A 54,675-nucleotide genomic window follows, 5' to 3' on the forward strand; every position below is an offset into this window, starting at 1 on the left:
TCGGGTTGCCCGGTGGCAGGCCGATGAGTTCGGCGGTGCGCAGCGCGGACCATGGCACCGTGCCGATGGCCGGCGCTTCATCGGCCTCATCTGCAGACGCCGCCACCCGCATCAGGTGAAAGCGTCCGACCGGCGTGCGCTCCAGGCCCGCCGCGGCCTTGAAGAAGAAGCCGAGGCCCACATCGGCATCGCCGGCCGCGACCATCGCCTCGACATCGCGCAGGTCGGCATCGAAGAGGCGCAGGCTCACCTGCGGATGCGCCTGGCGGAACGTGGTGAACACCTGCGGCAGCAGGTGCGACGACACCAGCGGCGTGGCCGCGATGCGCAAGGTCTGGCGCGCTTCGTCGCCTTCGGCACCGAGCTGCGCGGCCACGTCGTCGAGGTCGGTGACGAGCCGTTCCACCACCGGCAGCAACCGCCGCCCCGCGGGCGTGAGGTTCACCACGCGCGTGGTGCGGTCGAAGAGCCGGCAGCCCAGCTGCTTTTCCATCTCGCGGATCAGGATGCTCAGCCCCGCCTGCGTGATGTGCGCCTGCTCGGCCGCGCGCGTGAAGTTGCCCAGGCGCGCGACCTGCAGAAAGGCGCGCATCTGGCGGGTCGAAAGGTTCATAAGGATTCATGATAAATCCATAGCACATCTAAATTTCACAAATGGCGAACTTCCGTTCCCAATACGGCTGGAGACAAACGCAACCCATTCGACAGCCATGAACGACAAGCAAGTGATCATCCTGGGCGCCGGCATCGGCGGCCTGACCCTCGCGCTGAGCCTGCACCAGGCCGGCATTCCCTGCCGCGTGTACGAGGCCGTGCCCGAACTCAAGCCCATGGGCGTGGGCGTGAACCTGCTGCCGCATGCGGTGCGCGAGCTGACCGAACTCGGCCTGCTGCCGCAGCTGGACAAGGTGGGCGTGCGCACGAAGGAGTCGATCTTCTTCACCGAGCACGGCCAGCTGATCTTCCAGGAAGCCGCGGGCGAGCACGCGGGCTACGACTGGCCGCAGTTCTCGATCCATCGCGGCGACCTGCAGACGGTGCTGCTCGAAGAGACGCTCAAGCGCCTGGGCCCCGACAGCGTGGTCTGCAACCACCGCTGCACCGGCGTCGCGCAGGATGCGGGCGGCGTCACCGTGCACTTCGCCGATGCGCCCACCGTGCAGGATGTGCGCGGCGCCGTGGCCATCGGTTGCGACGGCATCCACTCGGCCTTGCGCAAGCAGCTCTATCCGAACGAAGGCGCGCCGCGTTACTCGGGCGTGAACATGTGGCGCGGCACCGCGCGCTGGAAGCCCTTTCTCTCGGGCGCGAGCATGGTGCGCGCGGGCTGGCTCGCGGTCGGCAAGATGGTGATCTACCCGATCCGCAACGACATCGACGCCGAAGGCCACCAGCTGGTGAACTGGGTCGCCGAGATCCACGCGCCGCAGCCCGCGATGCGCGACTGGAGCCGTGCCGGCCGGCTCGAGGACTTTCTCCCCGCGTTCGCCGACTGGCACTTCGACTGGCTCGACGTGCCCGCGCTGATCCGCGCCTCGGACACCATCCTGGAGTACCCGATGGTCGACCAGGATCCGCTGCCGCGCTGGACGCACGGCCGCCTCACGCTGCTGGGCGACGCCGCGCACCCGATGGTGCCGCGCGGCTCCAACGGCGCGGGGCAGGCGATCATCGATGCGCGCTTTCTCGCAGGCGCGCTCAAGGACCTGGGCGTCGGCACCGCGGCGCTCGAGGACTACGACCGCGTGCGCGTGAAGGCCACCACCAACGTGGTGCTGACCAACCGCAGCAACCCGCCCGACGCGATCCTGCGCGAAGTGTTCGAGCGCTCGGGCGGAAAGCGCTTCGGGCAGATCGAGGACGTGGTGAGCCGCGCCGAGCTGCAGGCCATTTCGGACAACTACAAGCGCGTGGCCGGCTACGACCCGGTGGCGCTGAAAGCGCGCGCCTCGTACCTCTGAGCGCCGGCACTTCTCGATCACAGAACAAGACGGAGACCAACCCATGCGATTCATTGCCAAGCCCCTTGCCAAGACCCTCGCCACCCTGCTCGTCGCGGCGAGTGCCGCCGCAGCCCATGCCTGGCCCGACCAGCCGATCACGCTGGTCGTGCCCTACACGCCGGGCACCGGCATCGACCTGGTCGCGCGCCAGCTCTCCGCGCGCCTGCCCGCGCTGCTGGGCCAGCCCGTGATCGTGGAGAACCTGGCAGGCGCCAGCGGCAACATCGGCAGCGAGAAGGTCGCGCGCGCCAAGCCCGACGGCTACACGCTGATGGTGCAGGTCAACACGCTGGTGATGAACCGCAGCCTCTACAAGTCGCTCGGCTACGACCCGGTGGCCGACTTCGCGCCGGTGTCGCTCACCTCGTGGGGCACGCTGCTGCTGGTGACCAACCCGAACGTGCAGAAGGCGACGTCGGTCGCACAGATGGTGAGCGCGGCCAAGGCGGAGCCGGCCAAGCTGACCTACGCCACGCCGGGCGTGGGCACGCCGCACCACCTGTCGATGGCGCTCCTGATGCAGGGCACCGGCACCGAGCTGCTGCACGTGCCCTACAAGGGCACGGCCGGCGCGGTGACCGACCTCCTGGGCGGGCGCATCGACTACATGTTCCTGCCGGTGCACGTGGCGCTGCAGCACATCCAGGTCGGCAAGCTCAAGGCCATCGCCACCGGCAGCAGCAAGCGGCTGCCGCAACTGCCCGACGTGCCCACGCTCGCCGAGGCCGGCGTGACCGCCGACAACGTGGACATGTGGTACGGCGTGCTCGCGCCCAAGGGCACGCCGCCCGAAGTGGTGGCACGGCTCAACAAGGAGATCGCCGCGGTGCTGAAGCAACCCGACGTGGCGAAGTCCTTCGAGTCGCAGGGCATGGTGCCGGCGAGCTCGACGCCGGCGGACTTCGGGGCGCTGGTGAAGAAGGATGCGGACCGGTGGGCGGGGGTGGTCAAGCGCGGGAACATCACCGCGGACTGAACGCACCGGCCCTTGTTCCTCCTTGCTCGCCGGGCCGCACGAACATCGCTCGTCACACAACAGTCAAGATATTCGTCACACGAAGCTGCGATACTTTCGGCAATCAATAAGTATTAGCCGCCTTGCTTGCAGCAATGCATCGCATGGCTGTGCGGCTTCGAGCGACAGAGACGATGAGGGAAGAGGGACATGACGCTGAAATTCACAGCCATCGTTGGCTTTTGCCTGGTGCTGGCTGCATGTGGTGGGAGCGGGGGCAGCAGCGGGACCGGAGGTTTTTCCGCCTCTGCGGGTGCGCCTGCTGGTGCCTCCAGCCCTGCCGCCGGCACGAACGGCCAGGAGGCCAAGCCCGAAATGCCACTTGCGCAGTCGCAGGGCACCACAAAGGCCTTCTCTTTCACGGACGCGAACAGCGCTGGTGCAACCGTTGCGCCGGAGGCGTCGAATTCCGTGACGATCAGTGGCTTGGCGGCCAGCACCGCTTCATCGGGGCCGCACTTCGATCCGGCCTCCCTGACTGACCGGGCTGCGCTGAGGCACAAGCGGCGGATTCTTCCTTCCGAATGGGGCGTCGGCTTTGCAAGCACGCGCAGCGGGTCGGTGCTCACGAGAACGCTGCGGGTCGCTGGCAACCGCGACGGCGCCCTGTCCTGGACGGCCACATCCAGCGCGCCCTGGCTTTCCGTGACGAGCAGCGGAACGACCAGCACCGACCCGGGCCTGGTGCTCACCGCGAACCCCCAGCTGGCGGCGATGGACGCGATCAGCTACGCGACCGTTACCTTGAAGACCTCCGATCCCAACGTGGCCCCCGCGACCGTCCAGGTTGGCTTGTGGCGTTCCGACGGTGAACTGACCACCGTGACCACATTGCCCATGGGCTATACGAACCTTGTCGCCGACAAGATCCGGCCCTACGTCTACGCGCACAACGGCGGCACGTCCATCGACATCTACAACGCGCATCTCGGCACGAAGGCCGGCACCATCGCGGATGTCGGAACCACGCTGGCGGAAATGACCGTTGCACCCGACGGCAGCAAGCTCTACGTGGGAGATACGAGCAACGACACCGTCGCCGTCATCGATCTGGCGACTGCGTCGAAGATCGGGACCTGGCCGCTGAAAGGAAGATATGTCCACTCGGCCCTGACCTTGCTGGCGATCCGCACCAATGGCCAGGACATCGTTCTGGTCGGCGACGGCTATGCGTACGTGGACGGCCGGAACGTCGCCACCCTGCCGATATCGAGTTCCTCCGGCACCTGGGTTTTCGCCGCATCGTCCGACGGCCGACGGGTTTTCGCGCAGGACATGGGCCTCAGCCCCGCCACCGTGATGGCCTTCGATGTCGACTATTCGGCAATGCGGGGCGGGGCTCTGGGGATAACGTCCAGCGCAACGAAATGGAACGCGAACTCCTCGTCGAACGGGCAGGACCTCGCAGTGAATGCAGAGGGGACCGCGCTCTATGTGGCATCGGCCAACCCCTCCCGTTGTTACTCTCTGAATCCTGTCAATCTCGCCTTGATTGCAAACCTTCCGGGCGGAAATTCCTTCCCCACCAATATCGAAATCACCAGCGATGGCCGCGTGCTATGCGGCATCGACGACTGGCACACAAACGCCGACCTCTGGATCCACTCACCCGATGGACGTTTGCTGAAGTCCTTCAAGCTCGCAGGCTATGCGAGAAATATTCTTGACCGCCAACTGGCAGTCACACCGGACGGAATGATGGCGATCGGCCTGACGAACGATCCCCTGATTTCGTTCATTCCTCTCGGCCCTCCGTAGACACGTTGGCATGCATCTTCGGGTGTGATGCATCAGCGCGGCGCGCGCCCCGCATGCCGCGCCAGATGCACCTGGTGCAGCGTGATCTTGCGCACCTCCGCCTGGCTGGTCTCGATGTGTGCGCGCAGCAGCATCGCGGCCTGATCGCCGCGGTTCGCGCGGATCGCCTTGAGGATCTTCGCGTGCTCCTCGTAGGTCGCCTCGATGCGCGGCTGCTGCGTGAAGTCGAGCCGGCGGATGATGCGAATGCGGTCGGTCACGTCGCTGTGCACGCGCGCCATCTCGGCGTTGCCGGCGGCCGCCACGAGCGAGCAGTGGAAGGCTTCGTCCCACTGCGCGACCTGGGCGGTGTCGGTGCTGCGTTCGGCCGCGGGCACGAGCCAGATGCCGGCCAGCGTGTCGAGCAGGCTGCGGTCGACGCGGTGGTCGGCCTCGCAGATGCGGTGCACCGCGGTGGTCTCCAGCACCATGCGCAAATCGTAGAGCTGCTCGAACTGGTCGAAGTCGAACGGCAGCACGCGCCAGCCGCTGCGGAACAGCACCTCCACGAAGCCCTCCTGCTGCAACCGGAAGAGCGCCTGCCGCACCGGCGTGCGCGACACGCCGAGCCGGTCGCTGATCTCGTTCTCGGTGAAGCGGTCGCCGGGCACGAGGATGAACTCGGCCACGTCGCGCTTGAGCTGCGCGTAGACCTCGTCGGCGCGTGTACGAAAAACGGCCGCATCGGCGGCGGCTGCGGGCGCGGGGGGTGCTGGGCGGGGTCGGACGGTAGACACGTGGGGGATGGTAGTCGCTGGCGCCGGCTTCACGCCGCGTGGTTCAGCGCGGCGAGCAACGCCGCGCTCGGCGCGGTCCAGCCGACGATGGCGCCCTGCGCGCGGATCATGTCGAGCGTCGCCGCCTTGAAGGCCGGGAAGTAGCTCTCGGTGCAGTCCTCCAGCAGCAGGCCGTCGTAGCCGCGGTCGTTGGCTTCGCGCATGCTGGTCTGCACGCAGACCTCGGTGGTGACGCCGCCGAACAGCAGGTGCGTGATGCCGCGCTGCTGCAGCAGTTCGTGCAGATCGGTCGCGTAGAACATGCCCTTGCCGGGCTTGTCGATGACGAGCTCGCCCTCGACCGGCGCGAGCGCGTCGATGATCTGGTTGCCAGGCTCGCCGGCCACGAGGATGCGGCCCATCGGGCCTTCGTCGCCGATGCGCAGGCTCGGGTTGCCGCGGTTGCGCTTGGCGGGTGGGCAGTCCGAGAGGTCGGCCTTGTGCGCCTCGCGCGTGTGGACCACCAGGCCGCCGGCCTTGCGCCACGCCGCGAGCGCGGCCTTGGTTGCAGGAACGATCGCTTCGAGCAGTGACACGTCGTTGCCCAGCGTTTCGCCGAAGCCGCCGGGCTCGATGAAATCGCGCTGCATGTCGATGAGGACCAGCGCGGTTTTCTTCAACGCGAACTCGTAGGCGAAGGGGTTGGCTTCGATGCGCATGCTGGCTCCGTTCAGTGGTGTCCACCGCCCATGTGCGCGCCGATCACATGGCGCTCGGCACCGGCGGCCGGGGTCTCGAACACGATCTTTCCCTCGCTCATCACGACGATGCGGTCGGCCAGTTCGAGCAGCTCGTCGAGGTCTTCGCTGACCAGCAGCACCGCCCCGCCCTTCTCGCGCACCTGCACGATGCGCGCGTGAATCTCCGCAACGGCGGCGAAGTCCAGGCCGAACACGGGGTTCGCGGCGATCAGCACGTTGATGTCGCCGGCCAGTTCGCGCGCCAGCACCGCGCGCTGCACGTTGCCGCCCGAGAGGCTGCGGATCGGCGCGCCCTCGCCCTGCGTCTTGACGCCGTATTCGGCGATCCATTCGCGCGCACGACTGCGCCAGTAGGGAAAGTTCAGCACGCCGCCGCGCGACAGGGGCGCCCTGTCGAAATCACGCAGTGCCATGTTCTCGGCCACGCTGAGGTCGCCGACGCAGGCATTGCGCAGTGGTTCTTCGGGAAGGCTGCGCACCTTGAGGCTGCGGTTCTCGGCGCGGCGTGCGTTGTAGGGCTGGCCCATCACGGTCACGCGGCCGGCCAATCGTGGGCGCTGGCCGACCAGGGCCTCGACCAGCTCGCGCTGTCCGTTGCCGGAGACGCCTGCCACGCCGAGGATCTCGCCGGCATGCACGGACAGGCTCAGGTCATGCAGCGCGAGCGTGCCGCGGTCGCCTTGCGCCTTCAGGCCCTCGACCTTCAGTGCAACGGGCGCCGCATCGGCCACGGGTTTCCTCACGACAGGCGATGAAGCCGGCGCGGCAACGGCCGCGTCTTCGCCACCCATCATGGCCTCGGCCAACTGCGCCGGGCTCGTGTCCGCCACGCGGCAGTGATGCACCGCCTTGCCTCTTCGCAGCACCGTCACGCTGTCCGCATACGCCATCACCTCGCGGAACTTGTGCGTGATGATGAGCACGGTGCAGAGGCCACTGCGCGCGAACTCGCGCACATGGCCCAGCACCTCGTCGGCCTCCTGCGGCGTGAGCACCGAGGTGGGTTCGTCGAGGATCAAAAGGCGCGGCTTCAGGTACAGCTGCTTCAACAGTTCGAGCTTCTGCTTCTCGCCCGCAGCGAGCTCCGACGGCCGCACATCGAGGTCGAGGCTGAAGGGGGTGGTCGCGAGAAACGCCTTCAGTTCCGCGCGCTTGGTCTTCCAGTCGATCAATGCGGGCGTCTTGCCGCCGGCCAGCAGCAGGTTCTCGGCCACCGTCATGCCCGGCGCCAGCGTGAAGTGCTGGTAGACCATGCCGATGCCCAGCGCGCGGGCGACGATGGGGTTGGCGATGTCCTGCTCGCGCCCGTCGATCAGGATGCTGCCCTCCTCCGCGCGCTGGAAGCCGGCCACGCATTTCACCAGCGTGCTCTTGCCTGCACCGTTCTCGCCAAGCAATGCGTGGACTGTGCCGGGCTCGACGCGCATGGTCACCTTGTCCATCGCGGTGAAGGCGCCGAAGCGCTTGGTCAATTCGTAGGTGTCGAGCGCGAGGGCGCCACTGCCCGCAGGCAGTGCGCCGATGGCGTGGGGAACTGCGCTCATGCGTGCATCAGCCCAGCGCGGTCAGCAGTTGCTGCGAGGTGGTGTGCGCGCCGAACACGCCGCCCTGCATCGTGATCATCTTCAGCGCCGCAAGATGGTTGCCGTGGTCGGTGGCGGCCGTGCAGTCCGACAGCAAGAGGCACTCGAAGCCGCGGTCGTTCGCATCGCGCATCGTGGTGTGCACGCACACGTCGGTGGTGATGCCCGCGAGGATCAGGTTCTCGATGCCGCGCGTGCGCAGGATGAGCTCCAGGTCGGTCGCATAGAACGAGCCCTTGCCGGGCTTGTCGATCACCACCTCGCCGGGCAGCGGCGCCAGTTCGGGAATGAGCTCCCAGCCCGGCTCGCCGCGCACGAGGATGCGCCCGCACGGGCCGTCGTCGCCGATGCCCACGCCGTTGGCGCCGATCTGCCGCGAGCGCCAGCGCTTGTTGGCCGGCAGGTCCGCGAGGTCGGGCCGGTGGCCTTCGCGCGTGTGGATGATGTGAAAGCCCAGCGGCCTCAAGGTGGCGAGCGTGCGCGCGATCGGCTGGATCGGCGCCTGCACCAGCGAAAGGTCGTAGCCCATCACGTCGACGTAGCCGCCCTTGCCGCAGAAGTCGGTCTGCATGTCGATCACGATCAGCGCGGTGTTCCCGGGGCGGAGGTCTCCGTTGTAGGGCCAGGCGTAGGGCTCGGCCGCCACGTGGCGTTCGGCGATTGCAGTGGTCATGGCCGTGTTCATCCTTGGTAGTTGCGTTCCGGCGGCGCGAAGCCGCAGCCGGTGCCGTCGGTCACCTTCACGTCGGCGCTCCACGGCAGCCTGTAGGTGCCGGCGGCCATGTCGTGCATGTAGGTGTAGGGGCAGTCCTGCGCGCCGCCTTTCACCGCGACGTAGCCGCGGTGGTAGAGCTGGTAGATGTTGTTCTCCACGCCCCAGCCGGTGCGCGCCTCGCGCACGAGGTCGGGCCGCAGCTCGGCGGTGATGATCTCGTCCACGCGCCCGCCGCCCTCGACCAGCACCGTGCCGTCGAAGTTGCAGAACATGCCCTCGCCCATCGAGTCGAAGCTGCCGTCGCTGCCGGTGAGGCACACGCTCGCGGTGTAGGCGAGATTGCAGAAGGCATTCGACTGGTTGGTGATCTTCCACGCATGGCGGATCGGCGCGGTGTAGCCGGCCGTGCGCAGGATGATGTCGGCGCCCTTGTACGCAGCCTCGCGCGCCATCTCGGGGAACATGCCGTCGTGGCAGATGATGAGTGCGAGCCTGCTGCCGTTGGGCCCGTCGCACACCGGAATGCCGAGGTTGCCCGGCTCCCAGGGCTCGACCGGCACCCACGGGTGCAGCTTGCGGTAGTAGAGCTTGATCTCGCCCTGGTCGTCGATGATGAGCCCGCTGTTGTACGGGTTGCCGCCGGGGTTGGCCTCCATGATCGAGAAGCAGCCCCAGATGCGGTGTTCGACGCACGCGCGCTTGAAGGCCGCGACCTCGGGGCCATCGAGCGTGCACATGATCTCGGGGCTGGTGTTCATCGAGAGGCCATGCAGCGCGTACTCCGGAAACACCACGAGGTCCATGGTCGACTGGTTGCGGCGCGCCTTGCCCACCATCTCGCAGATGCGCCGCGTCTGCGCCGCGAGGTCGGCCGGCGTCTTCACGTTCGGCAACTGCAATTGCACCAGCCCGACGACGACGCCGTGCGCCGATTTGTTGAGGCCACCCAGACCGCTCATGGTGTTCAGTTCCTTGTCGATGAAAGTTCGCCGGGGCTGCCGATGGCGGCGCTCCCCGGCTTGCAGGTGAGCACCAGGATCACCAGCGTGAGCACATAGGGCACGGTGTTGAAGAGGTGGTAGCCCCAGCCGATGCCGATGGATTGCAGCGCGGGCCCGATGGCCCCCGCGCCGCCGAAGAGAAAGGCCGCGCCCACGCAGCGCAGCGGGCTCCAGCGCGCGAAGATCACGAGCGCGACGGCGATGAGGCCCTGGCCGCTCGAGATGCCTTCGTTCCAGCTGCCCGGATAGAACAGCGTGAGCGATGCGCCACCGAGCCCGGCGATGAAGCCGCCGGCTGTCGTCGCCGCGATGCGCAGCCCCGAGACCGAGTAGCCGAGCGCGCGCGTCGCTTGCGCCGAGTCGCCGGCCATGCGCACCAGCAGGCCCGCGCGCGTGCGGGCGAAGCCCCACCAGAGCAGCACCGCGAGCGCCACGCCGATGGGCACGAGCGCATTGAGCTGCAGCGCCGAGCGCACCACCGTGTTGTCGCTCCAGAAGCCCAGCGGAATCGCGGGGATCTGCGGCGCCTGCGGCTGGATCAGCGGCTTGCCCAGGTAGAACGCGAGGCCCGTGCCGAGCAGCATCAACGCGATGCCGGTCGCCACATCGTTGACGCGATCGAGCGAGCACAGGAGGCCGTGCAGCAGCGCGAGCACCGCGCCCGCCGTTGCGCCGATCAGCACGCCGAGCCAGGCCGAGTCGGTGAGGTACGCGCCGCCGAAGGCCGCCATCGCCGACAACACCAGCACGCCTTCGAGCCCGAGGTTGATGCGGCCCGATTTCTCGGTGAGGCATTCGCCCAGGCTCACGAAAAGAAAGGGCGCGCCCACGCGCAGCGCGCCGCCGACGATGCCGGCCACGAGCGCTATCCATTGGTCGGCGGTCATGCCGGGCTCCCCGAAGCGCGGAACATGCGCGCGCGCAGCGCCTTCCAGTCGATCATGCGCAGGCCCTCGCTCGCCAGGATCAGCACGAACGCGATGCCCTGCAATACCAGCACCGACGCATCGGGCAACCCGAGCCGCCGCTGCAAAAGGCTCCCCGCCGCGCCGAAGCCGCCGAACAGGATCGCCACCGGCACGATGGCCACCGGGTTGTGCCGCGCGATGAACGACACGAGGATGCCCGCGTAGCCGTACCCCGCGATCAGCGAGGCGTTGGCGTTGGTGTGCACCGCCGCCACCTCGACCGCGCCCGCGAGCCCGGCGCATGCGCCGCCCAGCGCGCAGCTGCCCAGGATGAGCCGCGTGGCCGGCAGGCCCACGAGCTGCGCGGTGCGCGGATTGCCGCCGACCACGCGCACCGAAAAGCCCGAGGCGGTCGCGCGCAGCCACCAGCCGAGCGCAAGGCACGCCACCACGCCGATCGCGAGGCCCCAGTGCACGTCGGAGCCGCCGATGCCGCCGATCAGCAGCCCGTCGTTCAGCGCGTACGTCGATGGCTTGTTCAGGCTCGCCGGATCGCGCAGCGGCCCTTCGACCAGGTGCTTGAAGATGCCGATCGCGATGTAGGCCAGCAGCAGGCTGCTGATGGTCTCGTTGATGCCGCGGTACTGGCGCAGCCACCCCGCGAGAACGATCCACAGCGCACCGGCGAGCGCACCCGCGATGCAGATGACCACGGTGCCCACGACGTTGCCGGGCAGCGGCACCGCATGCGCGAGCGCCGCGCAGGCCAGGCCGCCCAGCACCAGCGCGCCTTCGCCGCCGATGACGATCAGCCCCGCGCGTGCCGGCAGCGCTACGCACAGCGCGGTGAGCATCAGCGGCGCCGCACGCTGCAGCGTGTTCTGCCAGGAGAACCAGTCGCCGAACGCGCCCTTGAAGAGCGTTGCCCACACCTCCACCGGATCGACGCCGGCGAAGGCCACGAGCACGCCGAACAGCAGCAGCGCCGCCGCGATGGCGAACACAGGCAGGGCGAATTCCTTGAGGGCGCTGCGCATGAACCTGGACCTCAGGCCTGGCCGATGACGCCTTCGACGAGGTAGTTCATCTTCTCCAGCTCCAGGTCCGTCTGCTTGAGGACCTTGCCGGCCGGCACCACGACCGCGCCCTTGTTGTCCTTGATGCCGTCCTTGAAGATGTCGAAGGTGCCCGCGATCATCTTGGCCTTGATGTCGTCGGCCTGCTTCTTCGCGGCGTCCGGCACCATCGGGCCGTAGGCGGACATCTTCACGTAGCCTTCCTTCAGGCCGCCGCGCAGGAAGTTGGGATGCGGCTTGCCGGTCTGGGCGGCTTCGATGGCGGTCTTGTACGCGGTGAGCCAGTTCCACTCGGCGCCGGTGAGATATGCGTTCGGCGCGAGCTTGGCCTGGCTCGCGTGGTAGCCGCAGACCATCTTGCCGCGCTTGGCCGCCGTCTCGACCACCACCTTCGGACCATCGACGTGCATGGTGAACACATCGCAGCCCTGGTCTGCCAGGCTGTTGGTGGCCTCGGCCTCCTTCACGGCCATCGACCAGTCGCCGGTGAAGATCACGCTGCAGGTGATGTTCGGCTTGACCGAGCGCGCGCCGAGCGTGAAGGCGTTGATGTTGCGCAGCACCTGCGGGATCGGCTTGGCGGCGACGAAGGCGATCTTGTTGCTCTTGGTCATGTGCGCGGCGATCACGCCGTTCAGGAACTGGCACTCGTCGATGTAGCCGAAGAAGCTGCCCGCATTCTTGGGATGCTTGCCTTCGGTCCAGAGGCCGCCGCAGTGCGAGAAGCGCACGTCGGGGTACTTGGGCGCGACGGCCAGGATGTGCGGATCGAAGTAGCCGAACGAGGTGGGGAACAGAAGCTTGGCGCCGTCCTGCGAGATCATGCCGGCCATGGTCTTTTGCACCGCGGCGGTCTCGGGCACGTTCTCTTCCTCGACCACCTTGATGCCGGGCAGCTTCTTGATTTCGGCGGCGGCCATGGCGTGCGCCTGGTTGTAGCCGTAGTCGTCGCGCGCGCCGACGTAGATCACGCCGACGGTGAGCGGCTTGGCCTGTGCATTGGCCAAGGCGCTCCAGCCGCCGAGGGTGCCGGCGGCGCCGAGCGCGGCTAGGGACTTGAGGGAATCGCGACGATTGATTTGACTGGTCATGGCGTTCTTTCGGAAGAGTTGAAGGAGGTGCAAAAAATGTGCCGTGTGCGATGTGCCGCGTTCAGGCCGGCATGCTCACGTGGGCGGCGACGACGCGCCAACCCTCGGCCGTGCGTAGCCACGTCTGGCTCTGGCGGCCGACTTCGCGGCTGCCTTCGCGCCGGAACTCGACGTTCGCGGTCGCGAAGTCGCGGCCGTAGGTGGTGATGACCGTGCGCAGCAATTCGCGCGGAGGACTCTGCACAGGCAGCGACGCGCGGAAGGCGCTGATATCGGCGTGCCCGTAGTGGTTCTCCGAGAAGCCGTAGCGCAGCGTGTGCGGGCTGTTCCAGAAGAGCTCGTCGAGCATGTCTCGCTGGTTGGTCACGAGCGCTTCTTCGTAGCGCGCGAACACGGCGCTGACTTCGGCGTGCACCTCGGGGATGTTGATCTCCGGCGTCATCGGCGCACCTCGCGCTGGAAGATGTCCAGGCTCAGCTTCTTCGTCGCGACGAAGCTCTCGGTGCTCAGCGTCTCGATGGTGCGCGGGCGCGCGTCGCCGTAGCGCAGGATCTCGGCCACCTTGGTCGGGCGCTTGGTCAGCAGCAGCACCTCGTCGGCGAGGTACACGGCCTCTTCGAGGTCGTGCGACACCAGCAGCATCGTGGTGCCGGTCTGCATGAACACCTCCTGCAGCTTCTCGCGGATGAAGAGCGTCATCTCGAAGTCGAGCGCGGAAAACGGCTCGTCCAGGAACAGCACCTCGGGGTTGGGCGCGAGCGCCCGCATGATCGATGCGGTCTGCTGCTGGCCGCCCGAGAGCTCGTAGGGAAAGCGCTTCAGGTCGAACTTCACGTCGAACGATGCCACCAGTTCTTCCATGCGCCGGTCCACCTCGGCCTTGCTGCGCCCTTCGAGCTTGAGCGGGTAAGCGATGTTGTCGATGGTGCGCATCCACGGGAACATCGCCTCGCGGTAGTTCTGGAACACGTAGCCGATCTTGGTGTCCTTGCGCTGCTTGCCGTCGAAGAGGATCTCGCCCGCATCGATGGGCACCAGCCCCGCGATCATGTTGATGAGCGTGGACTTGCCGCAGCCGTTGGGCCCGAACACCGAGACGATGGCGCGCTTGGGAATGTCGAGGTCGAAGTTCTCGTACAGCGGCCAGCCCGCGAAGTACTTGGTCAGGCCTCGGATGGTGATGTGCGTGCCGGCCGGGCCGGGCTTGAAGACCGGCTTGGGCACGTCGGCATACACCGGGCCGTTGACGACGATGTCTTGCGTGACTTTCATCGTCCGCTCCAGTGCACGATGCGGCGCTCGGCGACGAGAAAGAGGATGTTGAGCGCGTAGCCGAGCGCACCCGCGGCGAGGATCGCCGCGTACATGCTCTTGACGTTGAGCACCTGCTGCGCATCGATGATGCGGTGGCCCAGGCCCGTGTCGGAGCCGATGAACATCTCGGCCACGATGACGATCACCAGCGCCATCGACACCGCCGAGCGCAGGCCCACGAAGCTGGGCTGCAGGCTCTCCCAGATCAGCACGTCCTTGAAGACCTGCCAGCGCGAGGCGCCCATGACCTTGGCCGCCATCACGCGTTGCTTCCTCGCATTGATGACGCCGTAGGCGCTGTTGAACACCACGATGAGGAGCGCGCCGAACGCCGCGATCGCGATCTTGTTCACGTCGCTCACGCCGAAGATCAGCAGGAACAGCGGGATGAGCGCGGACGACGGCGTCGAGCGGAAGAAGTCGATCAAAAACTCGACGCTGCGGTACGCCTTCTCGTTGCTCCCGAGCAGCACACCCAGCGGCACGCCGACCACCGCCGCGATGAGAAAGGCCTGCAGCGTGCGCCACACCGTCATCGCGAAGTCGGTGAGCAGCGGCCCGCCCGCCAGCCCCGTGATCAGCGCGGCGATGGTGTCGGCCGGCGTGGGCAGGAGGATGGGCTTGATGAAGCCCAGCCGCACCACCAGGTCCCACGCGATGAACAGCACCACGGGGCCGATGAAGGGCAGCAGGCGCTCGCGCAGCGGCGCCTTCGGCGGGGCGGCGTTGAGGCTGGCCGGCGGTGTCCACGGCGCGGCCGTGGTCGTGCTTGCGTCGGCCATGGTCATGCCTTGTAGAGAAGGCCGTCCACCAGCACCTTCTTCTCGAAGATGCCCTTCTCGGTGAACAGGTCGTAGAACTTCTGGAAGTACGCGACGTCGCTCGGCTTGAACTCGTTGTAGAGCATGTACGAGGCGAGCGGCACCTCGGCCGTGAGCTTGCCTTCGATGGCGGTGTAGCCCTTCATGTGCTGGCGCGCATCGTCGGGCTTGGTGCGCACCAGCTCCACGCCGCGCGCATACGCCGCGATGTATTTCTTCGCGACCTCGGGGTTCTTCTTGATGAACTCGGTGGTGAGGCTGGCCGCGCCGCCGTGCCACGGCGCCATCGGGTCGCCCAGGATGTATTTGGCGACCACGCCCGCCTCGATCACCCGCGTGGTGCCGTTCATGCGGCCGACGGTGCCTGTGGGCTCCAGCGTGTAGCAGGCATCGACTTGGCCCGCCACCAGCGCTGCCACATGCTGGCCGATGGGCAACTCGCTCACGACCGCGCCCTTGGCGCCGGCGCGCTCCAGCATGGTCTTGCACAGCGTGACGTTCTGGATGCCGGGCCCCGAGGCGATCTTCTTGCCAGCAAGCTCCGCCATGGTTTTGACGGGGCTGTCCTTGGCGACGATGAATTCGTCGAGCACGAACTTGGCGTTGCTCGGGTTGGTGCAGAAGATCTTGAAGAGGCCGGGCTGCGCGATCTCGCCGATCGCGAGGTTGGCCGAGCCGGTGCCGTTGGCGCTGCCGTCGCAACGGCCCGCGAGCATCGCCTCCATCACCTGCTGCGCGCCGGCGAACTTGAGCGGCTCCACGTCGAGCCCCGCTTCCTTGAAGTACCCGCGGTCCACCGCCGCAAAGAACGGCAGGCCCGCGGCCACCGGCCAGAAGCCGATGCGCAGCTTGGGCGCGGCCTGCGCGCGCACGATGGCCGGCGCGGCCAGCACGGCCAGGCCCGCCGCGCCGATGCCGGCCTGCAGCAACTGCCGGCGCGAAGCGGAAGATTTTTCGAGGATGCTCATCGGGACTCCTGGATCGGTCGGTCAGTTGGAAGAAACGGTTGTGGCGCGGCTCGCGACGTAGGCGCGCCAACCGCCGTGGTGGGTCACGTCCTGCGCGTCGGCCAGCGCGTGGCCCTCGCAGATGAAGCCGTTGACCCAGCTGCCGTCGGCCAGCTCGACGCTGCCAAGGCCGAGCGGCGGCGGGATCAATGCGAGGAAGCTGCCGACCTGCGCGATCGGCATGGCCCATATCTCGAGCACGATGGCGCCGCCGCCTTGCGCGCTGCGCTGCAGGCCGGGCTTGGGCGGCGTGGTGCCGGGCAACGCGAAGAGGCGGTAGGCGGGCGATGTGGTGGTGGCACGCAGCAGCGTGGCGCCGCGCTCGGTGAGCTGGCCGTTGAGCGGCATGCCCGAGAGGTGCGCGCCGACCACCGCGATGGGCAGCGTCTGCGGCGCCGGTGCAGCAAGGCCCGGCACGGGGCGCGGCGCGGGCAGCGGCTGGCCGGTCGCGCCCTGCGCAAGACCGGTCGCGTGGTGGTAGCGCTGGCCCAGGTCGGCCAGCGCGAGATCGCTGCCGCTCGGTGCGATCAGCGTGATGCCGAACGGCAGGCCGTCCGCGCGCAGGCTGCTGGGCACCGAGAGCGCCGCGTAGTCGAGCAGGTTGACGAAGTTGGTGTACGCGCCGAGGTTGCGGTTGAGCGCGACGGGGTCGGCGCGCATCTGCTCGCGCGTGTAGTGCGTGGGCGCGGTGGGCACCAGCAGCACGTCGATGTCGCGCCACATCGGCTCGACCTGTTGCGCGATGGCGCGAAGGCGCGTCTGCGCTTCGAAGACGTCGGCGGCCACGTAGTTCTTTCCGCTCGCGAGGATGCCGCGCACCGGCTCGATCACCTCGTCTGCATGCGCGTCGAAGAATTCGCGCACCGCGGCGTAGCGCTCGGCGACGAGGGCGCTTTCATAGAGCAGCGCGGCGGCCTCGGCGAGCGGCGCGTAGGGAATGGTGACGGCCGTGCCGCCCAGCGCGATGAGCTTCGCCTGCGCGTCGCGGAAGGCTTCTTCGGCCGCGGTGTCGCCGAAGAAGCTCAGCGTGTCGGGCACGCCGAAGCAGAAGCGCGCGGGCAGCGGGCGGCGGCGCATCGCGATGTCGCGCGAGTACGGATCGCGCGGGTCGTGGCCGGCGGCAGCGAGCATCACCTCGACGGCCAACGCGACGGTGCGCGCGAAGATCGACACGCAGTCCGCGCTCTGCGCTGCCGGCACCACGCCGAAGGTGCTGAGCAGTCCGCGCGAGGGCTTGAGGCCGACGATGTTGTTGAGTCCGGCGGGCACGCGGCCCGAGCCGGCGGTGTCGGTGCCGAGGGCGAAATCGACCTCGCCCGCGGCCACCACATAGGCCGAGCCGGAACTGGAGCCGCCCGAGACATAGCGCGCATCGAACGCGTTGGGCACTTCGCCATACGGCGAGCGCGTGCCGTTCAGGCCGCAGGCGAATTGGTCCAGGTTGGTCTTGCCGGCCAGCGATGCACCGGCTTCGAGCAGCTGCTGCACCACGGCTGCGTGTGCCGTGGGCCGCCGGTCGAAGGCCGGGCAGGCCGCGGTGGTGGGCACGCCGGCCACGTCGATGTTGTCCTTGACCGCGAAGCGCAGGCCGGCGAGCGGCAGGGTCACGCCCGGGGTGTCGGCGGATTGCGCGCCGGCCACGGGCGCCGCGAATTTCGCGATCCAGGCGGCGGCGGTCAGCGGGTTGGGGTCATGCACCATCATCAGGCATCCAAACTTGTGTACAAGTCGAGATGCAAGCAATGTGCCAGCCGGAACGAAGGCGGTGATGCGGACCGGCGTTAGGGGTTTGCTCCCTCTCCCCTCGGGGAGAGGGTTGGGGTGAGGGCGGTGCCGTCGATGAAGCGCGGCTCTTAAAGGAAAGCCGTTGCCCTCACCCCCGCCCTCTCCCAGAGGAAGAGGGAGTCATGCAGGGGAACTGCGCTCAGCTGCGCTTGGCGTTGCGGTAAAGGCTCTCCACCTTGGGAATGTTCGCCTCGAGCTTGGCGATGCGGTCCGTTCCGCTCGGGTGCGTCGACAGGAAGCTCAACCCGCCCTGGTTCTTCGAGGCGGTCGCCATCTTGTTCCACAGCGACACCGAGGCCTTCGGGTCGTAGCCCGCGCGCGCCGCCAGTTCGAGCCCCACGAGGTCGGCCTCGGTCTCGTCGCCGCGGCTGAACTTGAGCGTGATGAGCTGCGTGCCGGCACGCGCCGCGAGATCGCCCACTTGCCCGAGGCCCAGGAGCTGCGCGCCGATGGACAGCGCCGCGCCGGTGCCCGCGCTCTTGGCCATGCGGGCGCGCGCATGTTCGCGCAGCGCGTGGGCCATCTCGTGGCCCATCACCATCGCGACCTCGTCGTCGCTCAGCTTGAGCTGCTCCAGGATGCCGGTGAAGAAGGCGATCTTGCCGCCGGGCATGCAGAAGGCGTTGATCTGCTTGCTGCCGATCAGGTTGACCTCCCACTTCCATTCGCGCGCCCGCGTGTTCCAGGGCGTGGCGAAGGGAATGAGCCGCTGCGCGATGGCGCGCAGGCGCTGCAGTTGCGCGTTGTTGTCGCCGGCCAGCGCATTCTTGGCGCGGGCCTGCGCGAGCAGCTGGCCGTACTGCTGCACGCCCGCCGCCTCGATCTTGTCCGCCGGCACGAGGTTGCGCGCCACCGAGGCGTTGCCGACGTTCACCTGCGAGAGCGCCGGCCGGCTGAATGCCACGCCGGCCGCGATCAGCAGGAAGGCCCTGCGCACCTGCCAGGGCGAGGCAATGGAAGTGGCGGAAATGGGGCGATCGCAGCGTGTGCACATGGGGGCGGATCATAGGAACAAATGAAGACAAACGGGCCGGCTGATTCCCGTGGCGGCTCATGGACAATCCGGGGTTCATGTCCGCCCCGCCGCTCGAAACCCCCACCGCCCCTTCACCGCCCTGGCGCGACGTCCTGAAGGTCTACCTCGAGCCGGCCACGCTGCGCATGCTGGCGCTGGGCTTCTCGGCCGGGCTGCCGCTGCTGCTGGTGCTGGGCACCCTGAGTTTTCGCCTGCGCGAAGCGGGCGTGGACCGCACCACCATCGGCTACCTGAGCTGGGTGGGCCTGGCCTATGGCTTCAAGTGGGTCTGGGCGCCGCTGGTCGACCGGCTGCCGCTGCCACCGCTGACCACGCTGCTCGGGCGGCGCCGCGGCTGGCTGCTGCTGGCGCAGTGCATGGTGATCGCGGGCCTCGTCGGCATGGCGCTGAACGATCCGCGCCAGGGGCTCACGCCGCTGGTCTGGTGCGCGCTGCTGGCGGCCTTCGGCTCGGCCACGCAGGACATCGCGCTGGATGCCTTCCGCATCGAATCGGCCGAGACGCGCAAACAGGCCGCGCTCGCAGCCGCCTACCAGACGGGCTACCGCCTGGCGATGATCTGGGCCGGCGCCGGCGTGCTGTGGGTCGCGGCCTGGGCCGAGGTGGCGCCCGCCATGGCCGCAGGCGCAGCGAGCGGTGCCGCCGCCTACCAGAACGGCGCCTGGAAAACGGCCTACCTGGTGATGGCCGCCTCCATGGGCGTGGGCGTGCTCACGGTGCTGCTGTCGGCCGAGCCCGCGCCGAACGAGGGCCGGCACTCCGCCGCGGAAATCGCCGCCAGCCGCGCGCTGTTCGCCGCCACCGGCCTGCCGGTGTACGGCGTGCTGATGTTCATCGGCACCTTCTTCTTCGTGGCCCTGTTCCGGCTGCGGCCGGCGGACACCGGGCTCCTCTTCTTCCTGGGCGCGGTGTTCCTTCCGGTGCTGGCGCTCTACGTGCTGATGATGCTGTGGGCCGCCCGCAAGGGGCTGCGCGTGCCCGCCCCGCCGCAGCTGGTGCCCTTCGCGGCCTGGATCGACAAGGCCTTCTTCGACCCCTTCGCCGACTTCATCCGCCGCTACAAGTGGCAGGCCGCGCTGATCCTGGCGCTGATCGCCATCTACCGCATCAGCGACGTGGTGATGGGCATCATGGCCAATCCGTTCTACGTGGACATGGGCTTCACCAAGGACGAGGTGGCCACGGTCAGCAAGATCTACGGCGTGGTCATGACGCTGGCCGGCGCCTTCGTGGGCGGCGTGCTGTCGATGCGCCTGGGCGTGATGCGCGTGCTGATGCTGGGCGCGGTGCTCAGCGCGGCGAGCAACCTGCTGTTCGCCTGGCTGGCCTCGCGCGGCCACGACCTGACGGCGCTCATCGCGGTGGTCTCGGCCGACAACCTGGCCGGCGGCATCGCCTCGGCGGCGTTCATCGCCTACCTGTCGAGCCTCACCAACATCAGCTACTCGGCCACGCAGTACGCCCTGTTCAGCTCGCTGATGCTGCTGTTGCCCAAGTTCATTGCCGGCTATTCGGGCGCCTTCGTCGATGCCTACGGCTACAGCCAGTTCTTCACCAGCACCGCGCTGCTGGGGGTGCCGGTGCTGCTGCTGGTGGCGCTGGCCTCGCGGCTCACGACGACGGCAACCACGAGCACGAGCACGAGCACGAGCACGACCCCGACCGCGACCACAGGCGCCGCCGACCGTCAATAGGGCCCGGGCCCTAGGCTGCATCTATGGGAAACAGCCGACGCTGAGGCGCGTGCACTGCTGGTAGGCTGCGTGACATTCTTTGCGTGAAAATTACGCCTGTCGTCACACCGACGTTCTTCCGCTTGCCCGCCAGCCCCAAGATTCATCGTGCTCTCCCGTATTTCCCCCCTACAGATCAGTGCCTACACGGCCACCTCGGCCGTCGGCGTCGGCAAGGCGCCGCTGGCCGAAGCGCTCGAACATTCGCGCAGCGGCCTGCGCGCCAACGATTTCGGCGATGCGCCGCTGCCCACCTGGATCGGCCGCGTCGAGGGCCTGGAAGACATCCGCCTGCCCGAGGCGCTGGCCTCGTGGGACTGCCGCAACAACCGGCTGGCCTGGCTGGGCCTGCAGGCCGACGGCTTCATCGAAGCGGTGGCCGCGGCGCGCGAGAAGTACGGCGCCACGCGCGTCGCGCTGATCCTGGGCACCTCCACCTCCAGCATCGGCGAGACCGAGCTGGCCTACACGCAGCTGGACGCGGGCGGCATGTTCCCGCAGGACCAGCGCCGCGCCGAAGTGCACACGCCCCATTCGCTCGCGATGTTCGTGCAGCAGGTGCTGGGGCTGGAAGGCCCGAGCGAGACGATCTCGACCGCTTGCTCCTCGAGCGCCAAGGTGTTCGCCTCGGCCGAGCGGCTGATCCGCCTGGGCCTGGCCGATGCGGCCGTGGTGGGCGGGGCGGACACGCTCTGCGGCAGCGTGCTGTTCGGCTTCAACTCGCTGGAGCTGGTGTCCAAGGAGCCCTGCCGCCCGTTCGACGCCGGCCGCAACGGCATCAGCCTGGGCGAGGCGGCGGGCTTCGCGCTGGTCGAGCGCGTGCAGACCGGCGCGGGCGCGGCTGCGTCGCCGCTGCGCCTCCTGGGCTACGGCGAGGCGAGCGACGCGCACCACATGTCGACCCCGCACCCCGAGGGCCTGGGCGCCGAGCGCGCGCTCGACGAGGCGCTGGCCCGCGCGGGCCTCGCGCCCGAGGCCATCGACTACATCAACATGCACGGCACCGCGAGCCAGAAGAACGACGAGGTCGAAGGCGCGCTGGTGGCGCGCCGCTTCCCTGCCTCGACGCACGCCAGCTCGACCAAGGGCTTCATGGGCCACACGCTGGGCGCCGCGGGCATCGTCGAGGCGGTGATCAGCCTGCTGGCGATCGAGCGCGGCCTGAAGCCCGGCACGGTCAACACGCGCGCGATCGACGAGGGCTTCGGTCCGCAGATCCGCCTGGAGCCCGCGCATGGCGAGGTGCGCTACGCGCTCTCCAACTCCTTCGGCTTCGGCGGCAACAACTGCTCGCTGGTGTTCGGCAAGGCGGACGCGGCATGAGCGCCGCCGCCACGCCCCCCACCCTCTACATCGAAGGCCCCGCCTTCTGGACGCCGACGCTCCCGGGCTGGGACGCCGCACGCGCCGCCTTCCGCGGCGAAGGCACGCTCGCCGACCCGCCGGCCAAGCGCCCGTCGCCGCAGGTGCTGGCCCCCGCCGAGCGCCGCCGCGCGCCCGACACCGTGGCGCTGGCGCTCGAGGTGGCCGCCGCCGCGATGGCCGCCTCGGGCCGCAACGCGGCCGACGTGCCCTGCGTGTTCATCTCGGCGCACGGCGACCTCTCGATCAACGACTACATGTGCAGCACGCTCGCGACCGACCCCACGGTGCTGTCGCCCACGCGCTTTCACAACTCGGTGCACAACGCCGCCGTGGGCTACTGGACCATCGGCACGGGCTGCATGGCGGCCAGCAATTCGGTCTCGGCCTTCGAGTACAGCTTTGCGACCGGCCTGCTCGAGGCGGCCGTGCAGTGCGCGGCCGACCAGAGCCCGGTGCTGCTGGTGGGCTACGACACGCCCACGGTCGGCCCGCTGACCTCGGTGACCGACAGCCGCGGCCTCCTGGCGGTGGCGATGGTGATTGCGCCGGAACGCAGCGAGCGCACCGTGGCGGCGCTGGAGTGGTCGCTGGCCGGTAACCCTGGTGACCCTGGTAACGCCGGTGATGCGGCCTCCACCTACACGCCGCCGCGCTCGGAGGCTGCAAAGTCGCTCTCGGGCATCAACCCGATGGCGCAGGCGCTCGGCCTGTTCGAGGCGCTCGCGCACCTGGACGACGGCGCGGGCCCGCCGGTCGGGTTGCAGCTCTCGCCCACCCTGTCATTGCGGCTGCAACTGCGGCCGCCCCCTAAAGCCCCAGGGCCTTCAAGGACCGACACACCATGACCGACGCTGCGCAGGATTCTTTCGACGCAGTGATCATGGGAGGCGGTCTGGCCGGGCTCACGCTGGCCATCCAGCTGCGCCAGCGCTTTGGCGACCTGAAGGTGCTGGTGCTGGAGCGCCGCACGCACCCGGTGCCGCACGCGGCCCACAAGGTGGGCGAATCGTCGGTGGAAATCGGGGCGCACTACTTCGACACGGTGCTCGGCCTCAAAGCCCACATGGACGGCGCGCAGCTGCGCAAGTTCGGCTTTCGCTTTTTCTTCAGCGAGGGCCGCAGCGACATCGACAACGTCACCGAGATCGGCGCAAGCCGCTACCTCTCGGTGCCCAGCTACCAGATCGACCGCGGCATCTTCGAGAACTTCCTGGCCGAAGAGGCCGCCCGCTGCGGCGTGCGCTTCGTGGACGGCGCGCTGGTGCGGCGCATCGATCTCGCCGACAACGCCGAAAATCCCGGGGCGCCGCACCGCATCGAATGGACCCGCGGCGAGGAGACCCACGCCACAGAGGCGCGCTGGCTCATCGACGCCTGCGGCCGCGCCGGCATGCTCAAGCGCAAGCTCGGCCTCGTGGAGTCCAACGCGCACGACGTCAACGCGGTGTGGTTCCGCATCGGCGAGCGCATCGCTGTGGACGACTGGAGCGACAACGTTCAATGGCGCGAGCGCTGCGACCCGCAGGCGCGCTGGCTCTCGACCAACCACTTCGTGGGCGCCGGCTACTGGGCGTGGCTCATTCCGCTGGCCTCGGGCTCGCACTCGGTGGGCATCGTGGCCGACCCGAAGCTGCATCCGCTGGACACCATGGACACCTTCGAGAAGGCGATGGCGTGGTTCGCCACCTATCAGCCGCGGCTTTTCGAGGCGCTGGACGACAAGCGCCACCTGCTGCAGGACTTCGCGTTCCTCAAGCACTTCTCGCACGGCTGCAAGCAGGTGTTCTCGGGCGAGCGCTGGGCGATGACGGGCGAGGCCGGGCTCTTTCTCGACCCCTTCTATTCGCCCGGCAGCGACTTCATCGCGATCGCCAACACCTACATCACCGACCTCGTCGCGCAGGACCGCGCGGGCCGGCCGCTTGAAGCGCGCGCCCAGCTCTACGACCAGATCTACCACTCGTTCTACGAGAGCACGCTCGCGCTCTACCAGGACCAGTACCCGCTCTTCGGCGACCCCGAGGTGCTGCCGGTGAAGGTGATCTGGGACTACGCCTACTACTGGGGCGTGCTCGCGCAGATCTTCTTCCAGCGGCGCCTGACCGACCTGCCTGCGCTCGGCGCCTTGAAAGACGAGTTGCAGCATTGCCAGCGGCTGAACGTCGCGGTGCAGCGGCTGATGCGCGACTGGTCGGCCTCGAGCGACAAGCGCAATCCGGCCGTGATGCTCGACCAGGCCGCGATGCCGTGGTTCGCAGAGCTCAATCGCAGCCTGAAGGACACGCTGGACGATGCGGGCTTCAAGGCCCGCATCCGGGCGTCCACAGCCATGCTGCGGCAGCTGGCCGCCGAAATCCTGGCCCGGGCACGCGCCGCCGATCCGGCCGTGGAAGCCGGCGCCCTGTGCGCGCTCCTCGAAGAGAATCTCCGGGTACCGCCCGCGGCAACAGTCCGCGGCGCTATGCTTTTCGCAGCACCTCCGGTTGACACGCACGCCTGAGGTTTACCCAACTTTACGGAGCGTTCAAGCCCGCTTGCTCCCTGTGGACGACCATGAAGCGCATGAGCACCCCCCAACTCCTGATGATCGAAGACGACGCCCGCCTGGCGCAGATGGTGGGCGAGTACCTGACGCAGTCGGGTTTCGCCTTCAACCACGCCGGTGACGGCGCGAGCGGCCTGGAGCAGCTGCAGCAGCACGCCCCCGACCTGGTGATCCTGGACCTGATGCTGCCCGACACCGACGGCCTGGAAGTCTGCCGCCGCATCCGCGCCCTGCCCGGCCCCATCTCCAAGGTGTCGGTGCTGATGCTCACCGCCAAGGGCGATCCGATGGACCGCATCATCGGCCTGGAGATCGGCGCCGACGACTACCTGCCCAAGCCCTTCGAGCCGCGCGAGCTGCTCGCGCGCATCCGCGCGGTGCTGCGCCGGCGCAGCGAAAACGCCACCGAGAGCGAAGCCTCCACCGTGATGCGCTTCGGCACGCTGGAGATCGACCGCAACGCGCGCACCGTGTCGGTGGCCGGCGCGCTGGCGGACCTGACCTCCTACCAGTTCGACCTCCTGGTCGCGATGGCCGAGCGCGCGGGCCGCGTGCTCACGCGCGACCAGATCATGGAGGCCGTGCGCGGCCGCGAGCTGGAGGCCTTCGACCGCTCGATCGACGTGCACATGGGCCGCATCCGCGCGGCCATCGAGGTGGACGCGAAGAACCCCAAGCGCATCCTCACCGTGCGCGGCGTGGGCTACGTCTTCGCCAAGCAGCAGGACTGAGCGCGCGATGCTGCGCAGCCTCTATTCCCGCCACCTCTACGTGCGCATCTGGCTCGCGGTGGTGGGCGGCGTGGTCATCCTCACGCTGATGGCCAACTGGATCGTGCGCGAGGCCGCCGAGGCCGAGCGCGAGCGCCTGGCGCCGGTGCCGCGCAACGTGGTCGTGCTCGATGCGCAGGACAAAACGATCGGCTCGGGCACCGCGTTGCGCGTGCCGGGCCAGGGCCTCGAATTCGACGTGACGCTCAGCGACGGCAAGGCCATCACGCTGCGCGTGGCGCCGCGCGAGCGCCCCACCGGCAGCGGCGGCTTCGCGCCGTGGCGCACGCCCTTCGGCCTGGGCTGGATGATCGCGCTGGTGGGCGTGGCGGTGGCACTGGGCGTCTACCCGATCGTGCGGCGCATCACGCAGCGGCTGGAATCGCTGCAGCGCGGCGTGCAGCGATGGGGCGAGGGCGATCTCTCGGTGCGAGTGACCGAAGAAGGGCAGGACGAAGTGACCGATCTCTCCAAACGATTCAACGCGTCGGCCGAACGCATCGAACAGCTGGTGCGCTCGCACAAGTCGCTGCTGGCCAACGCATCGCACGAGCTGCGCTCGCCGCTCACCCGCATCCGGATGGGGCTGGAGCTGATGGGCGAGCGACCGAGCCCCAAGGCGCGAGAAGAAATCTCGCGCAACATCGGCGAGCTCGACCAGCTGATCGACGAGATCCTGCTCGCAAGCCGGCTGGACGCCAGCGAAGCCGACATGGGCACCGTCGAGGCGGTCGACCTGACGGGCCTGGCCGCCGAGGAGTGCTCGCAGGTGAACGCCGAGCTCGACCTGGCCGAAGGCACCGACAACGCGACGCTCACCGTGCCCGGCGTCTCGCGCCTCCTGCGCCGCGCGATCCGCAACCTGCTGGAAAACGCCCGCCGCTACGGCGCCGGCGAGATCAGCGTGGAGCTGGGCAGCGCCAACGGCTTCGCCACCGTGCGCGTGAACGACCGCGGACCCGGCGTGCCGCCCGCCCTGCGCGAACGCATCTTCGAACCCTTCTACCGGCTGCCCGGCGCGAGCGAGCGCAACGGCGGCGTGGGCCTCGGACTGGCGCTGGTGAAGTCGATCGCCGAGCGGCACGGCGGCACGGTGCGCTGCGAAGACGCGCCGCAAGGCGGGGCGAGCTTCGTGATCCGGCTGCCGGTGGCAGCGCCTGCCCACTGATCGTTGACCCTGCAGCGCTCGCGCTGCGGGCGAAGTCAGGTGGGCGCCACAAGCCCCACCTAAAATCCGGCGCTTATGCAGAGATCGCACATCGTTCGGCCCGCGGCCATGTTCTGGGGGCTGGTGGTGTTCATGCCGGTCGGCGTCACCTACCTGTCGGCCATCCTCTTGATGCTGACGATGCTGGTCGCCGGCGGCTACAGCGAACGCTACGCGCGCCTGCGTGCCAACCCGCTGTGGTGGCCGGTGGTGGCCTACCTGGCCTGGACCCTCCTCGTGCTGGCCTTCGGGCGGCACTATCCCGAGACAGGCTCCAACCTCTTCCACGGCCTTCGCATCGGCCTCACGATCCTGATGGCGATGGCGCTCACGCGCGAGGAGGCGATCTGGGCGCTGCGCGGCTTCCTGCTGATCGCGGCGCTGAACATCCTGCTGATCGTCCTGCACTACGCCATCGGCTTTCCGGTCTGGTCGCCGCTGCGCGCGGTGGTGATGGAGGTGGGCAACAAGTCGATCAGCAACGCGCTGCTGTTCAGCGTGGTGGCCGCCACGGCCGCCGTGTGGGGCCTGGCGCAAATCGTCGCGCACAAGCCGCTGCGCGCCGTTGCGGCCTTCACGCTGGTGCTCGGGCTGGGCTTCGTGGTCGCACTGCCGCTGACCTCGCGCACCTCGGTGCTCGCGCTGCTGCTGGTCATTCCAGCGGTGTGCATCCACAAGTGGCGCAACCACCTGAAGATGCTTGTGAGCGCGCTGGTGCTCGGAGCCGTGGTCACGGGTGCTGCGCTTTACCAGTTGCCGCAGCTGCAGCACAAGGTCGAGACCGGCGTGCAGGAACTCGAGGAGGCGCAGGCCGGCGCGGTCTTCAAGGGCAGTTGGGTCATCCGCTATTACATGTACCGCGACACCGGCCGCATGATCGCCGACCGGCCGCTCACCGGCTGGGGCATCGGCGGCTGGACCGACCAGTGGCACAAACGCGGCCCGGCCATGTTCGCGGAGTCGAACATGCCGCACAACGACTTCCTCTGGGTCGGCGCGCAGGGCGGGCTGCCCGCGCTGCTGAGCCTGCTCGTGATCATGGTGGCCGCCGTGTGGCAGGCCTGGAAGCGCCCCGACATCGCGGGCCGCTATGCCTTGGCCGCGACGCTGATTGCGCTGATCGCCTCGAGCGTGAACTCGGCGATGCGCGATGCGCAGATCGGCCTGGCGCTGCTCTGGATCGCGATGGTGTACCTGCGGCTCGCGCAGGAAACGCACGACCCCGCGCCCTGGCGCGACCTGTGGCCGTGGAAACGGCCGAACCTGAACCCGAACCCCACGGCATGACAACCATGCGACGCCTCCTCGCCTCTCTTCTCCTGGCCTGCGCTTTCGGCGCGCACGCGGCGCCGGCCGTCGTCCAGGGCCTCGTCCACGGCTCGGGCCCGGAAGCGCAGCGCTTTCCGTGGGTGCGCACCGACGACGCCAAGGCCGCCGATCGCATCAACCAGTTTCTGTTCATCGACACCTTCGAGGCCATGGCACCGGCGCGCGCGGCGGAGGGCCTGCGCGGCATCGATGCGCAGAACTGGCAGCGCCTGCCGAACCTGGGCTACGCGGTACTGCGCAACGACGCCCGCGTGCTGTCGCTGCGCCTGGAAGGCGAAGGCTGCGGCGCGTACTGCGAGAGCTTCACCGCCGGGCACGCGTTCGACGTGGCGACCGGGCGCCATCTCTCGCCGGGCGATCTGTTCACGGCCGAGGGCCTTGCCGACATCGCGCGCAAGGTCCACGCGAACAACGCCGCGAGGCTGCGCAAGGAGATCGCCGCGCTCGGGAGCAAGGCGCGCAGCAAGGACGAGGAGCGCGAGGACAAGATCGAGCTCTACACCGAGTGCCTGACCTCGCGTCAGGACCCGGGCTACCAGAAGATCGAGCGCATGGGCCGCATGGAGATCGATGCGAAGGGCGTGCTGTTCACGCAGGGCCGCTGCAGCAACCACGCGATGCGCGCGCTGGACGACCTGGACGGCTTCAGCACCCGCTTCACGCCCGAGCAGCTCGGGCCGTCGCTCACCGCCTACGGCCGCGCGCTGCTGCTGGGCGAAGGCGCGGCGCCCGCGCCGGCATCGCCGTTCGACCAGGTGCTGCACGGCACCATCGACGCGCGCCTGCCGGTCACCCTGCGGCTGGAGCCGCTGCGCAGCGACGGCTCCGCCGCCGCCACGTATTTCTACGACCGCTACCGCCAGTCGATCTCGGTGTTCGGCAAGTACCGCGACGGCGTGCTGCTGCTGGAGGAATCCAACGACACGCGCCTGCGGCTCACGCCCGATGGCGCGGGCCTGCGCGGCGAATGGATCAGCGGGCAGAAGAAATTGCCGCTGGTGCTGGCGCCCTGAGCCGCGACGCCCTGGAGCCGCGATGGCCGCGACGGCCGCGACACTGCGGCCATCGCGCCTCGCTCGCCGCTACTCGAAGCGGAAGGTCTGCTTGCGCTTTGCCGCCACCTTCACGCGCTTGACGCTCCATTCCGACGCGGTGACCGTGCCACTGTCGCCCAGCACCAGGATCGGCCCCTTGTAGCTCGCCCCGCAGACCGCGGGCGCCGAGCCCGGCAGGCCGGTGGTGCCGACGCACGCCGCATCGGCCGCGGCATTGCGCGGCATGCCGCCGTCGCCGGTGATGCCGTCGACGATGCAGGCATCGGGATACGCGGTGTAGTCGAAGCCCGCGAGCGTCTCGTTGCCGCTGTACGCCGGGTTGACCGCCACCGTGCCCACCGGCATGCCTGCCGAGATGCGCCAGCCCGGCGTGGCGGGCGTGATGGCGATGGACTTGAACTCGGTGGTCGAGATCGCGGTCGAGTTCTGGATGAAGTTGTAGAAGGTGTCGAAGACCAGGATGCGGCGGCGCGCGCGCACCTGGTCCAGCGTGGCGTTGGCCGCGAGCGGCGTGGCGTCGCAGTGCAGGTCCACCGTCATGTTCAGGTACGCGTACGGCAGGCCGAGGCCGATGCCCGAGCCATTGCCCTTGAGCTCGAGCTCGATCTGCTGGAGGTCCTTGACCTTCACGCCCGCAAGGCCCGGCATCTGCAGGACGGCCTTGTTGCCGGTGCCCCCGCCCACGTAGGCGCCGCCAGGGTTGCCGCCGGCGTCGAGCTTCATCGACAGCACCCCCGCGGTGCTGCTCAGGTGCGCCTTGTTGAGCTGCGGCTGGGCCGCGAGCTCGGCGCTCGTGAGGGTGCGCGTGATCGGCAGGTCGAAGCCGTCGTCCTCACCCGCTGCCAGCAGCGCGGCGACGATGCCGTCCAGCGTGGTGTCGCCGTCGGCCAGCGACAGCGCCAGGTGTTCGAGCAGGTCGTCGTACGCATCGCCAGCGGTCGCCGTGAATTGCGCGGTGAACGGGTTCGACGCGAACGCGCCGTAGCCCGACTCGGCCAGCAACGCGACGATGTCGGCCTGGGCCGCTTCCAGCTTCGCGGCCAGCGCCGCGAGTGCGGCGGCGTCGGCCGTCTCGATGCTGCCGGGCGCCGCGCTGGCGGCGCGCGCGAGGATCAGCTCGGTCAGCGGCGTGATGTTCACGTAGCCGGCCGCGCGCAACAGCGAATGCAGTTTCTGGCCGGCGGGCAGCGAGCCGCCCGAGACCGTGGCCACGCACGGGAACACCGGTGCATCGAGCTTCGCCGACCACGTGCCGCCGGCGGCCGTGGTGGCCGAGGCGCCCACGCCGTTCGCGCAGCGCAGCGACACGAGGCTGCCGGCAGCCGGCGCGCCGGTGGCGGCGGTGCCCGAGACCGCAACGTTCGTATCGGCGGGGGGCGGGGCGACGCCCGAGGGAATGAACGGAAAACCGCCGCCGCCTCCTCCTCCACCGCCGCCGCAACCCGAAAGAGCGAGCACGAGCGCGCTCACGGCAAAACTACCCAAAGATTTCTTCATCGCAAATCGACTCCTATCTGGTCTAAACGCCAGTGGGTCGATGCTAGAAATGGCGCCCGTCTCGCACCATCACCGATACCGGTAGTAATGGCGCGCCGGCGCGCTGCTCAGCCCTTGCGCCGGGCCTCGGCTGCCGCGTGCTGCTTGCCGGCAAAGCCGACGAAGAACCAGATGACCAGCGCGTGCAGCACGCCGACGAAAAGCAGCACCAGCAAGGCCGGTCCCAGCGACAGGCCCGATGCGCCGGCGAAGAGGCCGATCGCCACCGTCACGACTGCCTGCATCGCCATGTCGATGGCGAGCATGCCGATGACGGCGCGCTGCTTTTCCTCGCGCGTGAAGTAGCGGCCATTCTTCTTGGCGAAGTCCATGCACACCCAGGTCACGGCGGCCAGCAGGGCGGCCACATTGCCGCCCGTGCTGGAACTGGCGCCCGCGAGGTTCAGCGCGACGCCAACGACGATCAGCAGCACCAGGTACGCCGCGGCAAAGCGCCACAGCAGGCCGCGAAGCGTCACGTCAGGTCAGTGGCGTGCAGAGACCGCTTCGCCGGCCTTCAGCCGGTACAGCGTGCCGCAGTACGGGCACTTGGCTTCGCCGGTGCGCGCCACGTCCAGGTAGACCTTGGGATGGTTGTTCCAGAGCTGCATGTCCGCCTTGGGACTGGGGCAGAACACGCCGCCCTGGTGGTTGAGTTCCTTGGCCAGGAGTTCGACGACTGCATTGGTAGACATGGGATTCAGACTTTCGTGAGCCAGTGGGCGTACTTGGGATTCTTGCCGTTCACGATGTCGAAGAAGGCAGACTGGATCTTCTCGGTGATCGGGCCGCGCGAGCCGCCGTCGCCACGGTTGCCGATCTCGATGCGGTCGAGTTCGCGGATGGGCGTCACTTCGGCTGCCGTGCCGGTGAAGAAGGCTTCGTCGGAGATGTAGACCTCGTCGCGCGTGATGCGCTTCTGCACGAGCTCGATGCCAAGGTCCTTGCAGATGTGCAGGATCGTGTTGCGCGTGATGCCGTTCAGGGCGCCGGCCGAGAGGTCGGGCGTGTAGACCACGCCGCCCTTGACCACGAAGATGTTCTCGCCCGCGCCTTCGGACACGAAACCGCTCGCATCGAGCAGCAGCGCCTCGTCGTAGCCGTCGTCCAGCGCTTCCATGTTCGCCAGGATCGAGTTCGTGTAGTTGCTCACCGACTTGGCCTGCGTCATCGTGATGTTGACGTGGTGGCGGGTGTAGCTGGAGGTCTTCACGCGGATGCCGCGGCGCATGCCTTCTTCGCCGAGGTAGGCGCCCCAGGACCAGGCCGCGACCATGGCGTGGATCTTGTTGCCCTTGGGGCTCACGCCGAGCTTTTCGGAGCCGATCCAGATGAGGGGACGCAGGTAGCAGCTCTCCAGCTTGTTCTCGCGCACGACCTGCTTCTGGGCTTCGTTCAGTTGCTCCTGCGAGAAGGGGATCTTCATGCGCAGGATCTTGGCGCTGTTGAACAGGCGCTCGGTGTGCTCGGCCAGGCGGAAGATGGACGTGCCGCCGTCGGCCGTCTTGTAGGCGCGCACGCCCTCGAAGGCGCCGCAACCGTAGTGCAGCGTGTGGCTCAGCACGTGGATCTTGGCGTCGCGCCAGTCCACGAGTTCGCCGTCCATCCAGATCTTGCCGTCACGGTCGTCCAGCGAGGGGGGGATCGAGCTCATTTCCTGATTCCTTTGGGAGCGGTGTGGGGTGCGACCGGGAGGCAGTCGCAAAAGCTTTCGATTTTACGGCGGCGCCCGGAACGGGGTGCCCGACAATGGCCGGTTGTGCAAACCAGTGGAAAAAGGGTTTCCGTGTCCGTATTCAAGAACGTCATCGTCTATCGCATCGAACCTGCCTGGTCCCAAACGTTGGCCGAGGCGGAAGAGGGGCTGGGCAAGCACCGCTTCGAGCCCTGCGGCCCCTCGCAGGAAAAGTCCGCCGGCTGGGCCGAGCCCCGCGGCGAGGCCGGCGGCCCGCTGGTCGAATCCATCGACGGCCAGTGGCTCGTCGAATACATGATCGAGAGCAAGCAGGTCCCCGGCTCCGTGGTGCGCAGGAAGCTGGACGAGCGCTGCGCGCAGATCGAGGCCACCACCGGCCGCAAGCCCGGCAAGAAGGAAAAGAAGGAGCTCAAGGAAGACATCACCCTGGAGCTGCTGCCGATGGCCTTCACCCGCAGCGCGCGCGTGGCGGTGTGGATCGACAAGGCCGAGAACCGCCTGGTGATCAACAGCGGCAACGCCTCGCGCGCCGACGAGGTGGTCACCAGCCTGGTGAAGTCGCTCGACGGCTTTGCGGTGGCGCTCATCAACACGCAGATCGAGCCGGCCGCCGCCATGGCCGACTGGCTCTTGACGCAGGAGCCGCCGGCCGGCTTCACCATCGATCGCGAGTGCGAGCTCAAGGCCTCGGACGACTCGAAGGCCGTGGTGCGCTACGCCAAGCACCCGCTCGACATCGAGGAAGTGCAAAAGCACATCACCGACGGCAAGCGCCCCACGCGTCTGGCGCTCACCTGGGACGACCGCGTGTCGTTCGAGCTCACGCACGGCATGCTGATCCGCAAGATCGTGTTCCTCGAAGGCACGGGCGACGGCGCAGCCGGCGGCAAGAAGGAAGACAACTACGACGCCGACGTGGCGATCGCCACCGGCGAGCTCGGCCAACTCGTGCCGGCGCTGCTCGATGCGCTGGGTGGCGAAGCGGCGTTCGGCGCGGCACCGGCGGACGAAGCGCCGAAGCCCGCAGCCAAAGCGGCCGCACCCACCACCTCCACCCCGGCCGATGCCGCCGAGGAAGAGGAAGACGCGCCGTTCTGAAGACGGCGCTCAGGCGACCAGGTAGGTCTGCGCGAGGCGCACCCAGCACGCCGCGCCCAGCGGCAGCACCTGGTCGTTGAAGTCGTAGCCGGGGTTGTGCACCATGCACCCGCCGAATTCGCCCTCCCCGTTGCCCAGCAGCACATAGCAGCCCGGCACCGCGGCGAGCATCCAGGCGAAGTCCTCGCTGCCCGCAAAGCCCTTGGGCGCCTCGGTGACGACGTGCTCCGCGCCCACGAGTTCTGTGCAGACTTGCTCCATCAACCGGCACTCGGCCGCGGTGTTGACCACCGGCGGCACGAGCTGGCGGTAGTCGATCTCCGCCTGCACGCCGTGGGCCTGCGCCGTGAGGCTCACGATCTCGCGGATGCGCTGCTCGACCGCCGCGCGCGTCTCGGGCCGCGCGGCCCGCACATTGAGGCCGAGCGCCACCGATTGCGGAATCACGTTGTGCGTCGCCCCGCCGCGGATGAAGCCGACCGACACCACGGCCGTGTCGCCCGGCGTCACGTTGCGCGCCACCACGGTCTGCAGCGCCGTCACCACCGCGGCGGCGGCCGGCACCGGATCGCGCGAGAGGTGCGGCATGGCGCCATGCCCGCCGACCCCTTTGATCGTGACGTCGGCCACATCCGAAGACAGCGTGACCGGCCCCTCGATCACCAGGAAGCTGCCGACCGGCACGCCCGGCGCGTTGTGCAGCGCGTAGACCGCGTCGCAGGGAAAGCGCTCGAAGAGGCCGTCCTCGATCATCGCGCGCGCGCCGCAGAGGTTTTCTTCGTCGGGCTGGAAGATCAGGTTCAGCGTGCCGTCGAAATCGCGGCGCGCGGCCAGCGCCTTGGCGGCCGCGAGCAGGATGGCGGTGTGGCCGTCGTGGCCGCAGGCGTGCATGCGGCCGTGGGTCTTGCTCGCGTACGGCAGGCCTGTGGCCTCGACGACAGGGAGCGCATCCATGTCCGCGCGAATACCCAGCCGCCGCGTGCCGTTGCCGACCTTCATCTGCGCCACGATGCCGGTCTTGCCGATGCCCGTGTGCACCTCGTAGCCCCATTCGCGCAGCAGGTTCGCGACCAGTCCGGCGGTCGCGCCCACCTCGAAGCCGAGCTCCGGGTTGGCATGGATCTGTCGGCGGATGTCGACGAAGGCCTGGGTGTCAATGTCGGCCTGCGGCAGCAATCGGGACAGGAGCCGGGTGGTCTGGAGACTGAGTTCGCGTGTCATGGAAGAAGAGTCCGTTTTCTTAACGAGTGGGAGATCGGCTTTGCGTTCGCGTGTCAGGCCGCCTTGCGCTCGCGCAGGCTCAGCAGCGCGCCCAGGCTCAGCATGCCGCAGGCCATCATGTAGAACGCCGGCGACAGCGGGTTGCCCGTCTTCGCAAGCAGCCAGGTCACGATGAACTGCGAGGAGCCGCCGAAGATGGTCACGCCCACGCTGTAGATCACCGAGATGCCGCTCGCGCGCACGCTGGGCGGCAGCATCTCCAGCAGCATGAGGAACATGGGCGTGGTGCCGATGTTCACGCTCGCGGTCAACAGCGCCGAGAGGGCCAGCACCAGGGGCACGCTGGGGTAGTGGCTGATGAGCCAGAACACCGGCACGACCGCGACCACGCTGAACAGCAGCGAAGCGACGACCAGCGGCTTGCGGTTCGGAAGCCGGTCGGCCAGGCGCCCCGCCGCGAGCGACACCACGAAGAGCGTGATGCCCGTGACGCAGCCCGACAGCAGCGAGAGCGACGGCGGCATGTGCAGCACGCGGATCATGTAGGTGGGCATGAAGAACACCACCAGGTACATCGTGGCCGTGCCCGCGGTGGTGGCCAGGATGCCCTTGAGCACCGTGCCGCCATGGGCGCGCAGCAGGCGCACCACGGGACTGGATTCTTCGTGCCCGGCGACGTGCGTCTCGTCCAGCCTGGCGCGGATGTAGAGGCCGACCGGCGCGATCAGCAGGCCGAGCAGGAACGGCAGGCGCCAGCCCCAGCTCTCCAGCGAAGCCTGGGGCAGCGCGGCATAGAGCGCCGCGCCCGTGAGCGCGCCCAGCAGCGCCGAGATGCCCTGGCTCGCGAGCTGCCAGCTCACGCGAAAGCCGCGGCCCTTCACGCCGCCGGCCTCCATCAGCATGGACGTGGCCGCGCCCACTTCGCCGCCCAGCGAGAAGCCCTGCAGCAGCCGGCCGGCCACGATCATCAGCGAGCCGAACACGCCGGCCGATGCATAGGTGGGCGCGAACGCGATGCACAGCGTGCCCAGCACCATGAGACCGATGGTCAGCGTCATCGCGGCCTTGCGGCCCTTGCGGTCGGCGTAGTTGCCGATGATGACGCCGCCCAGCGGACGCATCACAAAGCCGATGCCGAAGGTGGCCACGGCCAGCAGCAGCGAGCCGTAGGCGCTGTCGGAGGGGAAGAACAGCTTGCCGATAAGGAGCGCAAAGAAGCTGTAGACCGTGAAGTCGTACATCTCCAGCGCATTGCCCAGCGAGCAGGCCGCGATCAGGCGGAACTGGCCCTGCGGCGCCTTCGCCCTGGCGCTGGCCTCGGCATGGGAAGCGCTGGAAGAAGAACCCCGTATCGGGCTTGCAGGCAAGGTGGCTTCGCTCATCTAATCTCTCCAGGACTGGTTTGCACAGGAGCCCGGCAGGGCCCTTTGCGGCGGAGTATTCAGGCAAAGCGCAGCAGCGAAGAATCACAAATTTTCATGCCGATAACCAAACGGAATCCCCGACAGAAAGAGGCCCGCGACGCCATCGGGGGAACCCCCCAGGCCGCGCTTTCGCGCCCTTTTTTCGAGAACGCGGCACCACGATGAAGCTGCAACAGTTGCGCGTCCTGCTGGCCGTGGCACAGCACGGCAGCATCCACGAGGCCTCGCGCAGCTTGCACACCACGCAGCCGGCGCTCTCCAAGACCATCTCGGAACTGGAGCGCGAACTGGGCGTGACGCTGATGTCGCGCTCCACGCGCGGCGTGAGCCTCACGGCCTACGGCGTGGCGCTGGTCAAGCGCGCGAGCCTGGTGGAGCAGGAACTGCGGCACGCACTCGAGGACATCGAGGCGATCCGCGGGCACGACCAGGCGCAGCTCAATATCGGCTTCACCGCCGTCGCATCGAGCGGGCCGCTGCCCGATGCGATCGCGTCGTTCCGCCCGCGCTTTCCCAATGTGGCGATGCGCTGCTTCGAATTGCGTCCGCAGCAGATCTTCGAGGGACTGCGCGAGGGGCGGCTGGACCTCGCGCTGATCTCCACCTGCAACGGGCCGGGCACCAACGCATTCCAATGGGAGCCGCTCTTCTCGGTGGCCATGCACCTGTCGGTGCGCGCGGGCCATCCGCTGCGGCGCGTGCGCAAGCTGCAGCCGCTGCTGGACGCCGACTGGCTGGTGCTCGACCCGATCGACGACGCGGGCAGCCCGCTGGTCAGCACGATGCAGATGCACGGCCTGGGGATGCCGCGGCGCATGGTGCAGAGCGCCTCGAACCTCCTGGGCCTGCAGCTGGCCACGCAGACCGACATGATCAGCATGTGGTCGGATTTCGTCTTTCACGGCGCGGGCCCGCTGCGGCTGCAGCCCGGCCTGCTGGAGAAGCTGCCGATCACCGACGCGTTGCCGGACTTCGATGTGTTCCTGGTCTACCGCTCGGCCGACCTGATGACGCATGCGTGCGCGGAGTTCGCCAAGGAGGCGCGGCACCACGCGAAAGCGAATCCACCCTGGCGCCAGCCGGGGCGCAAGGCGCGCGCGGGATGAAAAGCGAAGGACCGAGGCGCGCCGAGCCGATCAGGCTGCGGGCGTCTGCGGTTCTTCGTCGGGCGGCGTCTCGGGCCGCGTCATCGCCCAGCTCTGCAGCTTGCCGGCGTTGAACACGGCATCGACGTACGAGCCGCCCGTGTCGGTCCAGCGGTACAGCTCGGGCTGCGTGTCCGGGGGCGAACGCAGCTCGCCGAGCGCGCGGGTCATGGCGATGACGTGCATCAGCGTCGCGCCCTGCTTGAGCTTGGCGTTGAGCATCACCGCGCTGGCGACATAGCCCACCGGCCGGTCGGCAGCGCGCTTGAGCACCTGCATCGCGCGGTTGAAGTGCAGCAGCAGGAACATCACGATGACCCCGCCGGTGAGCGCGACACCGGCCCAGCCGTAGCTGCGCCACGCCAGCGCGAGAAGAACGATGCCGCCCACGGGCACCAGCAATTTCTGGAAATTCATGGCGCGCATTGTCGCCGCCCGGCTGTTCGCGACCTGACCGCGGGGACTCCGGTCACGCGGCCGGCCCGCTTTCCGATGACGGGCCGCGAAGGCCGATGCAGTTTCCCCACGGGTCCTGCACCTGGCACATGCACTCCAAGTCCTCGAGTTGCAACGGGCCGCGGTACAGCCGCCCGCCGAGCGATTGAAGCCTGGCCACTGCCTCGTCGAAGTCATCGACCTGCCAATAGACGACCGAGCCGAAAGCACCCGAGCCGACCTTCTCGTCCTGCGGGACGATTTCGATCAGCACGCCGTGGAGCGAGAGGCACTCGAAGGCCGGCGAACCGATCGACACGCGCTCGGCTTCGGGAAGCGCGCGCTGGTACCAGCGCAGCGCGAGCTCCACGTCGGAGACATGAATCATCACTGCGGCAATGGGGGAAGGCGTTGTCTTCATTCGAAAGTTCACACATCGACGGAGGCCGCGATTCTGCTGTATCGGCCGTGGCTACCAGCGGGAGCGAAAAACGGTACTCACCCCGAAATGCACATGCCATGGTGGCGCGAGACGGCACATTTCACCGCACGGGCATCAACCCGGGCCACAGAAAAGCGTATGACCATTCCGCGTTCCGTCACCTTCCTTCGTCTCACTCTCGCCGCCACGCTCACGGCCGCCGTCCTCAGCGGTTGCTACGTGGTGCCCATCGCACAACCCGCACCCGCGGCGCCGCCTTCGCAGGCCTATGCCGTTGCACCGGGACCGATCGCGCAGAGCTTCAGTGCACGCCTGTATCCGTCGAACGCCGAAGCGGCGCGCTACGGAACCGTGGCAGGCACGGTGACCAACGACATGAACGGCCGCGGCCATTTCAACGCACTGATCGGCGGTGAACAGTTTCAGGGAGAGGCGACCCGGGTTGCCGGCTCGCGAAGCGCCGGTGTGGCAAACGCCAGCGGCAATCGCGGCGGCAACCTGAGTTGCCAGTACACGATGAACTCAGCCACGTTGGGCAGCGGCCAATGCGTGCTCAACAGCGGGCCGGCGTTCACGATGCACATCGGGGGATAGGGAGGGTGGCCCGGCGCGTCACTGACGCGCCGGGCATTTTTTTCCCGAGCTGAATCAATCGAGGCGGCGGACCACGTCCATCGCCTCTTCGATGCGTTCGACGGGGTGGATGGTCAGGCCTTCGATCTCCTTCGAACCCTTGCGCGGTGCGTTGGCCTTGGGCACCACCGCGATGCTGAAGCCCAGTTTGGCGGCTTCGCGCAGACGCTCCTGCCCGCGCGGCGCGGGGCGCACCTCTCCGGCCAGCCCCACTTCACCGAAGGCGATGAAGCCCTTGGGCAGCGGCTTGCCGCGCAGGCTCGAGGTGATGGCCAGCATCACGGCCAGGTCGGCCGCGGGCTCGCTGATGCGCACGCCGCCCACCGCGTTCACGAACACGTCCTGGTCCATGCAGGCCACGCCCGCGTGGCGGTGCAGCACCGCCAGCAGCATCGCGAGGCGGTCGCGGTCCAGGCCCACCGAGAGGCGCCGCGGGCTCGGCCCGCCGTTGTCGACCAGCGCCTGGATTTCCACCAGCATCGGCCGCGTGCCCTCCAGCGTGACCAGCACCACGCTGCCGGGCACCGGCTCGGCATGCTGGCTCAGGAAGATCGCGCTCGGATTGGCCACGCCTTTCAGGCCCCGCTCGGTCATCGCGAACACGCCGATCTCGTTGACCGCGCCGAAACGGTTCTTGATGGCACGCACGAGGCGAAAGCTCGAATGCGTGTCGCCCTCGAAGTACAGCACCGTGTCGACCATGTGCTCCAGCACGCGCGGGCCCGCGAGCGCGCCCTCCTTTGTGACATGGCCCACCAGCACCACGGCCGTGCCGCTGGTCTTGGCAAAACGCGTGAGGTGCGCGGCGCATTCGCGCACCTGCGCCACCGAGCCGGGCGCGGAGGTGAGCTGGTCGGAGTACACCGTCTGGATCGAGTCGATCACCGCGATCGCCGGCCGCGTGGCGTCCAGCGTGGCGATGATCTTCTCGAGCTGGATTTCGGCCAGCACCTGCACCTGCGAGTGGTCGAGCCCGAGCCGGCGTGAGCGCAGCGCCACCTGCGCGCCGCTTTCCTCGCCCGTCACATAGAGCGCGTTCTGTCCCGCGCGCTGCAGCGCATCGACCGCTTGCAGCAAGAGCGTCGACTTGCCGATGCCCGGGTCGCCGCCGATGAGCGTCACGCCGCCCGAGACGATGCCCCCGCCCAGCACGCGGTCGAGCTCGTCGATGCCGGTGGGCGTGCGCGCGATGTCGGTCGCCTCGATCTCCGAGAGCGTGGCCAGTTCGGAGACGCCCGCCAGCGGCGAGAACTGCGTGCCGAAGCGGTTGTTGGCCGGTGCGTTGCTGCCCGCCACCTGTTCGATCAATGTGTTCCAGGCGCCGCAGCTCGGGCATTTGCCGAGCCACTTGGGGCTGGTGCCGCCGCATTCGCTGCAGACGAAAAGAGATTTGTCCTTGGCCATCCGTCGAGTTTAGGTGTCCGCACAAACCCTGATGGCCGGCAGCTTGAAAGAAACCGCCAATCATTTAACATGTTAAGTAATTTGCAGAATCGTAGAAGGCACCGTTCTTGAGCACCACGTTCACCCACCGCAATTTGCCGCGCCTGCTGCTGCAGGCCCGCGAAGCCGTGATGGCCCATACGCGGCCGAGCCTGCGCGAGCACGCCCTGTCCGACCAGCAATGGCGCGTGCTGCGCGTGCTCGGCGAGCACGGCGCGGTCGACACCGGCCGCGTCGCGCGCGAGGCCTTCATCCTCGGGCCCAGCCTTACCGGCGTGCTCGCGCGCATGGAGCGCGACAACCTCATCACCCGCGCCCGCGACCCCGCGGACCAGCGCCGCACCGTGGTCGAAGCCACGCCGCACGGCATGAAGCTGGTCAAGCGCCTGGGCAGCAGCATCGAGGCCCATTACGACTGGATGGAAAAGTCGCTCGGCAAGGCCAAGCTCACGCAGCTCTACGGCCTGCTGGACGAACTCATAGCACTGGAGCAGCCCGCATGAGCACCGCACATTTCCTTCCGACCGGCACCGTGTACGGCACGCTGCTGAACTTCCGCGCCGAGGTCGAGGCGCTCGCGCCGCAGATGAGCGCACCGCCCTACAAGGCGCCGCCGAAAGCGCCGGTGCTCTACGTGAAGACCGCCAACACCTGGAGCCCGCACGGCAGCGCCATCGCGGTGCCAGCATCGGTGCCCGAAGTGGAAATCGGCGCGAGCATCGGCATGGTGATCGGCGCCGAGGGCGACGTCGAAGGCTTCGTGCTGATGAACGACCTGTCGATTCCGCACGCGAGCTTCTTCCGCCCGCCGGTGAAGTTCAAGTGCCTCGACGGCTTCCTCGCCATCGGCCCCGCGCTGCGCGATGCACAGGACGTGGCCGACCCCGCGAACTTCCGCGCCGAGGTGCGCATCAACGGCGAGCTCAAGCAGTCGATCGATTTCTCGCAGCTCGTGCGCCCGGCGCAGCAGCTGCTCGCCGACGTCGGCGAATTCATGACGCTCGCGCACGGCGACGTGCTGATGCTCGGCTGCGACGCGGGCCGTCCGCTCGCACGCGCCGGCGACCGCATCGAGATCTCGGCGCCTGGCTTCGAGACATTGACCCACACGCTGGTGCAGGAGACCGCCGCATGAAGCACGCACGCGTCATCCACGAAGGCCGCGAACACACCGGCACCGCGCACGAATTCAACGGCCAGCCCGACGCCGCCGTGCGCCTGGACGACGGCCGCATCGTGCCGCAAGCGCAGCTCACCTGGCTGCCCCCGCTCGCGCCGACCGCACGCCCTCGCACCATCCTCGCGCTCGGCCTCAACTACGCCGACCACGCGAAGGAACTCGAATTCAAGGCGCCCGAGGAACCGCTGGTCTTCGTCAAGGGCCAGAGCACGCTGATCGGCCACCGCCAGCTCACGCACCGCCCGGCCGGCGTGCAGTTCATGCACTACGAATGCGAGCTCGCGATCGTCGTCGGAAAGACCGCGCGCCATGTGAAGCGCGACGACGCCTACGACTTCATCGGCGGCTATACCGTGGCCAACGACTACGCGATCCGCGACTACCTGGAGAACTGGTACCGCCCGAACCTGCACGTGAAGAACCGCGACACCTGCACGCCGCTGGGGCCCTGGTTCGTCGACGCGGCCGATGTACCCGACCCCATGGCACTCGCGCTGCGCACCACCGTCAACGGCACCGTCACGCAGCAGGGCAACACGCGCGACATGATCTTCGACGCGCCCTTTCTCATCGAGTACTTCAGCCGCTTCATGACGCTCTCGCCGGGCGACCTGATCCTCACGGGCACGCCCGACGGCGTGGTCGATTGCAAGCCGGGCGACGTCGTCGTCACCGAGATCGAGCACATCGGCGCGCTCATGAACACCATCGAGACCATCCAAGGAAAAGCATGAGAGTCGATCACCTGATCAACGGCAAGAGCGTTGCCGGCAAGGACTACTTCGAAACCGTCAACCCCGCCACGCAGGAGGTGCTGGCCGAGGTCGCCTCGGGCGGCGAGGCCGAGGTGAACGCGGCCGTCGCCGCCGCCAAGGAAGCCTTCCCCAAATGGGCCGGCATGCCCGCGCCCGAGCGCGCGAAGCTCATCCGCAAGCTGGGCGACCTGATCGCCGCGAACGTGCCCGAGATCGCGCAGACCGAGACCAACGACTGCGGCCAGGTCATCGCGCAAACAGGCAAGCAGCTGGTGCCGCGCGCGGCCGACAACTTCTACTACTTCGCCGAGATGTGCACGCGCGTGGACGGCCACACCTACCCCACGCCCACGCACCTGAACTACACGCTGTTCCACCCGGTGGGCGTGTGCGCGCTCATCAGCCCGTGGAACGTGCCGTTCATGACGGCCACCTGGAAGGTGGCGCCGTGCCTGGCCTTCGGCAACACCGCGGTGCTGAAGATGAGCGAGCTCTCGCCGCTTTCGGCCGCGCGCCTGGGCGAGCTCGCGCTCGAAGCGGGCATTCCGCCCGGCGTGCTGAACCTCGTGCACGGCTACGGCAAGGAAGCGGGCGAGCCATTGGTGGCGCACCCCGACGTGCGCGCGATTTCGTTCACCGGCTCCACCGCCACGGGCAACCGCATCGTAAAAAGCGCGGGCCTCAAGAAGTTCAGCATGGAGCTGGGTGGCAAGAGCCCCTTCGTGATCTTCGACGATGCCGACCTGGACCGCGCGCTCGATGCGGCCGTGTTCATGATCTTCAGCAACAACGGCGAGCGCTGCACGGCCGGCTCGCGCATCCTGGTGCAGCAGTCGATCTATGCGGACTTCGCAGCGAAGTTCGCAGAGCGCGCCAAGCGCATCACGGTGGGCGATCCGCTCGACGAGAAGACCATCGTCGGCCCGATGATTTCGCAGGCCCACCTGGCCAAGGTGCGCAGCTACATCGAGCTCGGCCCGAAGGAAGGCGCGACGCTGCTGTGCGGTGGACTCGAGGCTCCGTCGAACCTGCCGGACCGCGTGAAGAAGGGCAACTACGTGATGCCCACCGTTTTCGCGGACGTCGACAACCGCATGAAGATCGCGCAGGACGAGATTTTCGGCCCGGTCGCCTGCCTGATTCCGTTCAAGGACGAGGCCGACGCGATCCGCCTGGCCAACGACATCACCTACGGCCTCTCGAGCTACGTATGGACCGAGAACATCGGCAAGGCGCATCGCGTGGCCGCCGCCGTGGAGGCCGGCATGTGCTTCGTCAACAGCCAGAACGTGCGAGACCTGCGCCAGCCCTTCGGCGGCACGAAGGCCTCGGGCACGGGCCGCGAAGGCGGCACCTGGAGCTACGAAGTGTTCTGCGAGCCGAAGAACGTTGCCGTGTCGCTGGGCTCGCACCACATTCCGCACTGGGGCGTGGCGTGAACACCGGCCGCCGGGCGCTGCTGCAGGGCGCCGCCGCACTCGCGGCCCTGCCTTCGCTGGCGCCGTTCGCGACATTCGCGCACGCACGCGGCGACTGGCCCAACAAGCCGGTGCGCATCGTCGTGCCCTTCACGCCCGGCGGCACCACCGACTTCGTCGCGCGGCTCGTGGCGGTCGAGCTCGGCAAGACGCTGGAGCAGGCCGTGATCGTCGAGAACAAGCCCGGCGCAGGCACCGTGATCGGTGTCGATGCGGTCGCCAAGTCGGCGCCCGACGGCTACAGCTTCGTCTGCGTGGCCAACAGCTTCACGGCCAACCAGACGCTGGTGCGCAAGCTCCCCTACGACACGCAGAAAGACCTGCGCCCGGTCGCGCTCATGGGCATGTCGGAGCACGTGCTCGCCACGCATCCATCGAGCGGCCTGAAGACACTGGCCGACCTGCGCAACCTGGCCAAGGCCAAGCCCGGCACGCTGAGCTTCGCCTCCTTCGGCAACGGAACCTCGGCGCACCTCTCGGGCGAGATGCTCAAGCTGCAGATGGGCCTGGACATCGTGCACGTGCCCTACAAGGGCCAGGGGCCCGCGCTCACCGACCTGCTCGGCGGGCAGGTGACGATGATGTTCGGCAACTGGCCCGAGTTCCGCGGCCACATCCAGAGCGGCAAGCTGGTCGCGCTCGGCATGGCGACCGCGCAGCGCTCGCAGTACGCGCCCGCCATACCCACACTGGCCGAACAGGGCGTGGCCATCGAGTCCAATTCGTGGAACGGCCTGCTGGCGCCCGCCGGCACGCCCGATGCCATCGTGCTGCGCATGAACGACGAGGTGAACCGCGCGCTCGCGGGCCCTGCCGTGACAGAGGCCTTCCGCAAGGGCGGCATCGCGTCGCTGTCGGGCACGCCCGAGCGCTTCGCGGCTTTCATCCAGAGCGAGATCGCGAAGTACGGCGATGTGATCCGCAAGGCCAACATCCAGATCGAGGGCTGAACGATGAGCCTCTATGCGATGCAGAAATTTCTCTTCGCGCTGAACCGCGATGCCGAAGTGCAGCGCGGGTACGCGGAAGGCGGCGACGCGCGTGCCGCGCTGCTCGCCGGCTACGACCTGAACGATGAAGAACGCGAAGCCATCGACAGCGGCGACATCGGCAAGCTCTATGTCTTGGGTTGCAACGGGCAGTTGCTGATGCACTTCGCGCCGCTGCTGGGCATTGCATGGGCCGACTATCTCGAAGCGATGCGCGACGGCGTGCGCAAGTACGGGCCCGTGCGCGCAGGCATCTACGCGATGACAACCGGCACAGACGAAAAGGTGGCAGGCGTATGAGTTTGGTTTTTGCAGGCGTGTGCAGCCACGCCCCCGGCATCACCGGCCGCGCGCATCTGGCGGACCCGGCGGTGAAGGACGCGTTCCACGCCCAGTTCCACCGCTTCGGCGAGGCGATGCGCGCGACCAGGCCCGATGCGGTGATCGTCATCGCCGCCGAGCACTTCGCCAACTTCTTCATGAACAACATGCCGGCCTACGCCATCGGCATGGCCGACAGCTACGAGGGCCCGATCGAGGACCCGAAGTGGCTGGGCATCGAGAAGACGAAGGTGCCCGGCGATGCCGCGCTCTCGCAGCGCCTGATCCGCGAGGTGATGCAGACGGTGGACGTGGCCTACGCGGAAGAGTGGAAGTTCGACCACGGCATCATGGTGCCGCTGCACTTCCTCACGCCGGATTTCGACACCAAGGTCATCCCTGTGAATATCAACTGCCAGGGTCCGCCGCTCACGCCGCTGCACCGCGCCTGGGCCTTCGGCGAGGCCCTGCGCCGCGCCTGCGACAAGGCGCCCGAGCGCATCGCGCTGGTGGGCACGGGCGGCATCTCGCACTGGCCGGCCACGCCCGATTCGGGCAAGGTGAATGCCGAGTGGGACGCCGAGTTCATGCGCCGCTGGTGCGCCAACGACCGCGAGGCGCTGCTCTCGCAAGACGACTACAACGACGAGGCCACCTACCGCGAAGCGGGCCAGGGCGGCTTCGAGATCCGCACCTTCCTGAGCGTGGCCGCGGCCGCGCGCGGCAAGGGCGAGATCTTCCACATGAAGGCCATCCCGATCTTCGCGGTGACCTGCACGGCCGCGGTCATGTCGGTGGCCTGACCGAAACAAGAAGGAAGACGCGCATGCCGCACCTGGTGATCCTCTACACGCCCAACATCGAAGCCGAGACCGACATGTCGGCCCTGTGCCGCACGCTCGCCGACACGATGCTCAAGCAACGTGACGAGTCGGACAAGCCCGTCTTCCCCATCGGCGGAACGCGCGTGCTGGCCTACCCGGCCGCGCACTACGCGGTGGCCGACGGCAAGGCCGACTACGCCTTCGTGTACCTGAACATCCGCATGGCCGCGGGCCGCTCGGAGGCAGTGAAGAAAAAGGCCGGCGACGAATTGCTCGCCGACGTGCGCGCGCATTTCGCGCCCGTCTTCGAGAAGCGCCACATCGGCATCACGCTGCAGATCGACGAGAGCCCCGGGCAGGTGTACGACGGCAAGCACAGCAACCTGCATCCCCTGTTCAACAAGTCGTAAGACACGAGAAGAAGCGAGCCGCCATGCTGCCCCAAGCCACCATCGCCCAACTGGCCGCCGAGCTGCACGAGAGCGAGAAATCGCGCGTGCAGGTCGAGCACTTCTCCAAGCGCTTTCCGGAGATGACCGTCGAGGACGGCTACGCCATCTCGCGCGAATGGGTGAAGCACAAGATCGCCGAGGGCCGCACGGTGAAGGGCCACAAGATCGGCCTCACCTCGCGCGCGATGCAGCAGTCCAGCCAGATCGACGAGCCCGACTACGGCACGCTGCTGGACGACATGTTCTTCGAGCAGGGCGGCGACATTCCCTTTGCGCGCTTCATCGCGCCGCGCATCGAGGTGGAGCTGGCCTTCATCCTCGGCAAGAAGCTGCAGGGGCCGAACGTGACGATCTTCGACGTGCTGGCCGCCACCGACTACGTGGTGCCCGCCATCGAGATCATCGATGCGCGCATCGAGCAGTTCGATCGCCACACCAAGGCGCCGCGCAAGGTGTTCGACACCATCTCCGACAACGCGGCCAACGCCGGCATCGTGATGGGCGGGCGGCCGGTGAAGCCCGATGCGGTGGACCTGCGCTGGGTGAGCGCCCTGCTCTACAAGAACGGCGTGATCGAGGAGACCGGCGTGGCCGCGGGCGTGCTCAATCACCCGGCCACCGGCGTGGCGTGGCTCGCGAACAAGCTCGCGCCGTGGGACGAACACCTCGCGGCCGGCGAGGTGGTGCTGGCCGGCTCGTTCACGCGCCCGACCACCGCGCTGCCCGGCGACACCTTCCATGCCGACTACGGCCCTCTCGGCGCGATCTCGTTTCGCCTTGCCTGAAAGAAAGACGCTCATGCACACCCCCATCAACACCTTCAAGCAGGCCATGCAGGCCGGCGAGCAGAAGATCGGCCTCTGGGTTGGCCTCGCGGACAGCTACGTCGCCGAGATCCTCGCCGGCTGCGGCTACGACTGGCTGCTGGTCGACGGCGAGCACGCGCCCAACGACGTGCGCTCGGTGCTCGGGCAGCTGCAGGGCATCTCCAGCGCGTGGTCGGCGCAGCCCGAGGCGGAGCGCTCGCATCCGGTGGTGCGCATCCCGACGGGCGACACCACGCTGATCAAGCAGTACCTGGACATCGGCGCGCAGACGCTGCTGGTGCCGATGGTCGATACCGCCGAGCAGGCCGCGCGCATGGTGCAGGGCATGCGCTATCCGCCCGAAGGCATCCGCGGCATGGGCAGCGCGCTCGCGCGGGCCTCGCGCTGGCAGGCCTATCCGCAGTACTTGCACGAAGCCAACGCGCAGACCTGCCTGCTGGTGCAGGCCGAGACGGTCGAGGCGATGAAGAACCTGGACGCCATCGCGGCCACGCCGGGCGTGGACGGCGTGTTCATCGGACCGGCGGACCTGTCGGCCTCGATGGGCTTCGTGGGCCAACCCAACCACCCGGAGGTGCAGGCGGTGATCGCCGACGCCATCGCGCGCATCCTGAAAGCCGGCAAGGCGCCGGGCATCTTGTCGACCACCGAGGAGCAGGCGCGCAAGTGGCTCGCGGCCGGCGCGCTGTTCGTGGCGGTGGGCGTGGACACCATCGTGCTCACGGCCGCAGCCAAGCAATTGGCGGCGAAGTACAAGAGCGCCGCGGGCGCCACGAGCGCCACCACGCCCAACGGCTACTGAAGTCCTTTCACACCGGGAGCCCCAGATGAAACGCACCATCCTGGCCGCGATGTTCGCCGCCGCCACCCTCTTCCTCGCAGCCTGCGCGCAGCCGGGCGGCCGCCCGGTCGCCCAGGCGCAGGCGCAGCAGGAGGCCAACCGCCAGGCCGTGCTCGCCTTCTACGAGAAGGGCCTGAACCAGAAGGACGCCGAGGCCGCCCTGCAGTACGTGGGCAACCGCTACGTGCAGCACAACCCCACGGCGGCCGACGGCCCCGAGGGTTTTCGCAAGTTCGTCGCCTTCCTGCGCGAGAAGTTTCCGAAGTCGCACAGCCAGATCAAGCGCTCCTTCGCCGAGGGCGACTACGTGATCCTGCATGTGCACGCGGTGCGCGAGCCGGGCACGCGCGGCAGCGCCATCGTGGACATCTTCAAGCTGGAGAACGGCAAGATCGTGGAGCACTGGGACGTGAACCAGCCCGTGCCCGAAACGGCCGCAAACGGCAACGGAATGTTCTGACCATGACCTCTCCGGTCGGGAAAAGCGTGTCGCAACGTGTCGAACGTGAGGTAAACGCGGGGGTCCCGCGCTGCGCCTTGCTGGAAAAATACGCGCTCCCGAACCACCACCACCCGGAGAGAGACACATCATGAGCTTCACACGCCGCCAGATCCTTCAGACCACCGGCGCCTCGGCGCTGCTCGCGGGCATCGGCCAGCAGGCCTATGCGCAGGCGGGCATCGAGACCGCGACCATCGTCACCGGCTTTGCGGCCGGCGGCACCTCGGACACCATCTGCCGCCGCGTGGCGCAGAAGCTCAGCCCCGAATACGCCAAGGCGGCCGTGGTGGAGAACCGCACCGGCGCGGGCGGCCAGATCGCGGTCACCTACGTGAAGGGCCGGCCGGCCGACGGCGTGACCATCCTGCAGACGCCGACCTCGATCCTCACGATCTACCCGCACATCTACAAGAAGCTGCCGTACGACCCGATGGTGGACCTCACCCCGGTCACCATCGGCTGCATCTTCGACTTCGGCTTTGCCGTGGGCCCCTCGGTGCCGGCCAGCGTGAAGAGCGTGCCCGAGTTCCTGGCCTGGGCCAAGGCCAACCCGGCCGGCGCCAACTTCGGCTCGCCGGCCGCGGGCTCCACGCCGCACTTCATCGGCGCGCTGCTGGGCAAGAAGGGCGACGTGGAACTCAAGCACGCCGCCTACCGCGGCACGCAGCCGGCGATGCTCGACCTCCTGGGCGGCAACATCTCGGCCGTCTCGGGCCCGATCGGCGACATCACGCAGCACCTGCAGACGGGCAAGGTGCGCATCCTGGGCGTCTCCGGGGCCAAGCGCAGCCGCTTCGCGCCCGATGTGCCCACCTTCGGCGAGCAGGGCATCAAGGACATGGCGCACAGCGAATGGTTCGCCTTCTTCCTGCCGGCCAAGGCATCGCCCGAAGTGGTCGCGCGCCTGAACACCGCGATGAAGAACTCGCTGGCGCAGAAGGACGTGATCGACGGCCTGGGCACCTTCGGGCTGGAGGCCATGTCGTCCACGCCCGCGGAGCTCACGGAACTGCTGAAGAAAGACACCGCCAAGTGGGCGCCGATCGTGAAAGAGGTCGGCTTCACCGCAGAGGGTTAACCACATGAAGGAACTGCAATGAACATCCCCCTCGCCACCACGCCCTCGGCGCTGGTCCATCCCTCGATCCACCCCGACGAGCGCGCCGCGCGCGAAGAGCTCGCGGCCTGCTATCGCGTCTTCGCGATGCTGGGCTGGGTCGAGATGATCTACAACCACATCACGGTGCGGCTGCCCGACAGCGTGACCGGTGGCGAGAAGCAGTTCCTCATCAACCCCTTCGGCCTGCACTACAGCGAGGTGACCGCCAGCAACCTCGTGAAGATCGACCTGCACGGCAAGGTGCTCGACGGTTCGTCGTACCCGGTGAACCCGGCCGGCTTCACCGTGCACGCGGCCATCCACGACGGCCTGCCGGGCGCGCACTGCGTGATGCACACGCACACCACGGCCGGCGTGGCCGTGGCGTGCCTGCAAGGTGGCCTGCAACAGACGAATTTCTATACGGCCCAGCTGCATGGCATGGTGGCGTACCACGACTTCGAGGGCATCACGATCCATGCCGACGAAGGCCCGCGGCTGTTGAAGAGCATCGGCAACCGCAACGCGGTGATCCTGCGCAACCACGGCCTCCTGGCCTGGGGCCAGACGCTGCCGCAGACCTTCGCGATCCTGTGGACGCTGCAGCGCGCCTGCGAGATCCAGATGGCGACCTTCTCGATGGGCGCGGCCATTCCGGTGAGCGAGGAGATCGCGCAGCGCTGCACGCGCGACGCGCTGCAGTTCAGCCCCGCGCACGGCGCCGGGCAGGACGTGTTCAATGCGCTGGTGCGGCAAGTCGACCGCATCGATCCGGGGTACCGGAATTGAAGAAACTGAAAAGATCGAGGCGAGCATTCCCATGAAGATTTGCATTTACGGCGCCGGCGCGATCGGCGGCTGGATCGGTGCCGGCCTCGCGCAGGCCGGCGAACGGCTCAACGTGGTGGCGCGCGGCACGACGCTCCAGGTGCTGCAGCAGGACGGCCTCTCGCTGATGCGCGGCGACGTGCGCACGCGCGTGCCCGTCAACGCCGTGGCCGACCCCGAGGCGCTCGGCGTGCAGGACCTTGTGGTGATCGCCGTGAAGGCGCCCGCGCTGGCGGCCGTGGCCGAACGCATCGGGCCGCTGATCGGGCGCGACACCCTTGTGCTGGTCGCGATGAACGGCGTGCCGTGGTGGTTTCTCGAAGGCGGCTTCGGCGGCGAGATCACGGGCCACCGGCTGGCCGCGGTGGACCCCGACGGCGCGATCGCCAAGGCCATTCCGGCGCACAACGTGATCGGCTGCGTGGTGCACGCGAGCTGCTCGCTCGACGGGCCGGGCGTGGTGCGGCATCACTTCGGCAACGGGCTGATCGTGGGCGAGCCTTCGGGCGAGGCCACGCCGCGCGTGCAGGCGCTGGTCGAGCTCCTGACCCGCGCGGGCATCAACACCACGCTGTCGCCGCAGATCCAGAAGGACGTGTGGTTCAAGCTCTGGGGCAACATGACGGTCAACCCCATCAGCGCGCTGACCGGTGCCACCACCGACCTCATCATGGGCGACGACTACGTGCGCGGGTTCATCTCGGCCGTGATGCTGGAGGCCAAGGAGATCGGCCGGCGCATCGGCATCGAGATCACGCAGAGCCCCGAAGACCGGCACGAGGTGACAAAGAAGCTCGGCGCGTTCAAGACCTCGATGCTGCAGGACGTGGAAGCCGGGCGCTCGGTGGAACTCGATGCGCTGGTGACGGTGGTGCGCGAGCTGGGCGAACTGACCGGCGTGGCCACGCCGTTCACCGATGCGCTGCTGGGACTGGCGCGCCTGCGCACGCGCCAGCTCGGTCTGTACTGAAGCCGGGCCGCCCGTTCCGCGCGGGCGGCCTCAGTGCGTCTTCAACAGGACGCGCACCGCCTCGGGCAACGAATTGACCTGCGGCATGAAGTGGTCGAGCAGCGCGCCCAGGATCACGGCGGAGATCACCGCGCCCAGCAGCGGCTTCCAGGTCAGCCGAACTGCCGCCACAAGCCAGCCCTCGCGCGCCACGCGCACCGCGGCGCGCGCCGACACATACGAGAACGCCACCTCGATGGCCACGGCCAGGAGCGCGTCCCAGCTGAAATACAGCAGCACGAGCGAGCCCGCGCCAAAGAGCACCGCCACGCAGATCAGGAAGATGGCGACCACCGGCACGACGATGATCGCGCCTTCGTCGGATTCGCCCGCCAGTTCGAGCGCGCCGCCGGCCATGTCGGCCGCGCCGCCGAAGCCGGCGTCGCTCGCGCTGCTGGCCACATCCAATGCCAGATCGGCAACGTCGACCGCTTCGCCGCCGCTCGTATCGAGACTGACACCCACCCCGTTCTCGACCAGCCGCCGGGCCCACCAGCGCAGCACCAGCAGGTAGCCGAGGTACCCCACGCCCAGCGTGAGGCAGTAGCGCACCGCCAGCGAGTCCACATGCAGCAGGTGCATCTGCAGTGCCGACACGCCCCACATGAGCAGCAGCATGAAGGTGCCGATCAGGATGCCGTGCGTGCGCAGGCTGTGGTTGCGGTGCAGGTCGCGCTCGATCTGCGTTTCCCAAAGGCGCATGGAGCGCCAGTTGGAAAGAACCTTCATTGCTGGGTGTCTGGGTCGGCTTCGGCGGGCGCGAACGGCACGCGTTGCGCCACGGCGCACATGAGTTCGTAGCCGACGGTGCCCGCCGCCTGCGCGACCTCGTCGATGGACAGCACCGCATCGGTGACCGTCGAGCGGCCCCACAGCGTGACCTCGGTGCCGAACTTCGCATCGGGCACGGGCGTGAGGTCCACGGTGATCATGTCCATGCTCACGCGGCCCACCATGCGGGTGCGCACGCCATTCACCAGCACGGGCGTTCCGGTGTTGCAGTGGCGCGGATAGCCGTCGCCGTAGCCCACCGCGGCCACGCCGATGGTGAGCGGCCCCTCGGCCGTGAAGTTGGAGCCGTAGCCGATGGTGTCGCCGGCCTTGAGCGTCTGCACCGAGAGCAGTTTGGTGGCGAGCGTCATGGTGGGCTGCAGTTGCCAGTGCGCCGCGTCGTTCACCGGAAAGTCGGGCGCGCTGCCGTACAGGATGATGCCGGGGCGCACCCAGTCGCCGCGCGTCTGGTCGGGGTGGCGCAGGGTGGCCGCGCTGTTGGCGATGGAGCGCTCGCCCGGCAGGTCGCGCGTCGCGCGCTCGAAGGCTTCGAGCTGGTGCGCGATGCCGCGGGCGCCGTCGGCATCGCTGAAGTGCGTCATCAGCGAAATCTCGTCGACCTGCGTCAATGCATTGAGGCGCGTCCAGGCCGAGGCGAAGCGCTCGGGCGTGAAGCCCAGGCGGTTCATGCCCGAGTTCATCTTCAGGAAAACACGTTGCGGCTTGAGGGTCTTGTGCGCGGCGAGCATGTCGATCTGCTCGTCGCAATGCACGGTGTGCCAGAGGTCCAGGCGCGAGCACAGCTCCAGGTCGCGCGCGTCGAACACGCCTTCGAGCAGCAGCACGGGGCCGCGCCAGCCCAGGGCGCGCACGCGCTCGGCCTCGGCCAGGTCGAGCAGCGCAAAGCCGTCGGCGCCGCGCAGGCCCTCGTAGACCCGCTCGATGCCATGGCCATAGGCATTGGCCTTGACCACCGCCCAGACGCGGGCGTCCAGGGCCGAGCGGCGAACGCGCTCCAGGTTGTTGCGAAGGGCTGCGGTGTGGACGGTGGCGAGAATGGGGCGCGGCATAGGTGCTCTGTGCGGGCTGCGATCGGACTGCAAACGGATGAAGGGCAAATTCAGACCACGTTTTAGCATTTCCGGGAATGGGGTCGAATACGGAAGGGATGCCCATTTCCGCGTCGTACCCCCATGCTATAACCGCCCATTCGCTCCGGACGCGACACTTTTTCACTACCGCCAGCAGACCCTCTGGCCAGCCAGCCCATCGATGAAGCGCGGTTTCTACACGATCATGTCGGCCCAGTTCTTTTCGTCGCTGGCCGACCAAGCGCTTTTCGTTGTTGCCGTCGATCTCATGCGAAGTTCGGGCGCCCCCGAATGGCAACGCGCGGCCCTGGTGCCGATCTTCGCGGTCTTCTATGTGGTGCTCGCGCCGCTGGTGGGCGCCTTCGCGGATGCGCTGCCCAAGGGCAAGGTGATGTTCATCAGCAATGCGATCAAGGTGATCGGCTGCCTGATGATGCTGTTCGGCTCGCACCCCCTGCTGTCGTATTCGATCGTGGGCCTGGGCGCGGCGGCCTACTCGCCGGCCAAGTACGGCATCCTCACCGAACTGCTGCCCGCCTCCCAATTGGTCAAGGCCAATGGCTGGATCGAGGGGCTCACCATCGCCTCCATCCTCCTGGGCATCGTGCTCGGCGGCACGCTGGTGGGCCATGCGGTCTCCAGCCACTTGCTGGCCTTCGATTTCCCGATGATCGACACCGGCATCGATTCGCCGGCCGAGGCCGCGATCTCGGTGCTGATCTTCGTCTACGCGCTGGCGGCCTGGTTCAACACGCGCATCCCGCACACGGGCGTGGAGATGCGCCCGCTGCGCTCCAATCCCGAGCACGGCTTCGTGCGCAACATCGCCGCGCTGCTGCCCGACTTCTGGCATTGCAACGCACGCCTGTGGCGCGACCGTCTCGGCCAGATCTCGCTGGCCACCACCACGCTCTTCTGGGGCGCGGGCGGCAACCTCAAGTACATCGTGCTCGCGTGGGCCTCGCTCGCGCTGGGCTACAACACGACGCAGGCCTCGGCGCTCACCGGCGTGGTGACCATCGGCACGGCCGTGGGCGCCATCGTGGCCTCGATGCGCATGCGGCTGGACATGGCCACCCGCGTGATCCCGATGGGCATCGCGATGGGGCTGATGGTCATCTGCATGAACTTCATCGGCAACGTGTGGCTCGCGGTGCCGTTCCTCATCATCCTGGGCGGCCTCGGCGGCTTCCTGGTGGTGCCGATGAATGCGCTGCTGCAGCACCGCGGCCACAACCTCATGGGCGCGGGCCGATCGATCGCGGTGCAGAACTTCAACGAGCAGGCCTGCATTCTTCTGTTGGGCGGCTTCTACAGCGTGTGCACGGGGCTGGGCCTCTCGGCCTACGGTGCGATCAGCGCCTTCGGTCTCGTGGTGGCGGGCTGCATGTGGCTCATCAAGCGCTGGCACGAGAACAACGTGAAGAAGTACCCCGAAGAAGTCGAGCACCTCCTGGCCATCGCCCGCAGCGACAAACATCACTGACCTTGCGCGACTGCGTTGGTGAGACGGCCGGCGCGCCGAGCGCCGAAGCCTTCATTTTTCCAACGCCACCATGCCCGCGCTCGCACTGATCTTCAACGCCTTCGTCTGGGGGCTGTCGTGGTTTCCCTTCCGGCACATCGAGCGGCACGGCCTGCATCCGCTCTGGACCACCTGCCTCATCTACCTGGCTATCACCTTCGTGATGGCGCTCGTGATGGCCCTCGTGCGCCGCCACGCATGGAAGGGCTTCGCGGCCTACCCGATGCTCGCGGTGCTGGGTCTGGCGGCCGGCTTCACCAACGTGGGCTTCAACTGGGCGGTGACGCAGGGCGACGTGGTGCGCGTGGTGCTGTTGTTCTACCTGATGCCGTTGTGGAGCGTGTTGCTGGGCTGGCTGCTCCTGGGCGAGCGGCCTACGGCCAGCGCGCTCGCGCGCGTGGCGCTGGCGCTCACCGGCGTGGTGGTGGTGCTCAAGACGCCGGGCACCGACTGGCCCGTGCCCTCGAGCCTGCCCGA

The 54,675-nt window shown here is 68.2% G+C and carries 56 protein-coding genes (2 of these 56 cut by a window edge); 30 read left to right on the top strand and 26 right to left on the bottom strand.

Going from position 1 to position 54,675, the window contains the following annotated elements; translation table 11 throughout:
• Window positions 1–613: the 5' portion of a LysR family transcriptional regulator gene (locus ACZYRS_RS31690; protein ID WP_198786962.1), read on the bottom strand. The gene continues 299 nt to the left of window position 1, outside the view; the window shows 613 of its 912 coding nt (coding positions 1–613); its start codon is at window positions 611–613; its stop codon lies off the left edge, out of view.
• Window positions 614–710: 97 nt separating this feature from the next.
• Here ACZYRS_RS31690 and ACZYRS_RS31695 point away from each other — a divergent pair, with 97 nt between their 5' ends.
• The 3 genes from ACZYRS_RS31695 to ACZYRS_RS31705 all read left to right on the top strand — a co-directional run bounded on the left by ACZYRS_RS31695 (window position 711) and on the right by ACZYRS_RS31705 (window position 4,776).
• Complete coding sequence (locus ACZYRS_RS31695; protein ID WP_463422364.1) at window positions 711–1,961, top strand: flavin-dependent oxidoreductase; 1,251 nt, start codon at window positions 711–713, stop codon at window positions 1,959–1,961.
• Window positions 1,962–2,004: 43 nt separating this feature from the next.
• Window positions 2,005–2,979: a tripartite tricarboxylate transporter substrate binding protein gene (locus ACZYRS_RS31700; RefSeq protein WP_463422365.1), complete on the top strand. Its 975-nt coding sequence runs from the start codon at window positions 2,005–2,007 to the stop codon at window positions 2,977–2,979.
• A gap of 189 nt (window positions 2,980–3,168) precedes the next feature.
• Window positions 3,169–4,776, top strand: a complete 1,608-nt coding sequence (locus ACZYRS_RS31705) for a YncE family protein (RefSeq protein WP_463422366.1) — start codon at window positions 3,169–3,171, stop codon at window positions 4,774–4,776.
• Window positions 4,777–4,808: 32 nt separating this feature from the next.
• Here the strand turns inward: ACZYRS_RS31705 and ACZYRS_RS31710 are convergent, their stop codons facing one another.
• From ACZYRS_RS31710 to ACZYRS_RS31775, 14 genes are all read right to left on the bottom strand, one after another.
• Window positions 4,809–5,552 carry a GntR family transcriptional regulator gene (locus ACZYRS_RS31710; protein ID WP_463422367.1) on the bottom strand — a complete coding sequence of 248 codons (744 nt, stop codon included), beginning with the start codon at window positions 5,550–5,552 and terminating at the stop codon, window positions 4,809–4,811.
• 29 nt (window positions 5,553–5,581) lie between these two features.
• The gene (locus ACZYRS_RS31715) at window positions 5,582–6,250 is read right to left on the bottom strand and encodes a cysteine hydrolase family protein (protein ID WP_463422368.1); all 669 of its coding nucleotides are present in this window, start codon (window positions 6,248–6,250) and stop codon (window positions 5,582–5,584) included.
• 11 nt (window positions 6,251–6,261) lie between these two features.
• A complete protein-coding gene (locus ACZYRS_RS31720; protein WP_463422369.1) occupies window positions 6,262–7,836 on the bottom strand; it encodes an ABC transporter ATP-binding protein in 1,575 nt (524 codons plus the stop codon).
• Between the two features lie 7 nt (window positions 7,837–7,843).
• Window positions 7,844–8,560, bottom strand: a complete 717-nt coding sequence (gene biuH / locus ACZYRS_RS31725) for a biuret amidohydrolase (RefSeq protein ID WP_463422370.1) — start codon at window positions 8,558–8,560, stop codon at window positions 7,844–7,846.
• Complete coding sequence (locus ACZYRS_RS31730) at window positions 8,557–9,549, bottom strand: formamidase (protein WP_463422371.1); 993 nt, start codon at window positions 9,547–9,549, stop codon at window positions 8,557–8,559. Before ACZYRS_RS31730 ends, biuH begins: the two co-directional genes overlap by 4 nt.
• A gap of 5 nt (window positions 9,550–9,554) precedes the next feature.
• A complete protein-coding gene (locus ACZYRS_RS31735; RefSeq protein ID WP_198786954.1) occupies window positions 9,555–10,478 on the bottom strand; it encodes an ABC transporter permease in 924 nt (307 codons plus the stop codon).
• Entirely contained in the window at window positions 10,475–11,536 is a 1,062-nt protein-coding gene (locus ACZYRS_RS31740) for an ABC transporter permease (RefSeq protein WP_463422372.1), read from the bottom strand. Before ACZYRS_RS31740 ends, ACZYRS_RS31735 begins: the two co-directional genes overlap by 4 nt.
• A gap of 11 nt (window positions 11,537–11,547) precedes the next feature.
• Complete coding sequence (locus ACZYRS_RS31745; protein ID WP_463422373.1) at window positions 11,548–12,666, bottom strand: BMP family ABC transporter substrate-binding protein; 1,119 nt, start codon at window positions 12,664–12,666, stop codon at window positions 11,548–11,550.
• A gap of 61 nt (window positions 12,667–12,727) precedes the next feature.
• Entirely contained in the window at window positions 12,728–13,108 is a 381-nt protein-coding gene (gene hpxZ / locus ACZYRS_RS31750; protein ID WP_463422374.1) for an oxalurate catabolism protein HpxZ, read from the bottom strand.
• Window positions 13,105–13,938 (bottom strand): ABC transporter ATP-binding protein, encoded by an 834-nt coding sequence (locus ACZYRS_RS31755; protein WP_463422375.1) that lies wholly within the window; start codon window positions 13,936–13,938, stop codon window positions 13,105–13,107. The genes hpxZ and ACZYRS_RS31755 overlap by 4 nt, the downstream gene beginning before the upstream one ends.
• Entirely contained in the window at window positions 13,935–14,762 is an 828-nt protein-coding gene (locus ACZYRS_RS31760) for an ABC transporter permease (protein ID WP_198789394.1), read from the bottom strand. The genes ACZYRS_RS31755 and ACZYRS_RS31760 overlap by 4 nt, the downstream gene beginning before the upstream one ends.
• A gap of 2 nt (window positions 14,763–14,764) precedes the next feature.
• Entirely contained in the window at window positions 14,765–15,769 is a 1,005-nt protein-coding gene (locus tag ACZYRS_RS31765; RefSeq protein ID WP_463422376.1) for an ABC transporter substrate-binding protein, read from the bottom strand.
• Between the two features lie 21 nt (window positions 15,770–15,790).
• On the bottom strand, window positions 15,791–17,512 hold the full coding sequence (gene atzF / locus ACZYRS_RS31770; RefSeq protein ID WP_463422377.1) for an allophanate hydrolase: 1,722 nt from the start codon (window positions 17,510–17,512) through the stop codon (window positions 15,791–15,793).
• A 220-nt stretch (window positions 17,513–17,732) separates the two neighbouring features.
• Window positions 17,733–18,587 (bottom strand): M48 family metallopeptidase, encoded by an 855-nt coding sequence (locus ACZYRS_RS31775; RefSeq protein WP_463422378.1) that lies wholly within the window; start codon window positions 18,585–18,587, stop codon window positions 17,733–17,735.
• A gap of 59 nt (window positions 18,588–18,646) precedes the next feature.
• On the opposite strand from ACZYRS_RS31775, the gene ACZYRS_RS31780 reads away from it, so the two are divergent.
• The 8 genes from ACZYRS_RS31780 (at window position 18,647) to ACZYRS_RS31815 (ending at window position 28,591) form a co-directional block, all read left to right on the top strand.
• Entirely contained in the window at window positions 18,647–20,323 is a 1,677-nt protein-coding gene (locus ACZYRS_RS31780; RefSeq protein WP_463422379.1) for an AmpG family muropeptide MFS transporter, read from the top strand.
• Window positions 20,324–20,470: 147 nt separating this feature from the next.
• Window positions 20,471–21,685, top strand: coding sequence for a beta-ketoacyl-[acyl-carrier-protein] synthase family protein (locus ACZYRS_RS31785; RefSeq protein ID WP_463422380.1), 1,215 nt, complete (start codon window positions 20,471–20,473; stop codon window positions 21,683–21,685).
• Window positions 21,682–22,572 (top strand): beta-ketoacyl synthase chain length factor, encoded by an 891-nt coding sequence (locus ACZYRS_RS31790; RefSeq protein ID WP_463422381.1) that lies wholly within the window; start codon window positions 21,682–21,684, stop codon window positions 22,570–22,572. Before ACZYRS_RS31785 ends, ACZYRS_RS31790 begins: the two co-directional genes overlap by 4 nt.
• Window positions 22,569–24,227 (top strand): NAD(P)/FAD-dependent oxidoreductase, encoded by a 1,659-nt coding sequence (locus ACZYRS_RS31795; protein ID WP_463422382.1) that lies wholly within the window; start codon window positions 22,569–22,571, stop codon window positions 24,225–24,227. Before ACZYRS_RS31790 ends, ACZYRS_RS31795 begins: the two co-directional genes overlap by 4 nt.
• A 53-nt stretch (window positions 24,228–24,280) precedes the next feature.
• On the top strand, window positions 24,281–25,003 hold the full coding sequence (locus ACZYRS_RS31800; protein ID WP_013538733.1) for a response regulator transcription factor: 723 nt from the start codon (window positions 24,281–24,283) through the stop codon (window positions 25,001–25,003).
• 7 nt (window positions 25,004–25,010) lie between these two features.
• A complete protein-coding gene (locus tag ACZYRS_RS31805) occupies window positions 25,011–26,210 on the top strand; it encodes an ATP-binding protein (protein WP_198789386.1) in 1,200 nt (399 codons plus the stop codon).
• A gap of 75 nt (window positions 26,211–26,285) precedes the next feature.
• Window positions 26,286–27,536, top strand: coding sequence for an O-antigen ligase family protein (locus tag ACZYRS_RS31810; protein ID WP_463422383.1), 1,251 nt, complete (start codon window positions 26,286–26,288; stop codon window positions 27,534–27,536).
• Window positions 27,537–27,541: 5 nt separating this feature from the next.
• The gene (locus tag ACZYRS_RS31815; protein ID WP_463422384.1) at window positions 27,542–28,591 is read left to right on the top strand and encodes a hypothetical protein; all 1,050 of its coding nucleotides are present in this window, start codon (window positions 27,542–27,544) and stop codon (window positions 28,589–28,591) included.
• A gap of 69 nt (window positions 28,592–28,660) precedes the next feature.
• Here the strand turns inward: ACZYRS_RS31815 and ACZYRS_RS31820 are convergent, their stop codons facing one another.
• From ACZYRS_RS31820 to ACZYRS_RS31835, 4 genes are all read right to left on the bottom strand, one after another.
• On the bottom strand, window positions 28,661–30,130 hold the full coding sequence (locus ACZYRS_RS31820; protein WP_463422385.1) for a hypothetical protein: 1,470 nt from the start codon (window positions 30,128–30,130) through the stop codon (window positions 28,661–28,663).
• Between the two features lie 107 nt (window positions 30,131–30,237).
• On the bottom strand, window positions 30,238–30,648 hold the full coding sequence (locus ACZYRS_RS31825) for an ABZJ_00895 family protein (protein ID WP_198789382.1): 411 nt from the start codon (window positions 30,646–30,648) through the stop codon (window positions 30,238–30,240).
• A 6-nt stretch (window positions 30,649–30,654) separates the two neighbouring features.
• A complete protein-coding gene (locus ACZYRS_RS31830; protein ID WP_198789381.1) occupies window positions 30,655–30,864 on the bottom strand; it encodes a zinc-finger domain-containing protein in 210 nt (69 codons plus the stop codon).
• Window positions 30,865–30,869: 5 nt separating this feature from the next.
• A complete protein-coding gene (locus ACZYRS_RS31835; protein ID WP_198789380.1) occupies window positions 30,870–31,823 on the bottom strand; it encodes a branched-chain amino acid transaminase in 954 nt (317 codons plus the stop codon).
• Window positions 31,824–31,955: 132 nt separating this feature from the next.
• Between ACZYRS_RS31835 and ACZYRS_RS31840 the strand changes: the two genes are divergently transcribed.
• Window positions 31,956–32,963: a recombination-associated protein RdgC gene (locus ACZYRS_RS31840; RefSeq protein WP_463422386.1), complete on the top strand. Its 1,008-nt coding sequence runs from the start codon at window positions 31,956–31,958 to the stop codon at window positions 32,961–32,963.
• A gap of 9 nt (window positions 32,964–32,972) precedes the next feature.
• On the opposite strand, the gene ACZYRS_RS31845 is transcribed toward ACZYRS_RS31840, so the two are convergent.
• Together ACZYRS_RS31845 and ACZYRS_RS31850 are read right to left on the bottom strand one after the other, a co-directional pair.
• Window positions 32,973–34,184 carry a M20 aminoacylase family protein gene (locus ACZYRS_RS31845; protein ID WP_463422387.1) on the bottom strand — a complete coding sequence of 404 codons (1,212 nt, stop codon included), beginning with the start codon at window positions 34,182–34,184 and terminating at the stop codon, window positions 32,973–32,975.
• 53 nt (window positions 34,185–34,237) lie between these two features.
• On the bottom strand, window positions 34,238–35,566 hold the full coding sequence (locus ACZYRS_RS31850) for an MFS transporter (RefSeq protein ID WP_463422388.1): 1,329 nt from the start codon (window positions 35,564–35,566) through the stop codon (window positions 34,238–34,240).
• A 203-nt stretch (window positions 35,567–35,769) separates the two neighbouring features.
• Here ACZYRS_RS31850 and ACZYRS_RS31855 point away from each other — a divergent pair, with 203 nt between their 5' ends.
• Window positions 35,770–36,714: a LysR family transcriptional regulator gene (locus ACZYRS_RS31855; RefSeq protein WP_198789376.1), complete on the top strand. Its 945-nt coding sequence runs from the start codon at window positions 35,770–35,772 to the stop codon at window positions 36,712–36,714.
• Window positions 36,715–36,744: 30 nt separating this feature from the next.
• On the opposite strand, the gene ACZYRS_RS31860 is transcribed toward ACZYRS_RS31855, so the two are convergent.
• Together ACZYRS_RS31860 and ACZYRS_RS31865 are read right to left on the bottom strand one after the other, a co-directional pair.
• Window positions 36,745–37,179, bottom strand: coding sequence for a glycerate kinase (locus ACZYRS_RS31860; RefSeq protein WP_463422389.1), 435 nt, complete (start codon window positions 37,177–37,179; stop codon window positions 36,745–36,747).
• Between the two features lie 43 nt (window positions 37,180–37,222).
• Window positions 37,223–37,576, bottom strand: a complete 354-nt coding sequence (locus tag ACZYRS_RS31865) for a VOC family protein (protein ID WP_463422390.1) — start codon at window positions 37,574–37,576, stop codon at window positions 37,223–37,225.
• Window positions 37,577–37,768: 192 nt separating this feature from the next.
• Between ACZYRS_RS31865 and ACZYRS_RS31870 the strand changes: the two genes are divergently transcribed.
• Window positions 37,769–38,224 (top strand): hypothetical protein, encoded by a 456-nt coding sequence (locus tag ACZYRS_RS31870; RefSeq protein WP_463422391.1) that lies wholly within the window; start codon window positions 37,769–37,771, stop codon window positions 38,222–38,224.
• A 54-nt stretch (window positions 38,225–38,278) separates the two neighbouring features.
• Here ACZYRS_RS31870 and radA read toward each other — a convergent pair whose 3' ends face one another.
• Window positions 38,279–39,667 carry a DNA repair protein RadA gene (radA, locus tag ACZYRS_RS31875; protein ID WP_093440937.1) on the bottom strand — a complete coding sequence of 463 codons (1,389 nt, stop codon included), beginning with the start codon at window positions 39,665–39,667 and terminating at the stop codon, window positions 38,279–38,281.
• A gap of 107 nt (window positions 39,668–39,774) precedes the next feature.
• On the opposite strand from radA, the gene hpaR reads away from it, so the two are divergent.
• The 14 genes from hpaR to ACZYRS_RS31945 all read left to right on the top strand — a co-directional run bounded on the left by hpaR (window position 39,775) and on the right by ACZYRS_RS31945 (window position 50,772).
• Window positions 39,775–40,209 carry a homoprotocatechuate degradation operon regulator HpaR gene (gene hpaR, locus ACZYRS_RS31880; RefSeq protein WP_463422392.1) on the top strand — a complete coding sequence of 145 codons (435 nt, stop codon included), beginning with the start codon at window positions 39,775–39,777 and terminating at the stop codon, window positions 40,207–40,209.
• Window positions 40,206–40,841 (top strand): fumarylacetoacetate hydrolase family protein, encoded by a 636-nt coding sequence (locus ACZYRS_RS31885; RefSeq protein WP_463422393.1) that lies wholly within the window; start codon window positions 40,206–40,208, stop codon window positions 40,839–40,841. The genes hpaR and ACZYRS_RS31885 overlap by 4 nt, the downstream gene beginning before the upstream one ends.
• Entirely contained in the window at window positions 40,838–41,620 is a 783-nt protein-coding gene (locus tag ACZYRS_RS31890; protein WP_463422394.1) for a fumarylacetoacetate hydrolase family protein, read from the top strand. Before ACZYRS_RS31885 ends, ACZYRS_RS31890 begins: the two co-directional genes overlap by 4 nt.
• A complete protein-coding gene (gene hpaE, locus ACZYRS_RS31895; RefSeq protein ID WP_463422395.1) occupies window positions 41,617–43,080 on the top strand; it encodes a 5-carboxymethyl-2-hydroxymuconate semialdehyde dehydrogenase in 1,464 nt (487 codons plus the stop codon). Before ACZYRS_RS31890 ends, hpaE begins: the two co-directional genes overlap by 4 nt.
• Window positions 43,077–44,069 (top strand): tripartite tricarboxylate transporter substrate binding protein, encoded by a 993-nt coding sequence (locus tag ACZYRS_RS31900; RefSeq protein ID WP_463422396.1) that lies wholly within the window; start codon window positions 43,077–43,079, stop codon window positions 44,067–44,069. The genes hpaE and ACZYRS_RS31900 overlap by 4 nt, the downstream gene beginning before the upstream one ends.
• Before the next feature lie 3 nt (window positions 44,070–44,072).
• Window positions 44,073–44,408 (top strand): aromatic ring-opening dioxygenase subunit LigA, encoded by a 336-nt coding sequence (locus tag ACZYRS_RS31905; RefSeq protein WP_463422397.1) that lies wholly within the window; start codon window positions 44,073–44,075, stop codon window positions 44,406–44,408.
• A complete protein-coding gene (locus ACZYRS_RS31910; RefSeq protein ID WP_463422398.1) occupies window positions 44,405–45,232 on the top strand; it encodes a DODA-type extradiol aromatic ring-opening family dioxygenase in 828 nt (275 codons plus the stop codon). The genes ACZYRS_RS31905 and ACZYRS_RS31910 overlap by 4 nt, the downstream gene beginning before the upstream one ends.
• A gap of 23 nt (window positions 45,233–45,255) precedes the next feature.
• A complete protein-coding gene (locus ACZYRS_RS31915; RefSeq protein WP_463422399.1) occupies window positions 45,256–45,663 on the top strand; it encodes a 5-carboxymethyl-2-hydroxymuconate isomerase in 408 nt (135 codons plus the stop codon).
• Between the two features lie 23 nt (window positions 45,664–45,686).
• Entirely contained in the window at window positions 45,687–46,490 is an 804-nt protein-coding gene (gene hpaH / locus ACZYRS_RS31920; RefSeq protein ID WP_463422400.1) for a 2-oxo-hept-4-ene-1,7-dioate hydratase, read from the top strand.
• 13 nt (window positions 46,491–46,503) lie between these two features.
• Complete coding sequence (gene hpaI / locus ACZYRS_RS31925; protein WP_463422401.1) at window positions 46,504–47,334, top strand: 4-hydroxy-2-oxoheptanedioate aldolase; 831 nt, start codon at window positions 46,504–46,506, stop codon at window positions 47,332–47,334.
• A 25-nt stretch (window positions 47,335–47,359) separates the two neighbouring features.
• On the top strand, window positions 47,360–47,833 hold the full coding sequence (locus ACZYRS_RS31930; protein ID WP_463422402.1) for a nuclear transport factor 2 family protein: 474 nt from the start codon (window positions 47,360–47,362) through the stop codon (window positions 47,831–47,833).
• Between the two features lie 130 nt (window positions 47,834–47,963).
• The gene (locus tag ACZYRS_RS31935) at window positions 47,964–48,953 is read left to right on the top strand and encodes a Bug family tripartite tricarboxylate transporter substrate binding protein (RefSeq protein ID WP_463422403.1); all 990 of its coding nucleotides are present in this window, start codon (window positions 47,964–47,966) and stop codon (window positions 48,951–48,953) included.
• 18 nt (window positions 48,954–48,971) lie between these two features.
• Window positions 48,972–49,763 carry a class II aldolase/adducin family protein gene (locus ACZYRS_RS31940; protein ID WP_463422404.1) on the top strand — a complete coding sequence of 264 codons (792 nt, stop codon included), beginning with the start codon at window positions 48,972–48,974 and terminating at the stop codon, window positions 49,761–49,763.
• A gap of 31 nt (window positions 49,764–49,794) precedes the next feature.
• Window positions 49,795–50,772: a 2-dehydropantoate 2-reductase gene (locus tag ACZYRS_RS31945; protein WP_198789360.1), complete on the top strand. Its 978-nt coding sequence runs from the start codon at window positions 49,795–49,797 to the stop codon at window positions 50,770–50,772.
• A gap of 30 nt (window positions 50,773–50,802) precedes the next feature.
• On the opposite strand, the gene ACZYRS_RS31950 is transcribed toward ACZYRS_RS31945, so the two are convergent.
• Together ACZYRS_RS31950 and alr are read right to left on the bottom strand one after the other, a co-directional pair.
• On the bottom strand, window positions 50,803–51,540 hold the full coding sequence (locus tag ACZYRS_RS31950; RefSeq protein ID WP_463422405.1) for a hypothetical protein: 738 nt from the start codon (window positions 51,538–51,540) through the stop codon (window positions 50,803–50,805).
• On the bottom strand, window positions 51,537–52,652 hold the full coding sequence (gene alr / locus ACZYRS_RS31955; RefSeq protein ID WP_463422406.1) for an alanine racemase: 1,116 nt from the start codon (window positions 52,650–52,652) through the stop codon (window positions 51,537–51,539). The genes ACZYRS_RS31950 and alr overlap by 4 nt, the downstream gene beginning before the upstream one ends.
• Window positions 52,653–52,854: 202 nt before the next feature.
• On the opposite strand from alr, the gene lplT reads away from it, so the two are divergent.
• Together lplT and ACZYRS_RS31965 are read left to right on the top strand one after the other, a co-directional pair.
• A complete protein-coding gene (gene lplT / locus ACZYRS_RS31960) occupies window positions 52,855–54,159 on the top strand; it encodes a lysophospholipid transporter LplT (protein WP_463422407.1) in 1,305 nt (434 codons plus the stop codon).
• A 70-nt stretch (window positions 54,160–54,229) separates the two neighbouring features.
• A protein-coding gene (locus ACZYRS_RS31965) for a DMT family transporter (protein WP_463422408.1) crosses the window boundary here: on the top strand, window positions 54,230–54,675 show its 5' end (the start). 457 nt of this gene lie beyond the right edge of the window; the window shows 446 of its 903 coding nt (coding positions 1–446); it begins with the start codon at window positions 54,230–54,232; its stop codon lies off the right edge, out of view.

It is taken from the genome of Variovorax sp. AC194 (genome assembly GCF_979257995.1).

Coding starts and splice junctions, on each gene's coding strand:
- ACZYRS_RS31810 (WP_463422383.1), top strand. CDS start 26,286: ATGCAGAGATCGCACATCGTTCGGCCCGCGGCCATGTTCTGGGGGCTG.
- ACZYRS_RS31915 (WP_463422399.1), top strand. CDS start 45,256: ATGCCGCACCTGGTGATCCTCTACACGCCCAACATCGAAGCCGAGACC.
- ACZYRS_RS31760 (WP_198789394.1), bottom strand. CDS start 14,762: ATGGCCGACGCAAGCACGACCACGGCCGCGCCGTGGACACCGCCGGCC.
- ACZYRS_RS31945 (WP_198789360.1), top strand. CDS start 49,795: ATGAAGATTTGCATTTACGGCGCCGGCGCGATCGGCGGCTGGATCGGT.
- ACZYRS_RS31935 (WP_463422403.1), top strand. CDS start 47,964: ATGAGCTTCACACGCCGCCAGATCCTTCAGACCACCGGCGCCTCGGCG.
- ACZYRS_RS31950 (WP_463422405.1), bottom strand. CDS start 51,540: ATGAAGGTTCTTTCCAACTGGCGCTCCATGCGCCTTTGGGAAACGCAG.
- ACZYRS_RS31815 (WP_463422384.1), top strand. CDS start 27,542: ATGCGACGCCTCCTCGCCTCTCTTCTCCTGGCCTGCGCTTTCGGCGCG.
- ACZYRS_RS31805 (WP_198789386.1), top strand. CDS start 25,011: ATGCTGCGCAGCCTCTATTCCCGCCACCTCTACGTGCGCATCTGGCTC.
- hpaH (WP_463422400.1), top strand. CDS start 45,687: ATGCTGCCCCAAGCCACCATCGCCCAACTGGCCGCCGAGCTGCACGAG.
- ACZYRS_RS31885 (WP_463422393.1), top strand. CDS start 40,206: ATGAGCACCGCACATTTCCTTCCGACCGGCACCGTGTACGGCACGCTG.
- ACZYRS_RS31800 (WP_013538733.1), top strand. CDS start 24,281: ATGAAGCGCATGAGCACCCCCCAACTCCTGATGATCGAAGACGACGCC.
- hpaE (WP_463422395.1), top strand. CDS start 41,617: ATGAGAGTCGATCACCTGATCAACGGCAAGAGCGTTGCCGGCAAGGAC.
- ACZYRS_RS31735 (WP_198786954.1), bottom strand. CDS start 10,478: ATGACCGCCGACCAATGGATAGCGCTCGTGGCCGGCATCGTCGGCGGC.
- ACZYRS_RS31930 (WP_463422402.1), top strand. CDS start 47,360: ATGAAACGCACCATCCTGGCCGCGATGTTCGCCGCCGCCACCCTCTTC.
- hpaI (WP_463422401.1), top strand. CDS start 46,504: ATGCACACCCCCATCAACACCTTCAAGCAGGCCATGCAGGCCGGCGAG.
- ACZYRS_RS31775 (WP_463422378.1), bottom strand. CDS start 18,587: ATGTGCACACGCTGCGATCGCCCCATTTCCGCCACTTCCATTGCCTCG.
- ACZYRS_RS31720 (WP_463422369.1), bottom strand. CDS start 7,836: ATGAGCGCAGTTCCCCACGCCATCGGCGCACTGCCTGCGGGCAGTGGC.
- lplT (WP_463422407.1), top strand. CDS start 52,855: ATGAAGCGCGGTTTCTACACGATCATGTCGGCCCAGTTCTTTTCGTCG.
- hpxZ (WP_463422374.1), bottom strand. CDS start 13,108: ATGACGCCGGAGATCAACATCCCCGAGGTGCACGCCGAAGTCAGCGCC.
- ACZYRS_RS31740 (WP_463422372.1), bottom strand. CDS start 11,536: ATGCGCAGCGCCCTCAAGGAATTCGCCCTGCCTGTGTTCGCCATCGCG.
- ACZYRS_RS31780 (WP_463422379.1), top strand. CDS start 18,647: ATGGACAATCCGGGGTTCATGTCCGCCCCGCCGCTCGAAACCCCCACC.
- ACZYRS_RS31860 (WP_463422389.1), bottom strand. CDS start 37,179: ATGCGCGCCATGAATTTCCAGAAATTGCTGGTGCCCGTGGGCGGCATC.
- ACZYRS_RS31745 (WP_463422373.1), bottom strand. CDS start 12,666: ATGACCAGTCAAATCAATCGTCGCGATTCCCTCAAGTCCCTAGCCGCG.
- radA (WP_093440937.1), bottom strand. CDS start 39,667: ATGGCCAAGGACAAATCTCTTTTCGTCTGCAGCGAATGCGGCGGCACC.
- ACZYRS_RS31755 (WP_463422375.1), bottom strand. CDS start 13,938: ATGAAAGTCACGCAAGACATCGTCGTCAACGGCCCGGTGTATGCCGAC.
- ACZYRS_RS31905 (WP_463422397.1), top strand. CDS start 44,073: ATGAGCCTCTATGCGATGCAGAAATTTCTCTTCGCGCTGAACCGCGAT.
- ACZYRS_RS31695 (WP_463422364.1), top strand. CDS start 711: ATGAACGACAAGCAAGTGATCATCCTGGGCGCCGGCATCGGCGGCCTG.
- ACZYRS_RS31790 (WP_463422381.1), top strand. CDS start 21,682: ATGAGCGCCGCCGCCACGCCCCCCACCCTCTACATCGAAGGCCCCGCC.
- ACZYRS_RS31910 (WP_463422398.1), top strand. CDS start 44,405: ATGAGTTTGGTTTTTGCAGGCGTGTGCAGCCACGCCCCCGGCATCACC.
- alr (WP_463422406.1), bottom strand. CDS start 52,652: ATGCCGCGCCCCATTCTCGCCACCGTCCACACCGCAGCCCTTCGCAAC.
- ACZYRS_RS31820 (WP_463422385.1), bottom strand. CDS start 30,130: ATGAAGAAATCTTTGGGTAGTTTTGCCGTGAGCGCGCTCGTGCTCGCT.
- ACZYRS_RS31705 (WP_463422366.1), top strand. CDS start 3,169: ATGACGCTGAAATTCACAGCCATCGTTGGCTTTTGCCTGGTGCTGGCT.
- ACZYRS_RS31940 (WP_463422404.1), top strand. CDS start 48,972: ATGAACATCCCCCTCGCCACCACGCCCTCGGCGCTGGTCCATCCCTCG.
- ACZYRS_RS31855 (WP_198789376.1), top strand. CDS start 35,770: ATGAAGCTGCAACAGTTGCGCGTCCTGCTGGCCGTGGCACAGCACGGC.
- ACZYRS_RS31765 (WP_463422376.1), bottom strand. CDS start 15,769: ATGAGCATCCTCGAAAAATCTTCCGCTTCGCGCCGGCAGTTGCTGCAG.
- ACZYRS_RS31870 (WP_463422391.1), top strand. CDS start 37,769: ATGACCATTCCGCGTTCCGTCACCTTCCTTCGTCTCACTCTCGCCGCC.
- biuH (WP_463422370.1), bottom strand. CDS start 8,560: ATGAACACGGCCATGACCACTGCAATCGCCGAACGCCACGTGGCGGCC.
- ACZYRS_RS31845 (WP_463422387.1), bottom strand. CDS start 34,184: ATGACACGCGAACTCAGTCTCCAGACCACCCGGCTCCTGTCCCGATTG.
- ACZYRS_RS31715 (WP_463422368.1), bottom strand. CDS start 6,250: ATGCGCATCGAAGCCAACCCCTTCGCCTACGAGTTCGCGTTGAAGAAA.
- ACZYRS_RS31830 (WP_198789381.1), bottom strand. CDS start 30,864: ATGTCTACCAATGCAGTCGTCGAACTCCTGGCCAAGGAACTCAACCAC.
- ACZYRS_RS31865 (WP_463422390.1), bottom strand. CDS start 37,576: ATGATTCATGTCTCCGACGTGGAGCTCGCGCTGCGCTGGTACCAGCGC.
- ACZYRS_RS31850 (WP_463422388.1), bottom strand. CDS start 35,566: ATGAGCGAAGCCACCTTGCCTGCAAGCCCGATACGGGGTTCTTCTTCC.
- ACZYRS_RS31890 (WP_463422394.1), top strand. CDS start 40,838: ATGAAGCACGCACGCGTCATCCACGAAGGCCGCGAACACACCGGCACC.
- ACZYRS_RS31835 (WP_198789380.1), bottom strand. CDS start 31,823: ATGAGCTCGATCCCCCCCTCGCTGGACGACCGTGACGGCAAGATCTGG.
- ACZYRS_RS31795 (WP_463422382.1), top strand. CDS start 22,569: ATGACCGACGCTGCGCAGGATTCTTTCGACGCAGTGATCATGGGAGGC.
- atzF (WP_463422377.1), bottom strand. CDS start 17,512: ATGATGGTGCATGACCCCAACCCGCTGACCGCCGCCGCCTGGATCGCG.
- ACZYRS_RS31730 (WP_463422371.1), bottom strand. CDS start 9,549: ATGAGCGGTCTGGGTGGCCTCAACAAATCGGCGCACGGCGTCGTCGTC.
- ACZYRS_RS31700 (WP_463422365.1), top strand. CDS start 2,005: ATGCGATTCATTGCCAAGCCCCTTGCCAAGACCCTCGCCACCCTGCTC.